Below are 57,671 nucleotides of genomic sequence, written 5' to 3'. Positions count from 1 at the left end.
GCGCCGCTGGTCGTCGAGCACATCGAGACCACGCCGACCCGGGTGGCGATCGCGGTCGCGGTGTTCGTGCTGCTGGTCGCGCTGGGCGAGACGTTCGGCGTGTGGGGCGGGCGACTGCTCCGCGAGAAGATCAACTCGCCGAAGCTGGCCGGTGTGGACTCCACGCTCGGCGCGGTGGTGCAGGGCGCGGTCGTGTTCGTGGTCGCCTGGCTGATCGGCGCCGCGCTCACCTCGGTCGGCAACCTGCCCGGCCTGTCCTCGGCGATCAACCGGTCGGTGGTGCTCGGCGGGGTCAACGACGTGATGCCGGAGGCGGCGCACGCGCTGCCGGCGGAACTGCGCAAGCTGCTGGACGAGAGCGGTTTCCACGGCGCGGTCAGCCCGTTCAGCCGCGCGCCGAACCGCGAGGTCGCGGCACCCGATCCGGCGCTGCAGGGCAGTTTCGTGGTGAGCAAGCTCGAGGACAGCGTGCTCAAGATCAACGCGAAGGCGCCGTCCTGCTCGCGGGCGATGGAGGGCACCGGCTTCGTGATCGCCCCGCAGCGGATCATGACCAACGCGCACGTGGTGGCCGGCGCCGACGAGGTGTCCGTGCAGACCAAGCAGGGTGCGCTGCCGGCGCGGGTGGTGCACTACGACCCGGGTACCGACATCGCGGTGCTGTCCGTGCCTCGGCTGCGCGCGGAGAAGATCCCGTTCGCCGAGCGGGACGCGGTCTCCGGGGACAGCGCGATCGTGCTCGGATATCCGCTGGACGGGCCGTATCACGCGTCCTCGGCGCGCGTGCGGGAGCGCACCAACCTGCGCGGCCCGGACATCTACGACTCGCGCACGGTCACCCGCGACGTGTTCACGATTCGCGGTGACGTGCGCAGCGGCAACTCGGGTGGGCCGCTGGTGGACGAGGCCGGTCAGGTGATCGGCGTGGTGTTCGGCGCGGCGGTCGGCGGCGGTGACACCGGGTTCGTGCTCACCGCGGACGAGGTGGCCGACGAGGTGGCCAACGCCCCGCGCCAGGACACCAAGGTCGCCACCGGCCAGTGCGCCCGCTAACTCGCGAGTCCCGCGCTGTGCACCGCCGAGTCCCGCGCCCTGCACCCGCGAGTCCTGCGCTGTGCACCGCCGAGTCCCGCGTTCGCGCTGCCTGAGCGCGGGACTCACCGTGTCTGAGCGCGGGACTCGCGAAGAAACTCGATCAGCTCGCGGTTGACGGCGGCCGGCGTCTCCAGGTGCGGGTAGTGGCCGGCGCCGGTCAGCGTCCGGTACGGCGCGTAGCTGGGCAGCCAGCTCTTGCTGGCGAGCACGGTCTCGTCCAGGATCACCGGGTCCAGCTCGCCGCGCAGCCGCAACGTCGGCAACTCCAGTGGCCGGGACATCACCTCGGCGAACCGTCGCCCCTCCGTGCGGATCTGTGACCGCACCGCCCACCGGTAGTACTCCAGCGCGCTGTGCGCCACACCCTGCACCAGCATCGCCTCGCGAAAACGCGTTGCCACGTCAGCGAAGTCGGCGCTCTCCGTCCACTGTGGACCGCCGTAGGCGCGCAGCCGCTCCTCCACCGCCGCGGCGCCGTCCCTGGTCAGCCGGCGCTCCGGCAGCATCGGCAACTGCGCGCCGAACAGGCGCCCCATCGCGCGCGCCTGGTTGCCCGCGCGGCGGTGGAACATCGACCGGCCGATCCGCGCGCGCAATGCCAGCGGGTGCGGTGCGGCGATCGCGCTGACCGAGTGCACCAGCCGGGGGTGCAGCCCGGCGACGGCCCACGCCAGTTGCCCGCCCCAGCCGTGCCCGACCAGGTGCGCCTTGCGCTCGCCCAGCGACTTGATCAGCCCGCCGACGTCCCCGGCCAGCGTCCACGCGTCGTACCCGCGCGGCGGCTTGTCCGAGTCGCCGTACCCGCGAAGATCGGGCGCCACCACGCGGTACCCCGCGTCGCCGAGCGCGGTGAGCTGGTGCCGCCAGGTCCACCAGAACCCGGCGAACCCGTGCAGCAGCACGACCATCGGCCCCTCGCCCACCTCGGCGAGGTGCAGCTTGATCCCGTTGGCGTACAGGTCGCGGTGCGCCCAGGGCCCGTCGACGCGGACACTCGACGGATCGGGGCGGGAGCGCGACCGCACGTCGAGCGACGCGGTCAAGATTTGGCGTGTCGACCGTTCGGGCCCGCGACCGTGGGTGCCACGGGGACCTCGGCGGTGTCACCGCCACGCTTGAACGCGCTCGCGGTGTCCTTCATCGTGCTGATCGTCCGTTTCGGACCCTTGATCGTCTTCACCTTGCGATAGCCGAGGAACGCGGCCAGCCCGGCGACGATCAACATCAGCAACCACACGATCCCGAACGCCAGCGACCGGTACAGGCCCAGGTCGTAGAGCAATTCGGCGAGCGCGAAAAAGAAGAAGAACGAGCTGAACAGCAGCACGGTCAGCGCGCCGACGAAGAAGGCGCTGCCCATGAGCCCCTTCTTGACCTCGCCGGTGATCTCCGACTTGGCCAGCTCGATCTCGGCTCTGACCAGTGTGGACAGATGAGTCGTCGCGTCCTTGACCAGCCCGCCGACGGACTGCTCGCCGGCCGCCGCGAAGGCACCGCCGGCGCGGTCGTCGGTCAGCGGGATCGACGGGACGGCGGGCAGTTCCGCGTCCGCTCCATGCCGACCCGCGGCGCTGGCACCGTTTCCATTGGGGTTCCGCTGCGCACTGGTCACGTGCGTCATCGTGCCATGCATCGATCTACAAGGCCGTGTCTGGTCTGGCTCACGTGTCGTCTTCGGCAGCGCGGTGCACCTTGTTGCGCCGTGCGAGCAGCGCGGCGGCCAAAAGTGAGGCCACCGCGGAGGCCACGAGTACGGCCGTCTTGGCCAGTTCGGCCTGCTCGCCGTCCAGCGCGAGATCGGCGATCAAGAGGCTGACCGTGAACCCGACACCACCGAGCATCGCCACCGCGCCGAGATCGCGCCAGCCGACATCACGGGGCAGCACGGCCAGCTTGAGTCGCACGGCGATCACCGCGGCGAGCACGATGCCGAGCACCTTGCCCACGATCAGGCCGACGATCACGGCCAGCGCCAGCCGGTCGGTGACCAGCGAGCGCAGCGCCTCACCGTTGATCGGGATGCCGGCGGCGAACAGCGCGAACACCGGCACGGCGAACCCGGCCGAGATCGGCTGCAGCCGGTGCTCCAGCCGCAACGCCGGCGGCTCGTGCTCGCCGGGGTCCGAGCGCACCCGGGTCAGCAGCCCCAGCGCCACCCCGGCGATCGTGGCGTGCACGCCGGCGCTGTGCACGGCGACCCAGGCGCCGATCGCGAGCGGCACGTAGATCCACGACGTGCGCACCCGCTTGTGCTGCAGGAACGCGTACAGGCCGAACAGTGCCACCGCGATCGCGGCGGCCACCAGGTCGAACGACGCGGTGAACATCACCGCGATGATCAGGATCGCACCGAGATCGTCCACCACGGCGAGGCTGAGCAGGAAGATCCGTGCGCTGGTCGGCAGCGCGGAGCCGGTGACCGCCAGCACGCCGAGCGCGAACGCGATGTCGGTGGCGGCCGGGATGGCCCACGCCTCGGCCATGCCCGGCGCGTTGCCGCCGACGAGCAGCGCGAGCCCGATCGGGATCACCATGCCGCCGGCCGCCGCGATCGCCGGAAGGGCCGCGGCACGCAGCGAGGACAGCTCGCCGACCACCAGTTCGCGCTTGAGCTCCAGCCCGGCCACGAAGAAGAACAGCGCCAGCAGGCCGTCCTTGGCCCAGTCGCCGACGGTCAGGTTGAGGTGCAGCAGGTGCGGCCCGATCCGCGTGTCCCGGACCGTGTAATAGACCTCCCGCAGCGGCGAGTTGGCCAGCAGCAACGCGATCGCGGTGGCGCACAGCAGGATGACGCCACCGACGGTCTCGGTGCGCAGGAAGCGGGCGAACTCGGCGACTGCCTCGCCGGTACGACGTCGAACCACGGGTGTCCCTTTGGTCGGCTACAGGTGAATCTTGCCGCCGACCAGACTTCCCGGCACACCTTGATGCGACCCTAATGTATAGGTACGCGGTTTTCCGGGAGGGAACGGCGAACGGCGGGTGACGTCGAAGCCAGGAGGTGCCATGATCCGTGCGCCTGAATTCGGCTGGTAAGGGGAACGATGGGAAGCATCATCAAGTGGTTCCTAGCCGGGGTCATCGGCCTCGGCATGATCGTCGGCGGCATCGTGATGCTGAGCGATGACACGGTCAAGTGCGGCAGCCAGACGATGAGGGAAGGCCAGAGCTGCAAGGAGACCTCGCGTGGCGGCAGCACGAAGGAACGCGATGTCGACGAGCAGCGCAGCGACAACAAGTCCACCGGCTGGCTGCTGACCGGATTCGGCTCACTGTTGACGCTCGGCGGGTTCGGCTGGGGTACGCAGGAGTTGCGGCAGCGCGGCAAGGTCAAGGCCGCGCTGGCGGGTGTGTCCGCGCAGCCGCAGGCCGGTGGGTTCGCACAGCAGCCGGTTCAGCAGCAGGGTCCGCCGTCGGGCGGCTTCCCGCAGCAGCACGTCCCCCAAGGTCAGCCGTATCCGCAGCAGGGCTATCCGCAGCAGCAGGGGTATCCGCCGCCCGGCTACGGCCCACCGCCGCCGGGCTACGGCCCGCCGCAACAGCCCCAGCAGTATCCACAGCAATATCCCCAGCCCGGCTACGGCCCGCAACAGCCGTTCGGGCCGGGTGGCCGCTGAGGGGTTGACATGACGTGAAGGCGATCATCGGCTGGACCATCGGGCTGCTCGTCGGCCTCGCGGCGATCTACGTCGGAGTCGTCCGACCGTTCGCCGGGGACGAGGTCACCTGCGGCCACCAGCCGATGCGCCAAGGTCAGACGTGTGAGGTAGTCGACAAGGGGACCGTCCAGGAGCGCCGGACCTTCGAGCAGCAGAAGCAGGCGCAGCGCGATCAGGAGTCCGGGTTCGGACGGTGGGCGCTGGTCGGTCTCGGCGGTGCGCTCGCGCTCTACAGCGTGTACCGGATGGCCACCGCGTCGCGACGGCGCGACGACTACGACGACGCGTCCGTCCACAGTGGACAGTCGCTGCCCGAGGACGAGGCGCTCGGTTCGGCGCCGCCGCCGGAGCGCGACGAGGAGCCCAGGCCGCTCGCCGAACAACCACGGCGCGCGCCGCCACTGCGGCCGCTGGCCCAGCCCGCGCTGCTGGACGACATGCCCACACGTCCGGCCTTCCCGCCGGTCTCGCCGAACGGGCGGCCGGTGCGCCCGCGTCCCCGACCGCTGGACAAGCGGCCGGAACCCCTTGGCGCACAAGGGAACGGTGAACGCCCCGGCCAGTACCCACCCGGTGGTGGCTTCCCGCCTCGGCCGATCGGCGGCGAACGGTCCGGACGGTTCCCGCCGCCGCCCGCCGGCGGACAGCGGTCGGGCACCTTTCCGCCTCCGCCGGCCGGCAACGGCGAGCGCACCGGTCACCGCCCGCCGCCTCCCGGCGCTCAGCGTTCCGGCCAGTTCGCCTCGCGCCTGACACCGGACGGTGAGCGCTCCGGCCGGTTCCCGCCCAACGCGATCCCCACCGGCGAGCCCACCGGTCACCCCGGCACGCCCCCGGCCCGCGCGAACGGCGAGGGACGCTCCGGCCACCATCCGCCGCCTGGTGGCCAGCGATCGGGCACATTCCCGCCGCCGCCGCGACCGACCGGCAACGGCGAGCGCACCGGCCACCGCCCGCCCCCGGCTCCTGGGCCGCCGGGTGCGCCGGACTGGTTCGCTCAGCCGCCGGCCGCTCCGAACGGACATCGCGTGCCGCCCGCCGAGCGCTCCGACAAGTTCCCGGCCGCCGCGGGAAGCCTGCAGCCGAACCCGGGAAACCCGTTCGGCGAGGTCCCACCCGACGACGAGATCACCGAGTTCGGCCCGTCCGGCAGTGGAAGCTATCCGGAGTTCGGTCCGTCGGGCAGTGGCTACGACCCGCCCCACCACCGCTAACCAACTGCGAACAATCTATTCTCAATCGGGAACCAGATGTTCGCGCTCGCCCTCCAATGTGATGTCCGGCAACGGAGATCAATCAACTGGAGGAAGAGCTACTCATGAAGAAGAAGATCACGCTTGTAATCGCGCTGAGCGTCACCGCCATGGCGGCAGGCGTCGTGGCCGCCGTCCTGCCGTCGGCAGCCGCCGCGCCGGGCGGTGAGCCCATTGCCGCCCCGGTGGTCGAGGTCAAGGGCGATGCCGGTTCCGGCGAAGCGGTCGCCGAGCGGGTGGCCGCCGCGGCCGCCGCGGTGGAGCGCGCCGACGCGACAGTGGAAAACGTGACCGCACAGGAGGTCGGAATTCAGGGCACCGCACCGAACTGTGTCAGCCGGACCGTGTTCAAGAAGCAGCACGAGGCCTACATCGCCAACGGGTGCGGCAAGAACATGCGGCTGAAGGTGATCATCAACAACGGCTATGACAGCTCGTGTCACACGCTGCGGCACGGTCAGCACTTCTACTACTGGTGGCCGTACGGTAGCTATGCCCGCACGGTGACGTGCTGAAATCCTTGTCCCACAACGGAAATGGGGCGCACCGCAATCGCGGTGCGCCCCATTTTCCGCGTGGTCAGTCCTCGCTCTTGCCGGTATTCAGGCCCTGCGAGATCAGGTCCATCACCGACGAGTCGGCCAGCGTCGTGACGTCGCCGATCTTCCGGTTCTCCGCGACGTCGCGCAGCAGCCGCCGCATGATCTTGCCGGAGCGGGTCTTCGGCAGCTCGGGCACGACCAGGATCTGCCGTGGCTTGGCGATCGGCCCGATCTCACCGGCCACGTGATCACGCAGCTCCTTGGCGATGTCGCTGCCCTCGTCCGCCCCACCACGCAGGATCACGAACGACACCACGGCCTGGCCGGTCGTCGGGTCGGTCGCGCCGACCACCGCCGCCTCGGCCACCTTCGGGTGCGACACCAGCGCCGACTCGACCTCTGTGGTGGAGATGTTGTGCCCGGACACGAGCATCACGTCGTCGACCCGGCCGAGCAGCCAGATCGCGCCGTCCTCGTCGTACTTGGCGCCGTCACCGGCGAAGTAGAACCCCTGCTTGGCGAAGCGCTTCCAGTACGTCTCGCGGTACCGCTCCTCGTCGCCCCAGATCCCGCGCAGCATCGACGGCCACGGCTGGTCGAGCACCAGGTACCCGCCGCCGCCCTTGCCGACCTCGTTGCCGTCGTCGTCCACGACCTTCGCGGACACGCCGGGCAGCGGCGCGATCGCCGAGCCGGGCTTCAACGTCGTGACCCCCGGCAGCGGGCTGACCATGATCGCGCCGGTCTCGGTCTGCCACCAGGTGTCCACGACCGGGGCGCTGCCCGCGCCGATGTGCTCGCGGTACCAGATCCACGCTTCGGGGTTGATCGGCTCGCCGACCGTGCCGATCACCCGCAGCGAGGACAGGTCGAACTTCGCCGGAATGTCGTCGCCCCACTTCATGAACGTACGGATCAGCGTGGGCGCGGTGTAGTAGATCGAGGCCTTGTACTTCTGGATGATCTCCCAGTGCCGGCCCTCGTGCGGGGTGTTCGGCGTGCCCTCGTAGACGATCTGCGTCGCCCGGTTGGACAGCGGCCCGTACACGATGTAGCTGTGCCCGGTGACCCAGCCGATGTCGGCGGTGCACCAGTAGACGTCGTTGTCCGCCTTGAGGTCGAACACGTTGTAGTGCGTGTAGGACGTCTGCGTCAGATACCCGCCGGAGGTGTGCAGGATGCCCTTCGGCTTCCCGGTCGTGCCCGAGGTGTACAGGATGAACAGCGGGTGCTCGGCGTCGAACGCCTCCGGCGTGTGCTCACCGGACGCCGGCTCGACGGTCTCGTGCCACCACAGGTCGCGGCCCTCGGCCCACTCGACGTCGATGCCGGTGCGGCGCACCACGAGCACGTGCTCGATGGTCGGCGTCTGGGTGACCGCCTCGTCGACGGCGGCTTTCAGCGGCACCGCCGATCCGCGCCGGTACTGCCCGTCGGCGGTGATCACGAGCTTCGCCTCGGCGTCGTCGATGCGGGTGCGCAGCGCCTCGGCGGAGAACCCGCCGAACACCACGCTGTGCGTCAGCCCGAGCCGCGCGCAGGCGAGCATGGAGAAGATCGCCTCGGGGATCATCGGCAGGTAGATCGCGACCCGGTCGCCGGCCCGCAATCCCAGTGCTGTCAACGCGTTCGCGGTCTTGCAGACCTCGGTTTGAAGATCGGAGTAGGTGATCGTGCGGGTGTCGCCGGGCTCGCCTTCCCAGTGGATCGCGACCTGGTCGCCGTGCCCGGCCTCGACGTGCCGGTCGACGCAGTTGTAGGCCACGTTCAGCTTGCCGCCGACGAACCATTTCGCGAACGGCGCGCCGGACCAGTCGAGCACCTGGGTCCACTTGGTGTCCCAGTGCAGCCGCTCGGCCTGCTTGGCCCAGAATGCCTCGCGGTCGGCGTTCGCCTCGTCGAACATCGGCGCGGTGGCGTTGGCCTGCGCGGCGAACTCGTCGCTCGGCGGGAACGCCCGGTTCTCCCGCAGCAGGTTGTCCAGGGCCTTGCTCTGGCCGGACTGCTCTGTCATTTCCAACGGCCTCCTGATCGTGACTGTGGGCGGTGCGGCACCCTCCCACCGCCACGGGGGCCACGTTAGTGGCCTGTGGCATGCCCGAACAGGGTTGCGGTGGGGACGGGAGCCCTGGTGTGGCGCTCTACTCTGAGTATTACCCGATCGCCGTAATTCCCGCTCAGTCGCGGTGCGGACGGGCCGACAGTCGCTCGCGCGCGTTCGGCCATTCGGGTGCGATGAGGGAGTACACGACGGTGTCGCGCGGCGTGCCGTCCTTGCGGATCTTGTGAGCGCGCAGCACGCCCTCGCGGCGGGCGCCCAACCGTTCGATCGCGCGCTGCGAGCGCTCGTTGCGAATGTCGGTGTGCCAGGCGACCCGGTTCGCGCCGAGTGCTTCGAAAGCGTTGCGCAGCAACAGGAGTTTCGCCTCGGTGTTCAACGCGGTGCGCTGCCATGGCGCGCCGATCCAGGTGGATCCGATGCAGAGCGACCGGTGCTTGGCATCGACGTCGTGGTACGACGTGGTGCCGGCGACCTCGCCGGTCCTGGCGTCGAGCTGCGCCATGGCGAGCCGGCCCGGCGTGGCCAGCGCGCCGGCGATCATGCGCTCGGTCGCGGCGAGGTCGGCCGGCTGCCACCCGGAGAGCCAGGTCCAGATGTCCGGGTCCTTGCCGGCCTCGTGCAGACCGGGCGCGTGCGCGATCGTCAGCGGTTCGAGTCGCACGTGGGTGCCGGTCAGGGTGGGGCTCTGGTCCCATCTCGCGTCCATGGCTCGACCGTACTTTGGTCGGTACCTGTCCCGGACGGCGCTGCTTAATGTTCACGGCATTCCGGCGTGTTCTCATTGGGTGTTCGAGGAGGCCTGATGGCCATTCGAAGGACTTGTGCCGTCGCGGCGATCGCGGTGTCCGCCGTTCTGGTCAGCGCGCCGTCCGCCGGTGCGATCGAGGGCGGCGAGATCGTCAAGGAGGGTGCCCCGTGGAACGCGCAGATCGTATGGGAGTCACGGGGTTTGCAGTGCTCAGGGTCGATCGTGTCGGCCGAGTGGGTGCTCACCGCGAAGCACTGCCTGCCTGACGACGGGACCGCGCTGTCGGTGTGGATCGGTGGTCTGAAACAGGGTGAGGGACAGGCCGCGAAGGTCGACCGCACCGAGGTTCCGGACAAGGCCGATATCGCATTGCTGCATCTGGACCGAAAGATCGACGCGAGTTACGTGAAGCTCGCCGATTCCGATCCGGCGATCGGTTCCGAGGACACCATTTACGGCTGGGGCCTCACCGGACCGAACACCAAGCCGTCCGATGTGCTGAAGAAGGCCACCGTGCGGGTGGAGAAGGTCGGCGGCGACTGTCTCGACGCGTACGGCGGCTCGTCGGTGTGCGTCGTCGGCGTCACCGGCTACGCGCGCAGCTGTGATTCCGGCGGTCCGATGATCTCGGGCGGGGTGCAGGTCGGCGTGCTGTCCACCGGCGACGACAAGCGCGATCAGTATTCGAGTGTGGCCGTGAACCGCCCTTGGATCACGAAGATCACGGGAGTGTGACACCCGTCCGGTAGCCTGCCGCCGTGACCGATCCGTTGCGGCCGCTACTCGAACTGTCCGATGTAGACGACGCGGTGCGCGCGGCGAGAGACGCGGTGGACGCCGTGCACGCGCATCCGACCAACCGGCGCGGCTGGCCGGCGACCGCCGCGGAGGCGTCCGTGCGCGCGGCGCGCGCGTCCGCGGCGCTGGACGGCGGTGCGACTGACATCCCGATCGAGGGCGAGGTCAGCGATCCGGTGCTGGCCGGTGCGCTGCGGGTGGCCGAGGCGATCGGGCCGATGTTGTCCACCTGGCAACGTGCGCCGTTGCAGGCGCTGGCCCGGTTGCACGTGTTGGCCGCGGCTGATCTGGTGCCGCACGAGCAGGCGCAGACGCTCGGCCGGCCACGCACCGAGCGTGGGGTGTCCGGGCGGCTGAGCGTGCTGGCGAGCCTGATCGCCGGTGGCACGGAGGCTCCTGGGCCGGTACTGGCCGCGGTGGTGCACGGGGAACTGTTGTCCCTGGCGCCGTTCGAGAACGCGGGTGGTGTGGTGGCACGCGCGGCGGCTCGGATGACGCTGATCGGCACGGGGCTGGATCCCAAGGGGCTGGCCGTGCCCGAGGTGTTCTGCCTGCGCAACGCCGACCGGTACCACGCCACCGTGCGGGCTTTCGGCACCGGCGACCGCGACGGCGTGCGCGAATGGCTGCTGTTCTGCTGCGAGGCGATCGAGGCGGGCTGCCGCGAGGCCACCTCGATCGCCGATGCCGCCGTCCCAGGTGAGTAAGTACTCACCCACCACCGGGTGAGTGCTCACTCACCATCACGCGCACGATCTCGGCCATCGTGTCCACGAGCACGGTCTGGCGTTCGCGCGCGTACCGGATGTGGATCGCCGGGCGCTGGGACGCCGTCGCGGAGAGTTCCATCCCCTCGAAGCACCGGGTCAGGCGGATCTTTTGCTTGCCGTGCAACGGATGCGTGCCGGTGATGGTCCGCTCGACGCGGTCCTCGACGGCCTGGTGCAGTTTTCGGACGGAGTCCAGGTCGAGCGTGATCGAGTAGGTGTCGATGGCGGCGAGGTGGATGGTCAGCTGCTGGTGGTCGTCGGTGATGTCGAACAGCGACGTGCAGAACAAGCTGTTCGGTTTCACGCCCGTCACGCACCACCGGCACGCGAACCCCCTCGGCGCGGCAACCCTTGGCACCGCTGGCATATAGACGCTCCATTGTGGACAGAAGGATTGGTGTCCCTGACAAGCATCCATACGGGTTCGCGGGTTCACCCGAAGGCGATGAGCCGCGCCCGGGAGCGGGTAACCCGCACGCGGGGTACCCGCTTGCGATCATGTCACTACGACTGGTGATCGAAAGGGTGTGGCAATGGCGCGGGATGCACGTCCGTTCCTGCGACGCAAGCTGGGCAGGCAACTGCGCCAGATGCGCGAGGGCGCCGGCAAGAAGATCAAGGACGCGGCCAAGGTGTTGGACATGAGCACCAGCGCGCTCCAGCGGCTGGAGGCGGGCGAGGTGAAGCCCAACATTCACGTGGTCAAGTCGATGATGGACTACTACGACCACTTTGTGGACGGGTTGCTCGACCAGGTCAGGCAAGCGCGAGTACCCGTGTGGACAGAGGCGTTCGTCCCCATGGGCCTGGGTTATGTCGATGTCGAAACCGAGGCCAATCTGGTTCGTGAGCTGACCTTGATGCACCTTCCCGGCCTGCTTCAGACCGAGGCGTATGCACGGGCACTGTTCCGGAAGAGTTTGATGGTGCGATCGGCGGCGCAGCGTGACAACGAGGTCAAGGTTCGCATGATTCGCCAGAGGCGACTCTCCGACGATCAACGCCCACTGGAGTTGGTGGCGATCGTGGACGAGAGCGCGTTCCACGTACCAGTTGGCGGCACGGAGGTGATGCGCGCGCAACTGGAGAAGGTGGCGTCGGCGGCCGACCTGCCGTCGGTGACGCTTCAAGTGCTGCCCCGGTCGCTGGGTGGTCACGGCGGGATGCGCGCGCCCTTCGCTCTGTTGTCCTTCCCAGACCCCAATGATCCGGTGATGCTCTACGCGCCCTACGTCAATGGTGCGCGGCTCCACGAAGACGAGGACGAGGCCCGGGAGGCACTCTCGGTCTTCGACCATCTTCGGTCCGAGGCCCTGGATCCGGCGGCGTCGGTGGCCCTCATCGAACGGCTGGCAGACGAGTTGTACGGCGCGTGATAAGGCGCGAGTTCCGCGCTCAGGCACGGTGAGTCCCGCGCCCTGCACCTGCCTGAGCGCGGGACTCACCGGTGCAGGGCGCGGGACTCGCGAATCAGCCGTGGATGTGTTCGATGCGGAGGTCGGGTGCGGTCATGATGTCCCGCTCGCAGAAGCGGGTGCGCACCATCTCCTTGCGGGCCAACAGGTCCGTCTGATCAGCGTGGTGCGGTGACAGCGGGTCCGAGGACTGCGAGTAGACGGTCAGCGTGCGCGCGTCGGGGCATCGCGACTCCCCGAACGAGATCACGTGCAGGTAGCTGGAGCCGTTCGCGCCCGGCTCCCCGACGCCGACGTACCCGCGAGCCGGGTCCCACCGCGCGTTGATCACGTTGAACGTGCCGGTCTCGCCCGGCGCACCGGCCAGCGGGAACCGTCGCCCACCCCGCTCGGTCGCCAGGTGCTCGCCGAGCGGCGCGTCCGGCCGGATGTTCGCCGCCCGAAGTTCTTTCACCGCGTCGGCGAACGCCGTGGCGATCGCCGGGTTGGTGATGTCGAGCGTGTTCGGCGTGTTCACCGGATCGCTTGGCAGGTAAGGGTTCCGCCACAGCTGAGCCTCCGGCAGCACGTCCACCTTCGTCCAGAATCGGTTGAACAGCACGGTACCCCGACTGTCCACATTGGACTTGAGATCCCAGCGGGCGAGCGCGTCGCAGGCCTCCCGCAGATCTTCGCCGAGCGACGGGCACAGGCGCAGCAGACCGGGTATTGTCAGCTCGGCGGCGTGCGACCGGTTGGACAGCAACAGGTTCCGCGCGCCGTCACCGGTGAACGGCTCCTTGGCGAGCTGATCGCGGATCTCCACCAGCGTGTCCCGGGTGCGCACGTTGCGCGTCTCCTCGGCCGTGCCGAGTATCCGCGCGTGCTTCGGCATCGGCGCCGAGGCGTTGGTCAGCCAGTAGCTCTCGTTGGAGTTCGCGACATAGTCCGAGCGCTCCAGAATCGGCAGGTTCGCCGGCCCGAACGTGCCCGGCTGGATCGCGTCCGCGTCGGTGCGCCACGCGCAGCCGGTCCGCGACCCGTCCAGCACGGCGATCCCGTCGGCCGCGAACGTCTCCTGCCCGAGCGCGGTGTTGCACCGTGCCGCGTGCGCGTCGGGCACATTCGGCACCACGGTCGCGCCGGAGTACAACGTCGCACCGTGCGAGTCGGTCGCCAGCAGGTTGAACAGCGACAAGCCCTGGGTACGGCGGATGGCGTCGTGCACCTGCCGCGCGTCCCGCGCGTGGCCGATCTCGAACAGCGAGTTCAGCAGGCGCAGGTTGCCGGCGTTCGGGTCGGCCATGGCGAACGCGCGTTCGGCCGTCCACGGTGTGTCGATGCCGTGCGCGCCGGTCACCACCGGGCCGTACCGCGTCCACCACTGGGTGCGGGTCTCGCGCCCGACGTTCTCGTCCGGCCGCCGCACGTCGACGCCGATGTCGCGGCGCCGCATCGGCTCGGGCCGTCCGTCGACCAGATAGGTCGTCGGCGATCCTGGTACCAGCGTCAGCTCGAACAGCGTGAACGGTCGCACGGCGTCCACCATCGTGCCGCTCCACGCCATGGTTTCGTTGTGCCCCAAGGCGATCGTGGGCATGCCGACGAAACCGGCGCCGGCCACGTTCAGCCGCCCGGGGATCGTCACGTGCGTCTGGTGCCACAGGTAGTCGCCGACCCACGGCAGATGCGGGTTGCCGATCGAGATGCCGCGCCCGTTGGCCGTGGCGTTCCGGCCGAACGCGATCGAGTTGCTGCCCGGGCCGGACATCGGACGGTCGGCCGGCGCGGATCCGGCGGCGCCGGGGCCGCTGGCGAACTGGTCCGGCGTGCTCGACCAGCCGAACGCCAGGCCCCACGCGTAGGCGCGGCGGTACACGTCCAGCTCGGTCATCGGCCGCAGCCACGGCGCGCCGTCACAGCTGGTGTGCTGCCGTTCGCCGAGGAACTTGTTGTACCCCAACGCATATCCGCGCACCATGTCGCGCACGCCCTGCTGCGGACCGAGCGGCGCCGGCGCGTCGACCAGCCGCCGCACATTGTCCTCCAGCGCGCGGAAGTACGCGTCACTCGACAGGTTGGTGCGCGCCCGGACGAGGGTGTTCGTGGGCGACCCCTCAGGGCCGAAGTAGCGCGAGCGTTCACCCGCCAGTGACACCATGCCCTCGCCGATCACGCACTGGTGGTCCCGCGCGGCCACGTAACCCTGGCCGAACCCGGCGCCGGCGTAGTCGCGCGCCACGATGTGCGGCAGGCCGTACTCGGTCGTCCTGATCAACGCGGACAGACCGTGACCGTCCACTGTGGACGGTTCGGCTGCCACCGCGGGCGCGGCGGCCGCGACCGTCGCGGTGAGTGCCCCGGTCAGCGCCAAACGCCACCGGAAACCCTTGTGTCCCATGGAAATCCTCCTAGTCGACAGCTCGACCGTATTGATCGGGATGCCGGAGGAGATCAGGGAAGACCCCGGTTCGGTCTCAGGGTGGTCAGCGCCGCCCGTTCAGCGAGTCGAGGAATCGCCGCTCGAAGGCCGGCCCGTCCCCGGCGGCGCCGTAGCGGGCGCGGTTGCCGTCCCTGGTGAGCACCGCCCGCCCGGTCGACGGCCCGGACGTGATCACGTCCAGCCTGCCCGGCCGGAACCGCACCAGGTCGTCGTGCACCGCGGCCGCGGCTGTGATCGCGTCCCACCAGAACAACTCGCCGTCGTCCACGAGACCCTTGAGCTCCGGATGGCTGATCAGTTCGAGCACCAGGTCGGCCGCCGTCGTGTCGTGATCTTCGCCGAGCCGGTCGATGAACTCGCGCGTGACCGGCGCGTGGTTGGTGGCGTCCAAGGGAACGAGCCGCAGCTTCGGCGTGGTCGCCACGACCGAGCGCGCCGCGACGGGATCGACCCAGAGGTTGAACTCCTGGGTGTTGTCGAACCCCGGCGGCGCGCCGCAGCACAAGCCGCCCGGCACATGGATCGCGCCGCCCATCGCGATCACGTGCCGCACGTTGCCCGCTCGGGCGACGTTGGTCAACGGTCCGGTCGCGATCACCCGCGCCGCCGGGTGATCGGACACGGTCCGCCTGATCACCTCGTGGGCCGGCGTCTCGGACTGTTCCTCGGTGGCCGTGCACCCCGGCGTCACGCTGCTCACCACACGATCGGCCAGGTCGCGCAGTTCGGCGGGAAAGGCGTTCGGCGCGGTGTTCGCGCCGTCGGCCACCTCCACGTCCCGCGCGCCGAGCCGCTCCAGCAGGCAGCGCGCGTTGCGGATCGCCCTGCCCGGGTAGCCGAGTCCGTTGTTCACCACCGTCACCGCACGCAGGTCGATCCGGCCGAGCCGGTCCTCCTGCACGAGATACGCGAGCGCGGCGACGTCGTCGTAACCCATGTCGCCGTCGAACACCACGACCGGCGGTGTGTCGTCGGCCGAGGCGATGGGCACGGCGGTGATCGCGTTCGCGACGATCACACAGGCGAGCGTCAGCGCACGAAACGGTGGGGTCTTAACCATATCCCCATTCTGCTGGGGAATTGGTCACAACGCCAGGGTTAGAACGCGGGTGCGCTCAACAGATCCAACGCCTCGCGGACCTTGCCATCGGCGTCATCCAGCGCCCGTGCCGCGCGGCCGGCCTCCACACCGGACAACAGGTGCACGAGTGCGACCTTGAGGTCACCGTTGGCCGCGGCCAACGCCTCCTCGCACTCCGCCATGCTCAGCCCGGTCGCGTCGCGCAGGATGCGCAGCGTGCGGCCGCGCAGCTTCGCGTTGGTCGCCCGCACACTCACCATCAGGTTCGAGTACGTGCGCCCCATCTTCACCATCACGGCGGTGGAGAACGCGGTCAGTACGACCTTCTGCGCGGTGCCGGCCTTCATCCGAGTGGAGCCGGCGATCACCTCGGGGCCGGTGTCCACCGCGATGATCACGTCGACGAAGTCGCCGGGTGCCGCGTCCGGATTGCCGCACATCAGCGCGGTGCGCGCGCCGATCCGGTGCGCCGCCTGCAAAGCGCCGAGCACGTACGGCGTGCGGCCGGACGCGGTCAGGCCGAGCACGAAGTCGCCCGACTTACCGTCGCGCGTCAGCTCCTCGGCACCCGCGTCGTCGTCGTCCTCGGCCGCCTCGGACGCGTCTCGCAGCGCGCCCGAGCCGCCCGCGTGGTGCGCGACGAACCAGTCCGGCGGCACGTTGTACGTGGGCGGCAGCTCGGCGGCGTCCACCGTGGCCAGCCGGCCGGACGTGCCGGCGCCCACGTAGTGCACGCGGTTGCCCCTGCGCAGCGCCTCGACCGCGAGGTCGACCGCGACGGCCAGCCTTGGCAGTGTCGCGGCCACCGCCTCCGGCACGCGACGGTCCTCCGCGTTGATCGTGCGCAGCAACGCCAGCGTGCTCAGCTGGTCGATGTCCGTGGTGCGCGGGTTGCGAAGCTCGGTCGGGGAATCGACGTGCACGGCTTGGCGTGGCACGGTCATTCGGTCACCTCCGGTTCGCGGCCCGCGATCACTTGCCGTTCTCCCGAATCCGACGCCGGCCGTCCGGCCGCGTCTCCAGTCGATGGGTACCCACCGCGTCACGGGTCGACTCCAACGCGGTCATGGAGCTGTCCAGGTGCCGCTGCGCGACGCCGATGAACAGGCAGTCGATCACCGTGAGCTGGGCGATCCTGCTGGCCATCGCGCCGGAGCGGAACGTCGTCTCGCGCGCGGCCGTGGTGATCACGTGGTCGGCCACCTCGCTGATCGGCGAGCGCGGGAAGTTGGTCAGCGCGACCGTGGTCGCGCCGTGCCGCCGCGCCACCCGCAGTGCCTCCACCGTGTCGGTGGTGGCGCCGGTGTGCGAGATGCCCACGGCCACGTCGCCCTTCCCGAGTACGGCGGCCGAGGTGAGCATGATGTGCGTGTCGTTCCAGGCGAAGCAGACCCGCCCGATGCGGTGCAGCTTCTGCTGGAGGTCGGCGGCCACGAACGCGCTCGCGCCGACGCCGTACACGTCGACCCGGCCGGCCAAGGCCACCGCCTCGACGACGCGCTGCAGCACCTCGGTGTCGAGCTGCTCGGCGGTCTCCTCGACGGCGCGCGCGTCGGCGAAGGTGACCTTGCTGACGACCGTGTGCAGTTCGTCGTCCGGGCCGATCTCGCCGCCGAGGTCACGCTCGGCGCGCACGGACGATCGGGCGGTGTCGGCCGCGAGCGCGATGCGCAGCTCGGGGTAGCCGCCGACGCCGATCGCCTTGCAGAACCTGGTCACCGTGGTCTCTGAGGTACCAGCGGCTTCCGCCACCTCGGTGATGCTGCGCCGGGCGACCGTGGACGGATTCTCGAGCACTACCTTGGCGACTCGCTGCTCGGCCCGTGCCAACCCGGGCAGCAGCGAGCGGATGCGGACCAGGGGGCTGGTCTCCGCGTGCTCGGCGACGATTTCAGGTGTGCTCACGTGGGAAACTTACTAACAGTGCTGGTGGCAGACAAGCGCCACGTTTCTGTGCTCATGTGCACGACCCCACTCCATGCTCGGCCAGCCCGTCCACCGCCGACGGGTTGCCTACGAAATCGCAGGTGACAAGGATATCGTTAGCTGCAAGTTGCTATCGAGTTCGCGTTTCCCAGCCTCGAGGACGTAACAAGACGGGTTCTTTCTCACCATCAAGGAGCGTTCCACTACCGTCGGTGACCTTGATCCCATCGACGTACACACCGCGTCCGGTATAGCGGCGGTCCGTAGTGAAGCGCCAGCGGAACGTGATCGACGTCCCTTCGGGTAACGCCTCGGCAACTTCGGCGGAAACAGACCACCAACGGCGGTGTCCGGCGCCCGCGAGCGCTGGTACGTCGCCGTCGGGGGCACCCGGCCCACTCGCCCGCACCGGAACCGGTGTGAACGTCACACCGTCCACACTGGACTCGAGCACGAGCTGATCGGTGTTCTCGGTATCCACGAAGGCCTGGAACCGCACGCCGACCGGCCCGCCCCTCGGAGTCAGCGCCACGGTGTCCAGCGTCGCCGTGCTCTGGTCGCCGATACCGGTGTAGTGCGCGTTGTAGCCGCGCTTCGGGGTGACCGATAACGCGTTGGCGAGCCCGGTCGCGATCGTCTCGCGCGCCAGGTTGATCGAGCCCCAGCCACGGGTCGGATGCACCCGGTTGGTGAGCAGGATAGCGAACGAACGCGACGCCGGGTCGATCACCAGACTGGTCCCGGTGAACCCGGTGTGGCCCGCCGTGCGCGGCCCGGCCAGGCCGCCCATGTACCACCGCTGGTCCAGCTCGAAGCCCAGCCCGTGCGAGTTGTCCGGGAAGTTCTGGTTGTGGTTCGTGAGCATCGCGGTGACCGCGTCCTGGCCCAGGATCCGTTGTCCCGCATAGGATCCGCCGTTCAGTATCGTTTGCGCCAGTGTCGCCATGTCGCGCGCGGTGGAGAAGACGCCGGCGTGCCCGGCCACCCCGCCCAGCGACCACGCGTTCTCGTCGTGCACCGACCCGCGGACCATTCCGCGCGGCGGGTTCGACTGGAACTCCGTGGCCGCGATCCTGTCCAGCTTGGACGGCGGCGGGTTGTACCCGGTGTCCCGCATGCCGAGCGGCTCGGTGATCTTCGTGCGCACCGCGGTGTCCAAAGTGGACCCGGTGATCCGCTCGACGAGCACGCCGAGGGTGATCAGGTTCAGGTCGGAGTACACGTAGGTGGTGCCGGGCACGCTCTTCGGCGCGACGTCCATCACCGCCTTGATCCGCGACGGCACGTCCGGCCAGTCCCGCCACAGCGGCAGGAACGGCTCCAAGCCGGACACGTGCGTCAGCAGCTGCTTGACGGTGATCGCTTCCTTGCCGTTCACGCCGAACTCGGGCAGGTACTTCGCCACCGGGGCGTCCACGTCGACCTTGCCCTGTTCGATCAGCTGCATCACGGTGATCGAGGTGAACAGCTTACTGATCGACGCCATGTCGAAGATCGTGTCCGGCCGCATCGGCACCTGCTGACCGGCAGGCAGCTCGGTGCCGTTCGCGTCCGCGTAGCGCAGCGCCTGGCCGTGCTGCGACCGGTGCACGATCACGCCGTCGTGTGCCAGCAGTGACACCGCGCCGGCGAACAGCGGGTGACCGGTCGCCGGGTCCACCGTCGTCCACTTCGCGATCTTGCCGTCCGCGGCGCGGATCGGCGCCGGGTCAAGCCCCACCTGCTCCGGCGGGCCGTCGCGCAGCAGCGTGTTCGCCGCCGCGAAGCCCTCGCGCGGACGGTCGAACTTGCCGGTCGGGCCGGGTACGTCCTGCCCGCCGGCCGATGCCGGGATCAAGGCGACGATCGCCATGGCTACCAGGGTGGCTCTAACCTTGCGCATCGGCACCTCACCGGTAGATCAGGTACTGCTCCCGCTGACGTCGGAACGTGTCCTGCTCGCCCTGCCAGGACCCCACGATCTCGTCGACCCCGGCACCCGCGTCCACCATCCGGCGCAGGCGATCGGAGCCGTAGAGCTTGTCGATGAAGTTGTCCTGCCGCCAGCCGAACTGCTGTGGGTGCGCCTGACGAGCGGTCACGATCATGGCGATCGCGGTGCGGATCGGGTCGACGGCGTACCGGTCGGTGATGTGCGCGTGCACGCCGCCGCAGGTCTCGTTCACGAACTTGCCGAACGTCGGCACGAAGTACGCCTCGCGGAACTGGACGCCGGGCAGGCGCAGCGCGTTGAGCGCCTCCTCCCAGTGCCAGTCCATGCCGGGCGCGCCGACGATCTCGAACGGGCGGGTCGTGCCGCGCCCCTCGGACAGCCGCAGCCCCTCGAACAGGCAGGTGCCCGGGTAGAGGATCGCCGTGTCGGCCGTCGGCATGTTCGGGCTCGGCGGCGCCCACGGCAGGCCCGTCTCGCCGAACAGTTCGCGCCGCTTCCATCCGGTCAGCTGCGTGATGTCCAACGTCGACACCACGCCGCCGTCGCTCGGCAGGAACTCGCCGTTGTAGAACCGGGCCAGCTCGCCGATGGTCATGCCGTGCTGCTGCACGATCGGCTTGAGCCCCACGCCGGAGGCGAACGCCGGATCCAGTGTCGGCCCGAACGCTTGTCCGCCAACGGGATTCGGCCGATCCAGCACCACGAACGAGGCGCCGACCATGACGGCCGCCTGCATCGCCCGGTACAGGCTCCAGATGTAGGTGTAGAAGCGCGCGCCCACATCGGCGATGTCGAACACCACCGTGTCCACGCCCGCCTTGCGGTACATGCCGGCGAGCTTGGCCGCCGTCACGCCGTACGCGTCGTACACCGGGACACCGGTGCGCGGGTCGATGTAGTCGCCCTCCGAGCCGCCGGCCTGACCGGTGCCGCGGAAGCCGTGCTCCGGCCCGAACGCCGCCACCGGGCGCACCCCGGCGGCCACCATCGAGTCCACGATGTGCGTGCCGTCCATGAGCAAGCCGGTCGGGTTGGACAGCACACCGACCTTGCGGCCCGCGAGTGACCGCCATCCTTGTGCGGCAAGGGAATCAGCGCCGGGAGTCACCCGCCTGCCCTGCGGCGCTGGCTGGCCGGCGAGCGCCGGTGCGGCCGCTCCCGCGGTGACCAGGGGTGCCGCCAGTGCCGACGCGGCCAGGAAAGAGCGTCGTCGCAAAGGCATCGGGTTACCAGCTCAAACCGTGGTCGAACGGGTACTTCACGGTGCCGGGCTGACCGGCGTCCGGGATGTCCACCGGCAGCTTGCCCTGCGGTGACACCTCACCCAGCAGCACCTTGGTCAACGTCTCCAGCACCACCGGCCGGTAGCCGTAGGTGGCCAGCCACGCCGGCGCCGCGGTGAATCCGGCGTCGTACGGGCCGACCGCCGCGACCGCGACCACCTTCTTCCCAGTGGCCAGCAACTGATCGACCAGCACACGCTGGCGCGGCTTGGCGTTCAGGTCGTTGGTCAGCACCACGGTCAGGTCGGATTCCTTGGCCGCGGCCACCGCCCGCGCGATCTGCTCGTCGGTCGGGTCCGTGCCGGTCGGCAGCGCGCTCGCGGTGCGGCCGTGCGCGGTGATCCGCTTGGCCACCTCCGCCGTCGTGGTGTCGCCCCACCCGGTGACGGTGATCTTCTGCGCGTCCTTGGCCGGCAGCACGCCGCCCTCGTTGCGGATCGCGGTCACGCCGCGGTCGGTGATCGCCTGCGCGGACTTGAGGTTGTCCGGCGTGCCGACCACCTTGTCGACCTGGTTCACGTCGACGAACGGGCGCTTGTTGATCCCGCGCTTCGCCTTCAACTTCAAGATCCGGGTGACGCTCTCGTCGATCCGCTGCTCGGTCAGCCTGCCGCTCTGGATCGCTTGCAGCACAGCGGTTTTCGCCACGTCCAGGTTCGGCGGCATGAGCATCTGGTCGGCCCCGGCGAGGATCGCCAGCACGGGCACCTCGGCGTCGGGGAAGTTCTCCTGGACCGCGCCCATGGACAGCGAGTCGGTCACGACCACGCCGTCGAACTTCAACTCGTCGCGCAGCAGACCGGTCAGGATCGGCTTGGACATGGTCGCCGGATACACCGACGGGTCCAGGCTCGGCACCCGGATGTGCGCGGTCATCACCGAGTCGATGCCCGCGTCCACCGCCGCCTTGAACGGCGGCAGGTCGATGGCCCGCCACTGGTCGGCCGGCCGGTCGATCACCGGCAGCACGTGGTGGCTGTCCTGGGAGGCGTCGCCGTGACCCGGGAAGTGCTTCACCGACGAGGAAACCGTGTCGGTCGGCTTGCCGGAGTCCTGGTAGCCGCCGACCTGTGCGGCCACCATCTGCGCGGCCAGATCCGGCTTGCCGGAGAAGGACCGCGGCCCGATCACCGGGTTCAGGAAGTTCGAGTTCACGTCACCGACCGGCGCGAAGTTCTGGTTCACGCCGACCGCGCGCAGCTCGTGGCCCATGATCGTGGCGGCCTTCTTCGCGTTCTCCGCGTCCCGGCCCGCGCCGATCGCCATCGCGTCCGGGAACTCGGTGGCCGGCGACTCCATCCGGGTCACCCGGCCGCCCTCCTGGTCGATCGCTACGACCAGTGGCACGTGCGGGGCGGAGTCGAGCGCGGCCTTCTGCAGCCCGTTGGAGAACTCGGCGAGCTGCTTGGGGTTGTCGATGTTGTCCGTGCCCGTGTTGTTGAAGTAGATCGCGCCGCCGACCTGGTAGCGCTGGATCACCTGGGCCGGCGTGTCGACGCCGTAGCGCTCCTTGTTCATCGGGTGCGCCTCGTTCGCGCCCTTGCCCCAGATGGTCGGCACGAACAGCTGGCCGACCTTCTGCTCCAGATTCATTCGGCGCAGCGTCGCGCGCACCCATGAGTTCACGGCGGCATCCTGCTCGGCGGACAGGCCGTCCCCGTCGGCCTGGACGGCGGCGGCGTGCACGGGTTGCCGCTGCGCCGGCGCCGAGGCGGGGGTGCCCGAGCATCCGGCGGCGACCACGCCTGAGGCGGCCACCGCGGAGATCAGCGAGCGTCTGACATAGGTGCGTGAAAGGGTCACCACGGCCTCCGGGGTCGACCAGCGGACGATGCACTCGCCGAAATCTTCCCACCAGTAGAGAACGGCACGCGTAAGTTACCCACGACACATACGTCGGTCAACGCGATCCGCGTGTTTCGGAGGCCGAATAGCCCAGAAGGCCTAGAAATCGCTGGCGGCGCCCACAGGCCTAAGCCGATGGGCGCCGCCAGCCAGCGCGAACAACTCGGGTTACCAAGCGTGCAACTAATGTCGTACCTACCTGGCCTCGGCGTCCGGCGTCCCGGTACGCAGTCCCTAGACGACAAGCCTCCCGCGGCGTGCTGCGCGTGGGTGCCCGGTGTTCGCGCACGGAGCTCTGTCGGGGTGGACGACGCTTCTCTTCCGCTTCGCCCCTGGCCAATCAGAAGTCCGCACCTCCCTTTGTAGTCCGTGATGGAGGTCACCTCAAGGGCACAATCGGGTGCACCGGTACAGAGTCGTTAAGTCGTGGACAGACACGCGTGGTAGTCGTGATCAGGCGTTATCTCCGCTGGTGCGCGCGGTGGTACCGCCGACCGTGGGTAAGGCTTCCCGGACAAGCGGCGAGTGGAGACCCTGGGTCATCGACGGCGGCGCCGGCGCAGTCCGTACCAAGTGGCTCCGGCCGCCGTCACCGCCCCGAGACCGAGCGCGGTCACGGCCACCGCCGTGCCGGACGGAGTCGGGAACCTGGCCCGCAGGGACACCGGCTTGCTGAACGTCAACACCGGCCAGCCGTGCTCGCCGGCAAGCTTGCGCAGCCCCCGGTCCGGGTTCACCGCGGTCGGGTGGCCGACCGCCTGCAGCATCGGCAGATCGGTGATCGAGTCGGTGTAGGCGTGACAGTCGGCCAAGTCGTAGTGCCGCTCGGCGGCGAGCTGCTTGATCGCCGTGGCCTTGTTCTCGCCGTAGCAGTAGAAGTCGATCTCGCCGGTGTACTTGCCCCGCTCGGCCACCATCCGGGTGCCGATGCCGAGGTCGGCGCCGATCATCGCGGCGATCGGCGCGACCACCTCCTCGCCGGACGCGGACACCACCACGACGTCGTGGCCCTTCTCCTTGTGTTCCGCGACAAGCTCGGTGGCCTCGGCGTACACCAGCGGGTCGACGATGTCGTGCAGCGTCTCCTCGACGATCGAGCGCACCTGCTCGACGTCCCAGCCGGTGCACAGCGCGGTCAGGTGCTCGCGCATCCGCTCCACCTGGTCGGCGTCCGCGCCGGAGGCCTTGAACACGAACTGCGCGTAGGCGCTCTTCAACGCCGCCCGCCGGTTGATCAGCCCGCCCTCGAAGAACGGCCGGCTGAACGCGAGCGTGCTCGACTTGGCGATGACCGTCTTGTCGAGGTCGAAGAACGCGGCCACCCGGGTCGTGGCGCCATTGCCGGACTCGATCACGCTGCCTCCTCGCACCGCCCGCTGTGCCGTCAGCATAGGAGCGGTTCAGCCCAAGCCTTTCACCCATTTGGCGACGGGCGTCGATGGCGTTCGGAAGGTTTGGCCACGTCCGGGACGGTTTCGGCGGATCGAGGAGTTACAGTGGAGCTGCTCGGCGTTTTCGCCTGAGCGGTTCAGTCCGACCCCCCGGGACTGAACCTGGCGACCCCCGTCCCTCCCCCCTGGCGGGGGTCGCTCTGTATCTATATCGAGGGCAAAGCCGCCGCCGGTTCGGCTCCGCCGAAGCGGCCTGTAGTTGTTTTGCGGGGGTGGTCGCTGGCCGGTGTTGGTGGGCTGCGAGCTGTGTGAGTGGTCGCCAAGAGACGCCTTCGGCGTGGCGGCGGTCGCCCTCGACTTTCTGGGTCGACCTTGGCGTGGCTTTCGTGGGTGGCCGGGCAAAGCCGCCGCCGTCCGCGCGGCTCGGAGTTATCCACATGGTCCGGGTTATCCACATGTTGATCACTGGGCGTTGTTCGGTGGCCGGGATGGGGCGACCGTGGATCTCGCGACGGCATTCGTTCGTCGCGATTGATCGGACACGGCACGGGGGTTCAGGTGAACGACATTCGCCCGCTGGTCTTCGTCACCGACGAGGTGCTGCTCGAGGAGCTGTTGCGCCTCGCGGCGGCGGCAGACTGCGAGTTGGAGCGCGTGCCCGACGCGGCGGCTGCGCGCCGCAGATGGGGCGACGCTCCGCTGGTCGTGCTTGACCACGCGGCCCTCGAGCTGTGTCTGGACGCCGGGTTGCCCCGGCGCGCCGGGGTGGTGGCGGCCTTCTTCCCCGATCCGCCACCACCCCGTGCGTGGGAGCAGGCGGTCGCGATCGGCGCGCAGCGAATGGTCGTGTTGCCAGGAGAGGAGCCGTGGCTGATCGGCGCGTTCGCCGACGCGGTGGAGGAGCCGGCCCGCGAGGGCGGCCGGGTGCTCGCCGTACTCGGCGGGCGAGGTGGAGCCGGCGCGTCGGTGTTCGCCGCCGCCGTGGCACTCGGCGCGCTCCGGCGGCGGCGCAGCGCCCTGCTCGTCGACTGCGACTCGACGGGCGGCGGGCTCGACCTGGTGCTCGGCGCCGAGCGGGACGACGGGTTGCGCTGGCCGGAGCTGCGGCTCGGCGCGGGCCGGGTCACCGCGTCCTCGTTGCACGCCGCGCTCCCGACGCGGTCGCACCGGGACGCGCGGCTCACCGTGCTGTCCTGCGACCGGGACGGGCCGGGGCCGTCGCCGGAGGCGGTCGCGGTCGTCGTGGACGCCGGCCGTCGCGCCGGCGAGACCGTGGTGTGCGACCTGCCGCGCGAATCGTCGGCCAGTGCGGACGCCGCGCTCGAGCGGGCCGATCTCGCCGTGCTCGTGGTGCCCGCCGAGGTACGGGCGTGTGCGGCCGCCCGGCGAGTGGCCGACCGGGTCCGCGCACACGGTGTGCCCGGCGTCGTGGTGGTGCGCGGGCCGGCGCCGGGAGGGCTGCGCCCCGAGGAGGTGGCCCAGGCGACCGGGTTGGAGTTGCTCACCTCGATGCGGCCCGATCCAGGGCTCGACCGCGCGTTGGAGAGCGGGCGGCTGCGCCCGCGCGGCCCGCTGTCCTCGGCGGCCCGTACCGCGTTGGAGCAGTTGGACACCGTCGTGGCACGGCGCCACGCGGTGGCCGGCTCGGAACTGCGGGGTGCGGCATGACCCAGCCGATTCGTCTCCCCGAGGAGGCGCCGCACGAGGTGCGGCCCTTGCGCAGCAGCATCGCGCTGGTCGACCGGGTGCGCGCCCGGCTCGCGTCGTCGGGTGCGGAGATCACGCCCGCGCTGGTCGCCGACGCCGTCCGCGAGGCGGCCGGCGGAGTGGTCGGGCACGCCGAGGTGGCCGAGGCGTTGAGCCTGCTGCGGCAGGAGTTCGTCGGCGCCGGCCCGCTCGATCCGCTGCTCGCCGAGCCCGGTGTCACCGACGTGCTGGTGACCGGTCCGCGCGAGGTGTGGATCGACGGCGCCGGCGGCCTGCGCAAGACCGACGTGCGGTTCCGCGACGACGAGGCGGTGCGGCGGCTCGCCCAGCGGCTGGCGCTCGCGGCCGGTCGCCGCCTCGACGACGCCCAGCCGTACGTGGACGCCTGGCTGCCCGGTACCCGGCCGCGCGGGCTGGTGCGTCTGCACGCCGTGCTCCCGCCGGTCGCCGCCGATGGCACCTGTCTGTCGCTGCGCGTGCTCCGGCCGGCCGCGCACGATCTGCCCGCGCTGTGCCGGCTCGGCACCCTCGATTCGGCGACCGCCGACCTGCTGCGGTCGATCGTGGACGCCCGGCTCGCCTTCCTGGTGATCGGCGGCACCGGTTCGGGCAAGACCACGCTGCTGTCCGCACTGCTCGGCGAGGTGCGCCCCACCGAGCGGATCGTGTGTGTCGAAGATGCCGCCGAGCTTCGGCCGTCGCACCCGCAGTTCGTCCGGCTGACCGCCCGCCCGCCGAACGTCGAGGGCTCCGGCGAGGTCACCGTGCGCGAACTCGTGCGCGAGGCGCTGCGGATGCGGCCCGATCGCCTGGTGGTCGGCGAGGTGCGCGGCGCGGAGGTGTGTGAGTTGCTCGCCGCGCTCAACACCGGCCACGACGGCGGAGCCGGCACCCTGCACGCCAACGGGCCGTCCGAGGTGCCGGCCCGGCTCGAGGCGCTCGCCGCGCTCGGCGGCCTGACCCGCGACGCGCTGCACAGCCAGCTCGCCGCCGCGGTCCAGGTGGTGCTGCACGTGCGGCGCGAGCGAGACGGCGCGCGGCGGCTGGTGGAGATCGGCGTACTCGAGCGCACTCCTGCCGGCGTGACCGTGACACCCGCGTGGCAGGGCGGCGACTGGGGCTTCGGCCGGCCCGTGCTGTCCACGTTTCTCGTGGAACGGGGTGCGGCGCCGTGTTGATCTCCGCGCTGCTGAGCGCGGCGCTGCTCGTGCTCCCGCCTCGGTGCGCGGCCGGCCGCCTGCGCGCGCTGGTCGCCGTCGAGGAGCGGTCCGCGCGCGTGCGCCTGCCTCGGCCGGGTGCGCCCGTGGTGGCGGTGGTTCTGGCGCTGGCCGGCTGGCTGGTTGCCGGGCCCGGTGTCGCCGTCGGCGGAGGTGCCGTCGGCGCGGCGTGCTGGTGGCGGTGGCGTCAGCGTGATCGCCTGCGCCGTGCGGCGGCCGCCACAGCGGGGTTGGCCAGGGCGTTGCGGACGCTCACAGGTGAGCTGCGGATCGGTGCGCACCCGGCGGCCGCGGCCGAAGCGGCGGCCGACGACGCGCCACCCGAGGTGGCCGACGCCATGCGGTCGCTCGCCGTCGCCGCCCGGCTCGGCGGAGACGTCGCCGGCGCGGTCGCCGCCGGTGATCAGGTTCCCGCGCTGGCGCCGGGCCTGCGGCAGCTCGGCACGGCGTGGCGGCTGGCCGACCGGCACGGGCTCCCGCTGGCCGACGTGCTGGACGCGGTGCGCGGTGACGTCGATCAGCGCGCCCGGTTCGCCCGGCAGACCCAGGCGCGGATGGCCGGGCCGAGGGCCACCGCCACCGTCCTGGCCACGCTCCCGCTGCTCGGCCTCGCGCTCGGCGAGGCGATGGGCGCGCACCCGGTCTCGGTGCTGTTCACCACCGGCTTCGGCCAGGTGCTCGTCGCCGTTGGCGGTGTGCTGACCTGCGCCGGGTTGCTGTGGAGCGCCCGCATCACCGGGCAGGTGGCGCGGTGATGACCACTGGGATGACGTCGGCCTCGATCCTGCTCGTCGCGGTGGCCGTGCTGATCGACCCGGCGCCGGTGATCGCGCGCGAGCGGCTCTCCGCCGCACTCGGGTACACGGTGGGTGTCCGCCGAACCGGCCCGGCTGTGACGTCGGTCCAGGCGCTGCCCGTCCTGGCCGCGGCCGCGAGCACTCTGCTGATCGCCGTCGCCGGCGCGATCGTGGTCGCCGTGCTCACCGCACCACTGGTCTGGTGGGCGGCCGGCCGTCTGCTGCGCGCCGACGCGCGGCGCCGGTCATCGCGCGGCGATCCGCTCGGGCTCGCGGCGATCTGGGACCTGCTCGCCGCCTGCCTGCGCGCCGGGCTGCCGGTGCCGACGGCGATCCGCGCCGTGGCGGCCGATCTTCCCGGTGAGACGGGCACGGTCCTGCGCGCCACGTCCGATCTGCTCGCCCTCGGCGCCGGCCCGGAGGCGGCGTGGGCACCGACCGCCGCGCACGACCCGACGGCGGCGCTCGCCCGCGGTGCGCGCCGGACCGCGCGATCCGGCTCGGCATTGGCCGGCCTGGCCGGCGCGCTGGCCACAGAGGCCAGGTCGGAGTCAGCCGAGGCGGCCGAGGCGCGGTCGCAGCGGGCCGGCGTGTTGATCACCGGCCCGCTCGGCCTGTGCTTCCTGCCCGCCTTCGTCTGCCTCGGCATCGTCCCGGTCGTCATCGGGCTCGCGTCCCGGCTGGTGATGCCCGGATGACTGTCCACAGTGGACTGTCCAGGAAATCGAGAACCCCGAAAGCGCCGCACTGGCGCGAGAAAGGAGCAAGCCATGTCACCGGCTCTGCGTTTCGTCCGCCCGATCACCACGTGGCGACGACGTGTCGGAACACCCTCCGACGACGGTATGTCCACGGCGGAGTACGCCATCGGGACTATCGCCGCCGCCGCGTTCGGAGCATTGCTGTACACCGTGGTCTCCGGCGATTCGGTGGTCGGCGCGCTGACCGATCTGGTCGAGCGCGCGCTGTCGGTCAGCTTCTGATGCCCACGGCCAGTCGTGCCGCCGACCGGGGTGCGGTCACGGTCGAGGCGGCGCTGGCGCTCGCGGCGTTCGTCGTCGTGCTGGCCATGGCGCTCGCCGGGATCGTGGCGGTGTCGGACCAGCTTCGATGCACCGACGCGGCGCGCGAGGCGGCACGACTGGTCGCTCGGGGCGAAGCCGAGAAGGCACGGGAGGCGGTCGACGCGATCGCGCCGGGCGGAGCCAGCCTGGACGTTCGCTGGGACGGCGACCGCATCCGCGTGCACGTCGCGGCCGAACCGGTCACCGGTTTGCTGCCCGGCGTGCGGGTGAGCGCCGAGGCGTTCGCGGTGGCCGAACCCGGGGTCACCGCTGCGGGGGATGGTGCGCGATGAGCGGCCGTTCCGGCACGACGGCCGACCGTGGCAGCGCCACGATCTGGACCGCCGCGGCGATCGCCGCGATTGTCGGCGTGCTGGCGTTGATGATCGCTGTCGGCGGTGCCGCGGTGGCCCGCCACCGTGCCGTCGCGGCGGCCGACCTGGCCGCGCTGGCCGCCGCCGCGCACGCCGGCACGGGCGAGACACGGGCCTGTGAACGAGCGCGCTGGGTGACCGACAACATGCGCGCTCAGCTCACAATCTGCAGGTTGCACGGCCGCGACGCGCGAATCGAGGTCACCGCCGAGCCGCCTCCGCTGCTCGCCGGTTTCGGCGCGGCACACGCCCGCGCGCGTGCCGGCCCGGCTCCGGAATCCGGTGCCGATACCCAGGATGAGCGGGCACGACGGTGATCGAGTCAGGGTGCGTGCCAGGGCCGCACACCCGATCCGCACGACGACCGGGTGATCGAATTCGGCCCGCCTCACCGCCGCGCAGGCGTTCGTCGTGCGGCAGCTACCGGTTGTCGACTGCAAGTTACGTATCGCTCGGAGATGACCGAAAGTGAGATGCAGAACACCAAGGCAAGTGTCCAAGGAGGCACTGAGAGACATGTTGGAAACCGATTGGTCGGACGGGTGGCGTAGCGCCTTCCGCTGCGAGCTGCGAGCTGAGGCGGTCGGACTGGCGTCCCGTGGGTGGCCGGTTATGCCGGGAACCTTCCCGACCGGGTCCGAGTGGACGGGCCGGCAGGGCGCCGAATCCGATGGCCCGCGCCCCATCCACGACGACTGGCAGACCAGCGCCGGCTCCGCGGCTGATCACGTCGCCGAGTGGTGGTCCGGCCAGCCGTACAACCTGCTGCTCGCCACCGGCGTCGTGCTCGACGCGATCGAGGTCGACGCCGACCTGGGCCGGGGTGCCGCCGCGGCACTGCGCGCCGTCGGCGTTCCGACGCCGATCATCGCGACTCCGGACGGCCGCTGGCTGTTCCTGGTCGAGCCGGGCACGGCGCTGCGCTCCGAGCTCGCCGACCTGGCGACGCTGCACGGCACCGGAAGCTGGATCTCGCTGCCGCCGAGCCCGTACCTGCACGGTGTCGTGCACTGGCGGGTCAAGCCCGAGGTGTGCGGCTGGCGGATGGGCGACCCGAACCTGGTCCAGGACGCCATGATCGACGCGCTGACCTGCACCGCCATCGAGGCCGAGCTGGTCGCCTGACCGGAACGCACGATCCACAACTGCACAGAGATTTGCCCGCCACCGCGACTCGTCGCATGCCCCGCGAACGTGAAGGTCGCGTGGTGGGCATCGGTCGAACCGTCGTTCGCGCGCCCGCACACCGGTCACCCGACCGGTCCTCATTGCGGCGCGAAGGCTCCCGCGGCTGACCCGTCACCCAGAGAGGTCGGCCAGCCCTTGCCCCGGGATGGCCACGAGGACCCCGACGCCCTCCTCCCGATTCATGTCGTGGTTCTGGTGGTTCCTGAAGACCGACCAGACAGGCCGCGGTCGCAGCACGCCGCGGTTCGACCGACCAGCGCGCCCGAGGAACCACACCCGCGGTTCCTCGGGCGCGCACATGTCCGGAGCGTCAGGCGGCGACTTCGGTGGCGCGGAGGCAGTCCACGACCACAGTGAGAACGGCGACGGCACCGTCCTTGTCGAGCGGCTCGTTTCCGTTGCCGCACTTGGGAGATTGCACGCACGACGGGCAGCCGGCCGGGCACTCGCAGGCGGCGATCGCGTCCCGCGTGGCCAGCAGCCAGCGCAGCAGGGCCGCGTGCCCTCGGTCGGCGAAGCCCGCGCCGCCCGGGTGGCCGTCGTGCACGAACACCGTGGCCTCGCCGGTGTCCGGGTGCATCGCCGTCGACACGCCCCCGATGTCCCAGCGATCACACGTCGCGAACAGCGGCAGCAACCCGATCGCCGCGTGCTCGGCGGCGTGCAGCGCACCCGGCACCCGCCCGCGCGGCACGCCGGCCGCCGCCAGCAACCCGTCGTCCAGCGTGTACCAGACCGCACGCGTCTGGAGCGTCTGCTCCGGCAGGTCCAGCGGCACCTGGTCGAGCACCTCACCGGACGGCAACCGCCGCAGATAGCCGACCACCTGTGAGGTCACCGCCACCTCGCCGAGGCACACGGTCAGCTCGCCGCCCTCGCCGTGCGGGAACCGCTGACGCTCCACAGTGGACAGAACGGCGATGTCCACGACGTCGCGCGGTGAGGTGCTCCACTCCGGATCCTCCGCGTGCACCAGCGCCATGCCGCTCTCGAAGTCCAGATCGTCCACCACGTACGACGTTCCCTGGTGCAGGTACACCGCGCCCGGGTGCACCGAAGCACACGCCGCGCCCGGATCAACCGTGCCGAGCATCCGCGCCGAGTCCGCCTCCACCACGACGATCTGCTCACCGCCGTGCCCACGAATGTCCACCTCCGGGTGCGGTCGCTGGTGCGAGGTCCAGTACCAACCCCGGCTGCGCCGGCGCAGCACACCGTCGGCCACCAGATCGTCCAGCACCGCCCGCGCCCGCTCGCCGCCGAACGCGGCCAAGCACTCCTCGGTCAGCGGCAGCTCCGCGGCGGCGCACGCCAACTGTGGCCCGAGCACGTACGGGTTGGCCGGGTCCAGCACGGTCGCCTCGATCGGCCGGTCCAGCATCGCCGCCGGATGGTGCACCAGGTAGGTGTCCAGCGGATCGTCGCGCGCCACGAACACCACCAGCGCGCCGTCGCCCGCACGACCGGCCCGCCCGGCCTGCTGCCAGAACGACGCCAGCGTGCCCGGGTACCCGGCGACCACCACCGCGTCCAGGCCGGCGATGTCCACGCCCAGCTCCAGCGCGTTCGTGCTGGCCACCCCGAGCAACTCGCCGGAGGCCAGCGCGGACTCCAGCGCCCGCCGCTCCTCCGGCAGGAACCCGGCCCGGTACGCCGCGACCCGCCCGGCCAGCGAGGAGTCCACAGTGGACAGTGCACGGCGGGCGCTCAACGCGGTCAGCTCGGCGCCGTGCCGGGAGCGCACGAACGCCAGCGTCCGCGCGCCCTCGATCACCAGGTCGGTCAGGATCCGCGAGGTCTCCGCACCCGCCGACCGGCGCACCGGCGAGCCATTCTCCCCGGTGATCTCCTCCAGCAGCGGCGGTTCCCACAGCGCGACCGTCCGCGCGCCACGCGGCGAGCCGTCCTCGGTGACGGCCACACAGTCCACACCGGACAGTCGGGAGGCCGAGGCGCCCGGATCGGACACCGTGGCCGAGGCGAGCACGAACACCGGGTCCGCGCCGTAGCGCAGGGCCACCCGCCGCAGCCGGCGCAGCAACCCGGCGACGTGCGAGCCGAACACGCCCCGATAGGCGTGGCACTCGTCGATCACCACGTACCGCAGCCGCCGGAAGAACTGCGCCCAGCGCGCGTGCGCCGGCAGCACACCGCGGTGCAGCATGTCCGGGTTGGTGAACACCCAGCGGGCGTGCGCGCGCACCCAGTCCCGCGCGGCCAGCGGAGTGTCGCCGTCGAAGCTCGCCGGCCGCACGCCGTCCAGCCCGAGCTCGCGCACCGCGCGTAACTGATCAGCGCCGAGTGCCTTGGTCGGCGCGAGGTACAACGCGGTGGCGCGCCGGTCCTCGGCCAGCGCGGCGAGCACCGGAAGCTGGTAGGCCAGCGACTTTCCGGACGCCGTGCCGGTGGCCACGACCACGTGCCGGCCGGATCGCGCGGCCTCGGCGGCGGCCGTCTGGTGCGTCCACGGCCGGTCCACCCCGCAGGCCCGAAAAGCCGACACGACCTCGGTGCCGGCCCACGACGGCCAGTCGGTGAACACCGGCGCGCGCTCGGCCAGATCCGCGACATGGGTGAGCGGGTTCTCGCCCTTCGGAACGCCCGCGAGGATCCGCTGGAGCAGCCGTCGCCCGCGCTCGGTTTCCTGCCGCACAACCACGCCGCGAGCTTCGCACAGGTGTCCGACACGCATCACCGACCGTGCACGAAATGGGACGCCCCGCTGAGCCGATTTCGCCTACCAATAGACTCCGCCGGCAGCCATCGATTGTGGTGGCGCTTACGTTCCGTCGGGGCCGACGCGAAATCGTCCGGTCGCTGGCAATTGTAATCGGCAGATGTCACAGGAGGACGGATGTCCGGGCAGTTCCTACCGGGGGCCCTCGAGCTCTCCGGCGGCGATCGCGGCATTGTCGTCGTGGTCGCCGTGGTTGCCCTCGCGGCTCTTGCCGTCGGGTATGTCCTGATCAAGGAGGTGCTGGCCGCCGGCCAGGGCACCCCGAAGATGCAGGACATCGCCAAGGCGGTTCAGGAAGGCGCGGCGGCATACCTCAAGCGGCAGCGGAACACGCTGTTGATTTTCGGCACAGTGGTGTTCCTGCTGCTGTTCGCGCTACCGGCGAGTGGGCCAGGCGAACTCATCGGACGATCCATCTTCTTCGTGGTGGGCGCCGGGTTCTCGTTCTCCATCGGCTATCTCGGAATGTGGCTTTCGACACAGGCGAACCTGCGCGTCGCGGCCGCCTCCACCGAGGACAACGGCCGCGAGAAGGCGATGCGGGTGGCGTTCCGCACGGGCGGCGCGGTCGGCATGGCGACGGTCGGCCTCGGCCTGTTCGGCGCGGCGATCGTCGTGCTGGTCTACGCCGGCCACGCACCCAAGGTGCTCGAGGGCTTCGGCTTCGGCGCCGCGCTGATCGCGATGTTCATGCGTGTCGGCGGCGGCATCTTCACCAAGGCCGCCGACGTCGGCGCGGACCTGGTGGGCAAGGTCGAGCAGAACATCCCCGAGGACGACCCGCGCAACGCCGCGACGATCGCCGACAACGTGGGCGACAACGTCGGTGACTGCGCCGGCATGGCGGCCGACCTGTTCGAGTCCTACGCGGTGACCCTGGTCGCCGCGCTGATCCTGGGCAGCGCCGCGTTCGGCGGCGACGGTCTGCTGTTCCCGCTGATCGTTCCGGCCATCGGCGTGATCACCGCGATGATCGGCGTGTACGTCACCAAGGTGAAGCCGGGCGAGAGTGGCCTGGCGGCGATCAACCGCTCGTTCTACATCTCGGCGCTGATCTCCGCGGTGCTGTGCACGATCGCGGCGTTCGTGTTCCTGCCGACGAAGTTCTCCGAGTTGGTCGGCTCGACGGTGAGCGCCGAGACCGGCAGCCCGGCCCTGATCGCGGCCATCGCGGTGATCATCGGCATCGTGCTGGCCGGCGTGATCCTCTGGCTCACCGGCTACTTCACCGGCACCGACCACAAGCCGGTCAAGGACGTCGGCAAGAGCTCGCAGACCGGCGCGGCCACCGTGATCCTGTCCGGCATCTCGGTCGGCTTCGAGTCGGCGGTGTACACCGCACTCGTGATCGGTGCCGCGGTGTACGGCGCGTTCCTGCTGTCCGGCTCGATCGTGGTGGCGCTGTTCGCCATCGCGCTGGCCGGCTGCGGCCTGCTGACCACGGTCGGCGTGATCGTGGCGATGGACACCTTCGGCCCGGTGAGCGACAACGCGCAGGGCATCGCGGAGATGTCCGGCGAGGTGGACGAGGAGGGCGCCAAGATCCTCACCGACCTGGACGCCGTCGGCAACACCACCAAGGCGATCACCAAGGGCATCGCGATCGCGACCGCGGTGCTCGCCGCGACCGCGCTGTTCGGCTCGTACATCGACGCGATCAAGGCAGCACTCGTGGACGCGGGCGAGTTCACCGCCGAGCAGGCACAGCGGCTCGGGAACCTGGTGTTCTCGGGCAACGGCGAGGAGACCTCGTTCGCCGCGCTGGTGTTCAGCCCGAACACGCTGGTCGGCATCGTGATCGGTGCCGCGGTCGTGTTCATGTTCTCCGGACTCGCGGTGAACGCGGTGTCCCGTGCCGCGGGTGCCGTGGTGTTCGAGGTGCGTCGCCAGTTCCACGACAACCCGGGGATCATGGACGGCACCGTCCGGCCCGAGTACGGGCGCGTCGTGGACATCTGCACCCGCGACTCGCTGCGGGAACTGGCCACACCTGGTCTGCTCGCCGTGCTGGCGCCGATCGCGGTCGGCTTCGGACTCGGCGTCGGCCCGCTGGCCGGTTTCCTGGCCGGAGCGATCGCGACCGGCACGCTGATGGCGGTGTTCCTGGCCAACTCCGGTGGTGCCTGGGACAACGCGAAGAAGCTGGTCGAGGACGGCCACCACGGTGGCAAGGGTTCCGAGGCGCACGCCGCGACGGTCATCGGCGACACGGTCGGCGACCCGTTCAAGGACACCGCCGGCCCGGCGATCAACCCGCTGATCAAGGTGATGAACCTGGTCTCGCTGCTGATCGCGCCGGCCGTGGTGGGCTTCTCGGTGGGCGACGGCGAGTCGGCCGGCATGCGGATCACCATCGCGGTGATCGCCACGCTGCTGATCATCGGCGCCGTCGTGGTGTCCAAGCGTCGCGGTACCGCGATCGCGGACAACCCGGCGGAGAAGGTCAGCAACGGCGTCTGACGCACGCTTTTCCACGAATCGGGCCCGCCACACTCCGTGGCGGGCCCGATTCGTTGTGCCGCAACGGTTTTCGTTACAGGGGTCGGATTCACCAGCGTTTCGGGCAGGAATAGTGTTGCGCTCCTTGGTCACCCGAACACCATGGAGAACCTCATGACGCGTCGCCTCGTGGCCGCGAGCGTGCTCGCCGGCCTCACCCTTTCGCTTGCCGCGTGCGGCGACTCCGGCGACAACGGCGGCCAGGCCGCCGCCAAGCCGGCCGACCCGGTGATCTGGGTCGGCGCTGTGTGTGGCGGCATCGACGGCTCGCTGCGCGGCATGCTGGACGTGCTGAAGACGGCCAAGGACAACCCGGACGCGGCGCCGGAGACGCAGAAGCAGGCCGCGTTGAAGCTGCTCGACACGGTGGAGCCGGCGATCAAGAAGTCCAAGGAGGACATGGAGAAGTCCGGCACGCCGAGCAACCCGGCCGCCGCCGAACTGCACAAGGGCTTGATCGAGATCTACGACAAGTCGCTGCCGGCGCTGGCCGACCAGCGGCGCCAGGTGATGGCGCTGGACCCCAAGGACCCGCAGTTCACCCAGAAGATCGAGAGCATCGACGCCGGCGGCGGCGCGGCCGACACCCAGGGCCTGCGCGAGAAGACCAAGGGCCTGGAGAACGACCCGGAGTTGAAGTCGGCGCAGGAGAAGGCACCCGGCTGCCAGAAAATGAAGGCGACGGCCAAGGAGTTCGGCCAGGTTCTCGGCATCCCCGGTTCCTGAGCGTTCAACCCGAAAGACCCGCCACTGACGACGTGGCGGGTCTTTTCGTTCTGGTCTAACGCCATCTGGCGCCTGCCCGGCCGCGACTACCTTCGCCACACATCGACAGGACGGGGGAAGCCATGCAACAGCACGAGCCGGTGCGGCGTGTGGAGAGACAGGCCGACCGGGTCTACACCATTGTCGTCGCCACCGTGGTGATCACCACGATGACGATCATGACGCTGATCTGGATCATCGTCTACTTCCAGCAACTCGCGTTCGCCAAGCAACTCGAAGAGCTCAGCGGGTCGGCGAACCAGGAGAGCCTGCTCCCGAATCCGCTTGATTTCTCCACGATCACCACGCTCGTGGCCTATCTGGTCGGGATCGCCGGTGCCGCGGTGACGCTCCTGCGCAAGGTGGTGGGACCGGCGCTGGTCGTCGTCGCGCTGATCGCGGTCGTGGTCGCGAACGTCGTGGGTGACCTGGAGCGTGGCGAGCCGACCGACGGGTACGAGTTCGTCGCCATCCTGACCGACGTGCTCACCTACGTTGGTGTCGCCGCGATAGGCGCGGCCATCGTGCTGCCGCGGGTGTGGCGATATGTGCGGCGGCTACCACTGGCGCCGAGTCGAACGGATGTTCTAGTCTGATCATCCGTGGGGCAGATGTCCTTCTACGCCGCCGAGGCGAACCGGCCAGGTCTGGACGACCTCGCCGGGCTGCTGTGCGGCCAGGGCCAGATGGCGGGCTTCGCCGGCATGTCCGCGCGGCTGTCGGTCGTGGTCGAGGAGCGGTGGCGCGCGCGGGCCATCGCGGCCGGCTGTGCCGAGCGGGGCGTCGACGTGCAGCTCGGCGCCACGGACGAGGGTTTTACCTTGGTGCGCACGGCTTTCCGGTCCGATCTGGCGTCGCTGGCGGCCAGGTGGACGCGCGGTGCGGTGAAGGCGGTGCCGCCCGGCGTCAGCCTCGACGGCGCCACGCTGCGGCTGTGGGCGCTGGCCGCCGGGCGCTGGCTGGACACCGGCTATCTGCTCGGCCTGGACGCCCGCGCGCCCGACACGCACGAGCCGCTCGCCAAGGCGCTGACCCGCGCCGGCATCACGGTCAGGATGGTCGGTTCGGCCGCCGGCGGGCCAGGGCTGCGGATCACCGGCCGGCGCAGAATCGCCAGGCTGGCCGAGCTGATCGGCCCGATGCCCGACGACTCGCCGGAGGAGGCGTGGCCCGCGCTCAGGACAGCTTGAGCGCCGGGCGGTAGATCCGGGCCCAGGTGTCGATGTCGAGGAGCTGTTCGCACGCCGAGCGCGCGCCGGCCGGCAGCCGCCGCGGATCGACGTCGATCGCCTTGGCGAGCTTGGCCCGGTCGAACATGTCGGCGGTGACACTGCTGTTGTCGGCCAGCACCTCGCGCGCCTGCCGCTGCAGCGCCGCGATGTACAGCGGGTCCTGGGTGGACGGATAGGCGCTCTTGCGGCGCTCGCGCACCCCCGACGGGATCACGTCCGCCGCCGCGGCGCGCAGCAGGCTCTTCTCGTGCCCGTCGGCCCGCTGCATCGCGTACGGCACGTTGTAGAGGTACTCGGCCATGCGGTGATCGCAGAACGGCACCCTGGTCTCCACCCCGGCGCGCATCGCCAGGCGGTCCATGCGGTTGTTGAGCGTGCGCAGCCAGCGGGTCAGTCCGAGATAGCCGATCTCCCGCTCTCGTTTGCGAGCAGTGCTCTCGCCGTCGGACAGAGGTGTGCCGGTGACCGAGTCGCGGTACCGGTCGGCGATGTAGCCGTCGAAGTCGAGCTCGGCGGCGAAGCTCTGATCGAGATAGCTCTCCGACTCGTGGTGCGCCCAGGCGATCACCCACGGAAAGCCCTCGCCGGCGTGTACGGCGGGCATGGCGTGCCACACGTGGCCCATGAAGATCTCGTCGGCGCCCTCGCCGGACAGCGCGACCGTGACGTGCTCCTTCACCGCGCGGAACAACAGGTACAGCGAGGCGTTGGCGTCGCCGAACCCGCGCGGCGTGTCCCACGCGGACACCACCTCGGCCCGCACCTCGGGGTCGGACAGCGCGGCGTGGTCGAGGACGACGTGGTGATGGTCGGTGCCGAGGAACTCGACCACCTCGCGGACGTAGGGCCCGTCCGCGCTGAGCCGGACGTTGTCGACACCGAAATCGTCGTCCTGCCCGGGAAAGTCCACCGAGAACGTCTTGATCTTCTCGCCGCCGAGCTCGCGCACCGCCAGCCCGGTCAGCGTGCTGGAGTCGAGCCCGCCGGACAGCAGCATTCCCCTCGGCACGTCGGCGACCAGCTCGTGCCGCACGTTCGAGGTGGTCATCTCGCGCACCCGCTCGATCGTGGTCGGCAGGTCGTCGCGGTGCTCGTCGGGCGACAGCCGCCAGTAGGTGTGCGTGCGCAGGCCGCCGCGGTCGAACGTGACCACGGTGCCGGGCCGCACGATGTTGATTCCGGACCACACCGCCTCGTTGGCCGACCCGGACATGGTGATCAGCTCGCGCATGCCGTCGGCGTCGACCACCGGCTCGACCAGCGGGTTGGCCAGGATCGCCTTCTGCTCGGAGCCGAACAGCAGCCCGCCGGCGATCTCCCGGTAGTGCATCGGTTTGACGCCGAGCCGGTCGCGGATCAGCGTGAGCCGCTCGATCCGGCCGTCCCAGATGCCGATCGCGCACATTCCGACGAGCCGCTCCGCGACCGCGGCACCCCATTCCAGATAACCGTGGAGCACCACTTCGGTGTCACTCGACGTGGTGAATTCGTGGCCACGGCGGCGCAGTTCGTCGCGCAGTTCCACGTAGTTGTAGGTCTCGCCGCTGTAGGTGAGCACGACCGGCCCGTCCGGCGTTTCCACGGTCATCGGCTGCTTTCCGCCGGGCAGGTCGATGATCGACAGTCGCCGGTGGCCGAAAGCCGCGCGTGCGCCGACCCAGAAACCGTATTCGTCGGGCCCACGACGTTCCATCGTGTTGGTCATCGACTCGATCGTCGCGCGTTCTCCAGAAAGATCGCGGTCAAATGAAACCCATCCAGCGACACCACACATGGTGCGTACCGTACAATTCGCTGAGCGTGCGAAGTACCCGGCGCCGCCCCTATTCGTTCCCCTATTTCCTGCCGGATGTTGGTGCCGGTGACCGGCGGCGCGTGACTATTCCGGAGTGGGCGGCCCCGATCTCGAGTACAAGTCACGGTTCCTCGACTGGGACCGCCGTTCCTGGGTGCGGTCCAAACCGCGCAGGGACTCGCCGTTCTCGCCGGCGCGGCACTACTTCTCGCCCGAGTTGTGCCCGCTGTTGCGGCACCCGCTGCTGGCCGACGCGCCGGCCGGCGTGCGGGAAACCGTTCTGGTGCACGCGTTGTACATCCATCTCGAGTTCACCGTCCGGCTCGAGATGGGGCCGGTGAACGAGACCTGCGCGCTGCTGCGGTCCCCGAGGTTCCTGCCGTGGCTGCCCGCCGGGATGAAGGACGACGCGCTGCGCATCTACACCGACGAGGCGGCGCACGCCGAGATGACGCACCGGTTGCTCGCCGCCGTCCGCGACGAAACCGGAATCGTGCCGACCGACCATTCGCCGCGCTTTCTCGGCGAGCTTTCCCGGCTGTATTCGGCCGAACTCCCGGTGTACCGGCCGCTGGTGAAGCTGTTCTTCACGATCGTGTCCGAAACGCTGATCACGGGCAGCCTCACGAAACTGCCGAAGGACCCCAGCGTGCAACAGAGCGTGCGTGATCTCGCGCAGGACCACGCCGCCGACGAGGGCCGCCACCACGCCTATTTCAAGCAGCTCTTCGAATACCTCTGGCCGCGCCTTCCGGTACCGCTGCGGCGGAAGATCGGCATGCTTCTGCCGGACGTCGTGCTGGCGTTCCTGTGGCTGGACGAACCGGCGTTCACCGCCGCGCTGGAGCCGATCCTGGGCGGTGCGGCCGGCATGGTCGTCGCCGAGACCGCCGACGCCGAGGACACCAGGGCCGAGGTGCTCGACAGCGCCGCGCCCACGCTGCGCATGCTCCGCGCCGCCGGCGTGTTCGACGACCCGGTCGTGGCGAACGCGTTCCAGGGCAAGGGTTTTCCGGTCGAGGGCGCGCCCGCGCCGCCTCCGGGAGTGGCGCACGACCTGGTGCTCGCGCTGCTGGCGGTGCCGCTGGGAGTGTCGCTGGGCGACGACACCGCGCCGGGTGTGCCGGCACACCAGCGGGTCGCGCACCTGGTGCGCTGGCTGGACACGGCCCGCGAACTGGACCCGGGCCTGCGGTTCACCGTCCGGGACCGCGACGACGACGCCGGTGTGCTGTCCGTCGAGCTGGACGGTCCGGTGGCCGCCCGGGTCGCGTTCTGTGTGACCGACCGGCCGCGGCTGACCACGTTCACCGCGCTGCGCGGCCACGACGTCGCGGTCGTCTGCGGCGACCGCCCGGCCGCGCGGGCCGAACTGGAGACCGGCGGCACCCGCACGCTCGACCTCGACCCGAGCTGGCTCGCCGCGCTGACCAACCCCGGCGCGCGGCCACTGTTCTGGGGCGTGTCGGCCACCGAGATCGCGCCCTCGGTCCTGGACCAGGAGTAAGGCCGCACTGGATTAAACCCGACGAGAAGGGGTCGGACAATTTGGCTCACGCTTTCTGTGTGTCAGTGACAAAACTGTTCGACTTCTCGGAGGTTGGTCCGTTCGGCGGAGTGCTAATGGCGTCGCCTACCGGTTTATTGCAGTGATGGGAATCACTCGGACGCGTCGCGGACGCCTTCTTGTGGCGCTGGTCGTCGCCGTCGGCCTCGCCGCTCTCCTCACTCCGGCGACCGCGTTCGGTTCTCAGCTCCGAATTTCCGCGACCCAGCTTCCGACCTTGCCCGGCACCACGTTCGGGCGGGCACTGGCCATCAACGAACACGGTCAGATCGCCGGCTTCAGCGGGGTGGCCTACGAGGGCACGCTGCACGCCGTGACCTGGAGGGACGGGCAGCCGACCGATCTCGGCCCGGATCGGGTCGCATCGCTGGTCAACGAGCTGGGCCAGGTCGCGGGAACGCTTGTCACCGCGCCCTACGGGCAGCACGGTCTGCTGTGGCGGGACGGCGCGGAGATCGACTTGCTGCCCGGCGCCGTCGGGTCGGTCATTCCGACCGCGCTGAACAACCGGGGGGAAATCCTGGTTTCGTTCACCCGGCTGGCCGGATGGGAAACCGACAGGTTTGGGATCTGGCGCGACGGCGCATTGCGTGAATTGGCGCTCCCGGATGGCGCCGCGCCCGCGCCCAATGTCTTCGCGAAAGCGATGAACGACCGCGGCGAGGTCGCCGGAGCATTCCTTTCTCAGCAGGCCGGCCCCAATTTCCCGTTCCGCTGCGCGGACGCCTGCGTGCGGCTGCCCAGCCCAGGAGGCGACGACAGCTATCTCGAGGTCGTCGCGATCAACGGCCGCGGACAGGTCGTGGGCTCGGTCCAGAGCACCCCTGGCGGGAAGGAAGCGGTGCGCTGGACCGGTGGCCGGATGGAGCTGCTCCGTGGCCTGGGCGGCGGCGTCAGCCGGGTCGCGCCGAGCAAGCAGGCGATCAACTTCGCCGGCCACGTGGTCGGCCTCAGCCAGACCGCGGCGGGCGTCAACCACGCGGTGCTCTGGCGTGCCGGCCGGACAATCGACCTCGGCACCCTGCCAGGGCATGACCGCAGTGCCGCCGTCGCGATCAACGATGTCGGCGACGTCGTCGGCACCAGCACCACAACCGACGGGCGTACGCACGGCTTCCTGTGGCGCAAGGGCAGGCTCCACGACCTCGGCGCCGGCACCGAACCCGCCGCACTCAACAACGCCGGCCAGATCGTCGGGTGGCGGTCGCTGCCGGGCGGGCCGGCTCCGGTCCGGCGGACCGTGTCCTGACCGGTTTCGATTCTCGACGAGGAAATGTCATGCGCGTACCGAGATCGGTCCGGGCCGCCGTCGTGCTGACGGCCGCCGTCACCATCCCCGCGACCATCGCACCGGTCGCCACGGCCACGGGCCTGCCACCGCTGCCGTTCGGTGTCTCGATCACGGTGACCGACCTCGGCACCCTGCCTGGTGCGCCGAGCGGCATCGCGCACGACGTCACCGACCGTGGGCTCGTGGTCGGGGTCAGCGGAAACGAGTTCGACGGCACCGGGCGGGCCGTCGGTTGGCGGGCCGGCCGCGGTACCGACCTCGGCTCCGGAGTCGCGTACCAGGCGAACGAGCGTGGCCAGGTCGTCGGCACCGCCCGCACCGCGACGACCACCTCGGCGCGCTTGTGGCACCAGGGCACGGAAGTGGACCTGACCCCCGGCCGGACGAGCACCGCGGATCAGGTCAATGAGCGCGGTGACGTGCTCGTCGACATCCGCCCGGGAGACGGGCAGCCGAGGCGGCTCGGCCGGTGGCGCGACGGTGCGCTGACCGAGTTGGCGATACCCGGTCCGGCATCGGAGAGCCTGGAGCGAGCGGTCCTCGGCCAGGGCGGTCACATCGCCGGCTCGGTCCGGCACTACACCGGCACCGGCCCGAGCTACGGCTTCAACTGCTCCGGCCAGGTGTGCTCAGTGCTCCCGCCGCTGGATCCGGCGGGGGACAAAGCGGTCACCGTCGTCGCCGTCGATCCGACGGGAACCGTGTACGGCACGGTCGAGGGGGCGGCGGGCAAGTCCACCGCGGTGCGCTGGACCGGCGACCGGGTCACCCCGATCGCTTCGCCGGAGTCGGAGTCGAGCGTCGTCGCCGCGGTCAGCCCGCGCGGCGGGCACGTCACCGGGATGAGCGTGCGGCCGGACGGCGGCGTTCGCGGATTCCGGTTGCACGACGGGAGGTTCACCGACCTCGGTGACGCGGCCGCGACCGGCAGTCCGCACGTGGTCAACGATCTCGGCGACGTGGTACTCAGCCGGATGATCAGCCTGTACGAAGTGCGGGCGTCCCTGTGGCGGCACGGACGAACCTGGGAACTGCCCACCCTCGGCGGTCAGTTCGCCGGCGTCCGGGCGATCAACAACAACGGCGTGATCGTCGGTATGGCCACCGCCGGACCGGCCTTCACCCCACGGCCGGTCCAGTGGACCGTGCCCTGGCTCCCGCTGTAGCCGCCGAGGTTCGCCACGCGCCGCCGTGACGGCCCAACCGCCCGCTGCCGGCGTTTGTCGGAAAGCCCACGTACGGCCCAGTCCGGGACCTGTCCTCCGGACGGGGCCGTGACCACCTCGATCACGAAGTCGCTCGACCGAGGGTTCACCGCCACGACCTGGGGAACCCCATAGCTGGGAACACCGTTCCCAGGCCACAGGCGATTCGCGCGAGTCGTCGGGATCGTGCTACAGGTGGTAGCACTGCGTACGCGACATGAAATGTGTTGGGTGCCACCTGCGATAGGGCTTGCGCGGAACGCGGTGCACACTGTCGGTCCGGGCAGACGTGCTGACTGGTGAGGATAGAGAGCAGGAGAGCGTGGCTTCCACGGCTAATACGAAGGACAGCGGCAACACCGGCGGCGAGCCGCGCCGGCTGGTGATCGTCGAGTCACCGGCGAAGGCGCGAAAGATCGCCTCCTACCTGGGCCGCAACTTCGTAGTCGAGTCGTCCAAGGGCCACATCCGTGACCTGCCGCGCAACGCCGACGAGGTGCCGGCCAAGTACAAGGGCGAGGCGTGGTCGCGCCTGGGCGTCAACGTCGACAACGGCTTCGCGCCCATCTATATCGTCACGCCGGACAAGAGGTCCACGGTCACCGAGCTGAAAGGCCTGCTCAAGGACGTCGACGAGCTCTACCTCGCGACAGACGGCGACCGTGAGGGCGAGGCCATCGCCTGGCACCTGCTCGAGGCGCTCAAGCCCAAGGTGCCGGTGCGCCGCATGGTGTTCCACGAGATCACCGAGCCGGCGATCCGCGCGGCCGCCGAGAGCCCGCGTGACCTGGACCAGGACCTCGTCGACGCGCAGGAGACCCGCCGCATTCTGGACCGCCTCTACGGCTACGAGGTCAGCCCCGTGCTGTGGAAGAAGGTCATGCCGCGGCTGTCGGCCGGCCGGGTGCAGTCCGTGGCCACCCGGATCGTGGTGGAGCGCGAGCGCGAACGGATGAAGTTCGTCACCGCGTCGTACTGGGACATCTCGGCGACGATGGACGCTGGTGAGAGTGCCTCGCCGCGCACCTTCGGCGCCAAGCTGCAGTCGATCGACGGCACCCGTTTGGCCGCCGGGCGCGACTTCGGCTCCGACGGCCGGCTCAAGCCCGGCGTCGAGGTGCGCAGGCTCGAAGAGGCCGAGGCGCGCCGGCTGGCCGAGGCGCTCGACGGTGCCGCGCTGAGCGTCACCAGCGTCGAGTCCAAGCCGTACACCCGTCGCCCGTACGCGCCGTTCATGACCTCCACGCTGCAGCAGGAGGCCGGCCGCAAGCTGCGGTTCACGGCCGACCGCACGATGCGCACCGCCCAGCGGCTGTACGAAAACGGCTACATCACCTACATGCGTACCGACTCCACGACGCTGTCGGAGACGGCCATCACCGCGGCCCGCCGTCAGGCGACCGACCTGTACGGCGCCGACCACGTGCACCCGTCGCCGCGGCAGTACACCCGCAAGGTGAAGAACGCGCAGGAGGCGCACGAGGCGATCCGCCCGGCCGGCGAGGTGTTCCGCACGCCCGGCCAGGTCGCCAGCGAGCTGCAGACCGACGAGTTCCGGCTCTACGAGATGATCTGGCAGCGCACGATCGCCTCGCAGATGGCCGACGCGCGCGGCACCACGATCTCGGTGCGGATCACCGGTACCGCGTCCAGCGGCGAGGAGTGCGTGTTCTCCGCGTCCGGCCGCACGATCACGTTCGCCGGATTCCTCAAGGCCTACGTCGAGGCGGTGGACACCGAGACCGGCGGCGAGGCCGACGACAAGCAGTCCCGGCTGCCGAACCTGACCAAGGACCAGGCGCTCACGGCCGCCGAGCTGTCCCCGGACGGGCACTCGACCAGCCCGCCGCCGAGGTACTCCGAGCCGAGCCTGGTGTCCAAGCTGGAGGAGTTGGGCATCGGCCGCCCGTCCACCTACGCGTCGATCATCAAGACGATCACCGACCGCGGCTACGTGTGGAAGAAGGGTTCCGCACTGGTCCCCTCCTGGATCGCGTTCGCCGTGATCGGCCTGCTGGAGCAGCACTTCGGGCGGCTGGTCGACTACGACTTCACCGCCGCCATGGAGGACGAGCTGGACCGGATCGCGGCCGGTGACGAGCACCGGACCGCCTGGCTGTCCGGCTTCTACTTCGGCGGTGACATCGGCCCGCAGGGCTCGGTCGGGCGTACCGGCGGGTTGAAGAAGCTGGTCGGCACCGGTGTCGAGGACATCGACGCGCGGGAGATCAACTCCATCCCGATGTTCGACGACTCCGAGGGCCGCAAGGTCGTGGTGCGCGTCGGCCGGTACGGGCCGTACCTGGAGCGCGAGGTCGACGAGAAGTCGCAGCGCGCCAACCTGCCCGAGGAGCTGCCGCCGGACGAGCTGACCCCGGAGATCGCGGAGAAGCTGTTCGCCACCCCGCAGGAGGGGCGCGGCCTCGGCAACGACCCGGTGACCGGGCACGAGATCGTGGCCAAGGAGGGGCGCTTCGGGCCGTACGTGACCGAGGTGCTGCCCGAGCCGGAGGAGCCGGCCGACGGCAAGAAGAGCAAGGCGAAGAAGCCGAAGCCGCGCACCGGATCGCTGTTCAAGTCGATGACCGTGGAGACGGTCACGCTGGAGGACGCGCTCAAGCTGCTGTCGCTGCCGCGCGTCGTGGGCGCCGACCCCGAGTCCGGCGACGAGATCACCGCGCAGAACGGCCGGTACGGGCCGTACCTCAAGAAGGGCACCGACTCCCGGTCGCTGACCAGCGAGGACCAGATCTTCTCGATCACGCTGGACGAGGCGTTGAAGATCTACGCCGAGCCGAAGCGCCGTGGCCGGCAGTCCGGCGCGTCCGCCCCGCCGCTCAAGGAGATGGGCAACGACCCGGTGTCCGGCAAGCCGATGGTGGTCAAGGACGGGCGGTTCGGGCCGTACGTGACCGACGGCGAGTTCAACGCGTCGCTGCGCAAGTCCGACAGCGTGGAGGCGCTGACCGACGAGCGGGCCGCCGAGCTGATCGCCGAGAAGCGCGCCAAGGGCCCGGCGCCGAAGAAGCGCGCGCCGGCTCGCAAGAAGGCCCCCGCGAAGTCCGGCGCCAAGTCCAAGTCCTGACCGCCGGCAAGCCCGCCGCTCGTTCGGCTCCGCCGAAAGCCTGTGGCCCCTCGCGCATGGGGCCACCTACACCTCGATCCACCTACTCTCGGCCCACCTACCTGACTTCCCGCAGCCGGGTGTGTTGACCGCACCGAGCGAAAACACGCTGAGGTCGAAACTCATTGTCGAGGGCGGTCGCCCTTACGACGCCGGAGAGACAGAGGGCGAGGAACGAGCCCACTGTCCCGGAGGAGGCGTGACTGGACCACCCACGCAACCCAGCCACCCACCCTCGGCACCCAGCCACCCAATCAAAAAGACCACAACCCCGTTCGGCGAAGCCGAACCAGGCGACCTTGCCGTCGATAGAGAACACCGTGATCGATAACCTCCGCGTCACTCGGAAGAGTGGAGGGGGTCGACGTGTCGGTGAAGGGTGGCCGCGGAACGGTCGAGGAGTGGTTCCGGCGGCGAGGTCTGCCGCTGGTCGTGCGGCGGAAGGTGGTCGGCGCGGCGCTGCTGCAGAGATCCACACCGCTGCTGGTGTTCCTGCTCGCGCTGGACCCGATCCTGTCCGTGCTGGCCAGGTTCACCGACGTGCCGCAGGCCGAGTTCGACAGCCGCGTGGCGAACTCCGGCTACGTGGTCGCCCTGCTCGGGCTCACCGCGGCGGCGCTGATCGTGCCGGTGTTCCTCGGCTGGCTCGTGGCGTGGATCATGCGGCGCGCGAGCAAGGGCGTGAACCTGGTGTTCGCGCTGGTCGTGGTGCTGTTCAGCATCATCGGACTGCCCGCGCTCGAACACGCGACCGGCCTACGTGAACTGCTCGCCCCCACGGTCGGCATCAACGCGCTGACCGTGCTCGCCGTGCTCGCGTTCGTGTACACCGGCCTCGGGTCGATCCTGGCCTGGGCGCTGCGCGCGGCCATGCGCCAGTTCCGCCTGGTCGGACAGTTGACCAGCCGCGCGCTGCCGCTGCTGATGCTGGTCGTGCTGTTCTCGTTCTTCGCCGCGGAGATGTGGCAGATGGCGGGCAGCCTGCCGCGCTGGCGGATGTGGGCGGTGGTCGCGTTCCTGATCGCGCTCGGCGTGCTGTTCCTGTCCGCGATCACCTCCGACGAACTGCGCGAACTCGGTCGGTCACGCCGCGACAACGGTGTCGTCACCCATTTGGCCGGCACCCCGTTGGACGGTCTGGTGCCCGAGGAGGGCCTGGGACAGCCGCATCGGGTGCGATTCACCGAACGGGCGAACCTGGTACTGGTGTTCTTCTTCGCCCAGGCACTGCAGATCGCCGTGTTCGGCATGCTGGTCTTCGGGTTCTTCCTCGTGTTCGGCGCGTTGTCGGTAACACCCGAGGTCGCGAAGGCGTGGAGCACCCACGACCTGAGTCGCGGCGAGCTGTTCGGCCTGCACCTGCCGGTGAGCAACGAGCTGGTGCAGGTGTCGCTGTTCTTGAGCGTGTTCTCCGCGCTTTACTTCGCGGCAACCATGACGACCGACCCGGTTTACCGGAAGTCGTTCTTCGACCCTTTGATCGCCGACATGCGCGTTTCGCTCGCTGCGCGTGAGGTATATCTCGCCCGTTGGGGCGACGAAATCCGCCACCGACATGCGGATAATCGGTGAGCGCGGGGACCAGCTCCAGGAAAGGTGGTCTGTGGTGGCCAGCGAAATGATCGGTCCGGACGGAACCCGAGACCCGAATCCGCCACCCTTCACACCAGATCCGTTGTCCGGTTTGGTCACCGGCGGTGGACGTGCCGTGCAGCAGCACCGGGACGTGTGGGCGCCCAAGCCGATCAAGGTGGAGATGCCCGACGTCGAAGAGGTGCGTCGCGCCGTCGACGCGGCGCTCGCCAACGAGGAGGCCGAGGCCGAGGAGACGCCGACGGTGCCGGCGCCTCGGCAGGAACAACAGCCGATGGCCCGGCCGACTCCCGGGGTGATCCCGCCGGCCGGCCAGCGCGGCTGGTCGCGCGTGGCGGCGATGCGCAAGCTTTCCGGGTTGCGCTCGATCCGCAACGGGCGCGGCGGCGACACGCGTCCGCCGACCGTTGACGAGGTGCGCCAGCCGGCGTCCGGCCGAACGGCCGGCATCGCCGCGGTGATCGCCTTGATCATCGTCGTGCTCATCGTGGTGTTCTACCTGATCAGCAGCCTGATCAGCAGCATCTCCAGCCTGTTCGGCTAGCACCTCGACGGCTGCGGGCAACCGCCGGACGAGTGAATTCCCGCTCGCCCGCTACCCTGGTCTCGCCGACCGCGCAGAGATGGGGTGGATGGCATCAGCGGGGGTGCGGACCTTGGTGGCTCCGCCAGCGCTCTGGCGCCGGCGGGGTCCGACGCGTCGCTGACCCACCGGGTGCGGGGTGTGCTCGCCATCCGGCCGTTCCGGCGGCTGTGGGCGGTGACGTTCCTGTGTAGTGCCGCCGACTGGTTATCACTGCTGGCCCTCACGGGCCTCGTCACCCAGATGGTCGACTCCTATCGGGCGCAGAGCTTCTCGTTCGCGGGTGTGGTGCTCACCCAACTGCTGCCCGGACTGTTCTTCGCGCCGCTCGGCGGGATTCTCGCCGACCGGTTCGACCGCCGCAAGATCATGGTCATCTGCGACCTCGGGCGGTGCGCGTTCCTGGTGTCGATCGCCGTGGTCGGCACGCCGCTGTGGCTGTTCATCGCGAACTTCTTCGTCGGCAGCTTCGCGATGATGTGGATCCCGTCCAAGGACGCGGCGGTACCCAACCTGTTGCGCCGCCGCGATCAGGTGGAGACGGCCAACCAACTCGGCATGGTGATGACCTGGGGCATCGCCGTGCTCGCCGGCGCCGGGCTGTACTCCCTGATCACCGGCTTCGGGCCGAACCTGCGCATTCCGGTCGACGCGCTGTCCATCGCCAAGATCGTGGTGATGGTGGCCGGCGCGGCCTACCTGGTCAGCGCGATCCTGATCGCCACTCGCATTCCCGAGCTGTCCCGCCGGGACACCGGCGCGCCAACCCCCACTACCTCCGCCGAGGACGCCGACAAGCCGGCCGGGTTCTGGCAGATGATCCGCGACGCCGCCCGGTTCGTGCGCACCACACCGCTGGTGCGCGGACTGTTGATCGGCATGATCGGCGCGCTCGCCGCGGCCGGCGCCGTGGTCGGCACGGTGAAGCTGTACGCGAACAGCCTGCTCGGCGGTGAGGCGGCGTTCGGCCTGCTGTTCGCGTCCGTGTTCGTGGGCCTCGGCACCGGCATGGCCGCGCTGCCCAAGGTGGCCCGCCGGCTGCCGCACAACCGGCTGTTCGGCATCTCCATCGTGCTGGCCGGCCTGCTGCTGGTGCCGGTGGCGCTGTCGCCGCACCTCGCCGTGTCGCTGCCGGCCGTCGCGCTGGTCGGCGTGTGTGCCGGCATGGCGTTCCTGACCGGCGTGACGATCATCGGCACGCAGGTGGAGGACTCGATCCGCGGCCGGATCAACGCGATCTACCAGTCGATGATGAAGATCATCCTGTTCGGCGCGACCGGCATGGTGCCGCTGCTTGTCGGGCTGGTCGAGCCGCGGCACATGAGCGTGTGGGGCAAGGAGATCATCGTCGACGGCACCCGGCCGGTGCTGGTCGGTGCCGGGGTGCTGGCGGCGCTGTTCGGCGTGGTGGCCTACCGGCAGATGGACGACCGGCGCAGCGAGTCGATCCTGGTCGACCTGCTCGCCGCGATCCGGGGCAAGGTCCGCCGGTCCACCGACGGCCTGCTGATCGCCGTCGAGGGCAACGCGGGTACGGACACCGCCGCCCAGTCGCACCTGCTCGCCGACTGGCTGCGCGGCTCCGGCAAGCGGGAGATCGTGCTGGCCAGCGATCCGGCGCTGAACGACCAGCGGCTGCGCCAAGTACTCGACAGCGCGTCGCTCACCGGCGCGCGGGCGCAGGCTCTGGTGGCCGCCGCCGTGCGCGCCGACATCGTGGAACGGCAGATCCGGCCCGCGCTGGAGCGCGGCGCGATCGTGGTGATGGAGCGCTACGTGGACAGCCCGCTGGCGCACCTGTCCGCCGCGGCGGGGCTCGATCCCGAGGAGCTGGAGGGCCTGTCCGACTGGGCCACCGCCCGGTTGCGCCCCGATGTCACCGTGCTGCTGGACACCGACCCGGGTGCGATGCCGGGCGCGAGAGCAGGCGAGGACAATTGGCGCGTGCAGCATCTGCTCAGTGAGATGGCCGCGTCCGATCCCGATCGCTACGTCGTCGTGGAGGCGGACGGTCAGGCCGACGAGGTCGGCGCGCGTGTGCGCACCGCCGTGTCCGCGACCAGCGTCGGCCGCAAGGTGCTCGCCGCGGCCGAACGCCCGAACGGGCGGGCCCGGCGGTGACCGCCCCGGTAAACGACCCGGTGATCGGCGCGGTGTGGGCCGACGTGGTCGGCCAGCCAGACGCCGTCGAGACGCTCACCGCCGCCACGCGATCCGCCGCCGCGTTGATCGACGGATCGGGTGACGCCAGCGGGATGACGCACGCGTGGCTGTTCACCGGACCGCCCGGATCCGGCCGCACGGTCGCCGCGCGCGCGTTCGCCGCGACATTGCAGTGCACCACCGACGGCATCGGCTGCGGGCAGTGCCGCGGCTGCCGCACCACGTTCGCCGGCACGCACGCCGACGTGCGGGTGGTCGTGCCGGAGGGGCTGTCGATCTCGGTCGCCGAGATGCGCGCGCTGGTGCAGTTGGCCGCGCGGCGCCCGGCGTCCGGCCGCTGGCAGGTCGTGATCATCGCCGACGCCGACCGGCTGACCGAAGGTGCGGCGAACGCGCTGCTCAAGGCGGTCGAGGAGCCGCCAGCGCGCACGGTGTTCCTGCTCTGCGCGCCGTCCGACCACCCCGACGACGTGTCGGTGACGATCCGCTCGCGGTGCCGCACGATCAACCTCCGCACGCCGTCCGCCGAGTCGATCGCCGAGGTGCTGCAGCGCCGCGACGGCATCGAAGCGGAGCTGGCCACCTGGGCCGCCTCCGTGTCCGGCGGGCACGTCGGCCGGGCGCGCCGGCTCGCCACCGACGACGCCGCTCGCGACCGCCGCGCCTCGGTGCTGCGCATCCCGCTCGGGCTGCGCCGGTTCGCCGACGTGTTCGACTGCGCCGACGCGCTGGTCAAGGCGGCCGAGACGGACGCGGCCGAGGTCAGCAAGGAGCGGGACGAGGCCGAGCTGGACGCGCTGCGCACCGCGATGGGCGCCGGCGGCACCGGCAAGGGCACCGCTGCGGCGACCCGTGGTGCCAAGGGTGCGGAGAAGGAGCTGGAGCGGCGGCAGAAGTCGCGTGCCACCCGCACCCAGCGCGACGTGCTCGACCTCGCGCTGGTCGACCTCGCCGGGTTCTACCGGGACGTGCTGGTCACCCGGAGTGGATCACCCGCCGTGCTCAACCATCCCGACCATGCCGGCCAGTCCGCGAGTGCCGCCGAGTCCTGGTCGCCGGAGTCCACCCTGGCGAGGCTCGAGGCCGTGCTCGCCTGCCGGGAGGCGCTGGAGCTGAACGTGAAACCGCGCATCGCCGTGGAGGCAATGGTCACCAGGCTCTACCGGCCAATGTGACTCACCGCCCCACGCGGACGCATCCGCGTGGGGCGATGACCCGGTCAGTTATGTGGGGGTCAATCGGCGTGCGGCCGTGGTTTCGGGCTGGGCGGACGCTGGCCGACCCGAATCCGAGCGGGCTGCCGGCGGCGGTTCGGCAGCGCGGCGACCAGGACGACGCCGAGCAGCAGCATCACGGACCCGGTCCAAAACATCGGCACCGCCTGGTACGCGGCGTTGGTGTACGCCAGCGGCGGTGGCGGGGCGCCCTGCGGAGGCGGCGGCTTCTCGCCACCCGGCGGGTACACGGTGCCGCACACCACGCCACCCTCGGGCGCGGCCGCCCTGGCGATCTGCTCGCCGAGCGAGATCTGCGCCAGCGCGGACGGCAGGCCCGGCAGGCCGAGCGCGTCGGTCGGCAGCAGCTGCAGGTCCAGCATGCGGGCCGTGGCGCCGATGTTGAACGCCTTGAACGGCTCGGTCAGCTGCAGCGACTTCTGCTCGAGGCCGGCAACACTCAGCCGCAGCACGCCGAGGTCGAGGCGCTTGAGGCCCTGGCTCGCCATGTCCATGAAGCGCTGACCGTTGGCGAGCAGGTCGCCGATGATGGGCAGGTTCGGCACGTTCGGGACACCCGGCAGCGGGACGCCGACCGGGATGTCCATCTTCGGGTTCGCCGCGTCCAGCTTGCCGAGAGTCTTGCCGCCCTGCTTCACCTCGATCAACGGCGCGATGTAGTTCACCGTGGAGGTCTTGGCGTTGCCGGTGGACGTGACCTGCAGCGTCGGCTGGCTGACCACGTTGAGCTGCAGCTCGAACGGGGTGCCGGCGAGCAGGCGAATCGAGGCGACCTGCAGTGTCGAGGTCGAGCGCACCGCCTTGTTCGGCGTGCCCGGCATGTCGACCAGCTGCACGGCCGAGCGGGTGCTCATCGTGTTCGGCAGGCTCAGCAGCGAGCCGTTGCCGTTGGCCTGCGCGTTGCCCGGGCCGGACAGGATGCCGCCGAGCGTGCTCAGCGGGCCGGCCAGCTTCTTGAGTCCGTCGACGATCTGCTGGTCGGCGGCCGGGTCGAGCTTCGGGCTGTCGAACACGCCGGTCAGGTCCGGCACGCCGGGCAGCGTCGGGATCGCGTTCAGCAGGGACATCGAGGCGACCGACGTGGACGCGTCGGAGATCGTGCCGACGCACGGGCCGAGTGTCTCGCTCCAGCGCGCGTGCACCCGGCCGTTCAGGCCGCTGACCTTGATCAGCGCGTCCAGCGGGCTGGACGGCGGGTTCAGGCCGAAGCTGGTCGGCTCGGGGTTGTCCGGCAGTGCGGTCTGCGCGATCGTGCCCGGTGCCTGCGGCGACTGGCCCTGCACGGCGATGCCGCCGGGAGACGCCTGCGCGATCGCCCGCTCCTGGGCCAGCAGCGACTCGGAGTTGGCCTGCGCGGAGGAGAGACCGAAGCCGAGCTCGGCGGCGGACTGCTTGGGCAGCTTCTCGCCGTAGCCGGGCAAAGCGGTGTTGGTGGGTACGGCGTTGGGCAGAATCCGCACGACGCCGAGCCCGGTGCCCGCGTCACCGACCGCGTGGCCGAGCGGCTGCGGGCCGATCGGTGCGGATACCGGCGGTTCGCCGGGCCCGTTCGTCGGCATCGGCGTGGTGACCGGCGGCTGGGCCATGGCGGGTACCGCGGCCAGCGCCAGCAGCGCGGCGGTCAGCGGCAGAGCCTTGGCGACGGGCAACCGTCTGCGCATCGACGGGTCCTCCTCGGAGAGCGTGCGCTGGCCACATGACCAGCACACCTGCCTAACGACGACGGTCGTCGCGGGTGACGCGCGACATACCGCTAGACTATGGCGCGTTCGCCGCCTTAGCTCAGTCGGCCAGAGCGTCTCACTCGTAATGAGAAGGTCGAGGGTTCGATTCCCTCAGGCGGCTCGCTCAGGCGACGTGTGTCTGCGGAAAGCGCAGACCACGTCGCTCGCGTCTTTTCTGGGGGCCGAGCCCCCAGACCCCCACGTTCCTACCGGGGCACCTTCCAGCGTGGTGCGCCTTACTCACGCGCTGCGCGCGTTCGTAGGCTGCGCCTGTGGTTGATCAACACGGGGCTTGGCGGAGGTTCGGCGAGCGTCTGGTTTACGACAACCGATGGGTGAAGGTGGGCCTTGCCGACGTGCGGGCGCCCAACGGTGAGCGGTGGGAGTACCACGTGGTGCACCTCGCGCGGATCGCGATCGCGTTGATCGTGAACGATCGCGACGAAGTGCTGATGTTGTGGCGGTACCGCTTCCCGACCGATCAGTGGGGCTACGAGCTGCTTGGCGGAATGGTCGAGGACGGCGAAGACTCCGTCGGCACCGCCGCCCGTGAAGCTGTCGAGGAAAGCGGCTGGCAGCCCCTCGGCGCGCCCGAACACCTGATCAGCTTCGAGCCTCTGCCGGGACAGGTCACAGCACCGGTCGACGTGTACCTGTGGCGCGCCGCCAAACACATCGGCGACCCGACCGACACCGAGGAAACCGGCCGCATCGAATGGGTCCCGCTCAATCGCGTCGTTGAGCTTGCGCGACGGCAAGAGTTGCTCGGATCCGGCACACTTATCGCGCTTCTGTACTACCTTGGAACCTCGCTCGGAGGCACGCCTTCGATATCTTGACGCCGCCGTCTACGGCGAAGTTCGACTACGGTTCCGAATTCTGAGGAAGCGCTCCAGAACGACTGTGGCACCTAGCGCGGCGACCAGCATTAGAGCCACCTCGACCTCGCCCACTGCGCCAAGCAACCCGAGTGTGACACCTAGTGCGGCGAGAATGACGATAAAGATCACGACCGGTCGGATTTTTGGCCAGAGTCGTTTCATGTGTCATGACCCTACCATCAATTGGCTGCGGTTACACGTCCCACTCGCCGGCGTGGTACCCGTTTGCCCACATCTTGGTCTTTACCTACGGGTATTCGCTTCTGATGCAGCCTTGGCCGAGGCTGCAGTTTTTCTACATGTCCCTGCATGAAGGATCCAGGTATGGAGTGGGTGTGCCCCCCGACCCAGTTTCCTGTCAAACCGCGAAATACAAAGTTCGGAGCCACTTCTGACAAGTAGTGATTTCGAACGTGTGTATTTAGATGCGTTGACCCCGTCCGCACACCAGTGCACCACGTGATGGAACGGTATGCGGTGAACCCGGGCAGAGTTTCTGATTCAACATTGAAGTCGGAAATGTAACATGCCCGAGCCGATGTATTCGTTGGCGCTTGAACAGGACGCGGAGGGTAGATCCTACGACCATTCGATCCGGGTCGTCGATCCGTCCTGCAAGCGCTGGATACTTCAAAAGAGTCGATCGTGCGGCTGGCGTGACTACTGCCACCAACTATCACTCAATCTGCCTACAAGGTGGTCTGTTTCTTATCTGTTGGATGAGCGAACGCGCGAGTCTCTTTTGGGTACTTCGTGGCAGCGTCCGCCATGCCGGTCACCGCGTGCCCGGTTGCGAGATCGGCGTGGAGCTTCGTCGCGCGCGAACGAAGGATGACAGCGTGGCGGCGGTCGCGCAGTGGTGAGCAGGATGGCGGCCAGCGGGGTAGCCCGGACGACCGGCTTGGCGGGCCGGGGCCGACTCTCGTCGGGAAATCGTGGACAATGGCGTCGCGATGAACGATGAGAGAACGGGGCGTGAATGCGGTACCAACGGTTTGTAGTGGTTGGTGACAGCTGCGCCGAGGGCCTGGACGACCCGCACCCGGACGGCGGGGTCTACCGAGGCTGGGCCGACTTCACGGCCGGCGCGCTGGCCGAGCTGAACCCCGGGCTGCGGTACGCGAACCTGGCCGTGCGCGGGCGCCGGCTGGATCAGATCACCGAGGAACAGTTTCCCGCACTCGACCGGCTGCGCCCTGACCTGGTCGCCCTGTTCGGTGGCGGCAACGATGTGCTATCCGGTAGCTGGCGTGCCGACGTCGTGGCCGCCCGGGTCGATCGCGCCGTGCGCATGCTCACCGACACCGCCCCGACGGTGGTCACCTTCACGCTGAGCGACGTGTCCCGGCTACCCGTCGGCTCGCGTCTGCGCAAGCGGATCATCGCCCTGAACGAGGCGATCCACGACTCGGCCGCCCGGCACGGCGCGCTGGTCGTGGACCTGTGGCCGGACGAGGCGGCCCGCGATCTTCGGTACTTCGGCCGCGACCGCCTGCACCTGGCCGAGGCCGGACACCGCAGGCTCGCCGCGTACCTGTTGCACCGGCTGGGCGTGCCGTACGACGAGTCCTGGCTCGCGCCGCTGGCCAGCCCGCCCCTGACGACCGGCCTGCGGGCCAGGGCGGCCGACGTCGACTGGCTGTTCCGCGAGGTCGTCCCGGTCGCCTGGTCGCGCCTGCGCAACCGCATGGTCGGCCGTTCGCCGGGTGACGGGTTCCTGCCCAAGCGCCCCGATCTGCTGCCGGTGCGCGCCAACGCGTGAGTCTATATAGACACTGGTGTTCTTAGCTCGCTAGAGTCGCCCCGTCTTCACAGACCGGACAAGGGGTGGCGATGCGGTACAAGAGACTTCTGGGGGCCGTTGCCGGTGTGGCGGTGGCGGCGTCGCTGGGCCTGACCGTGGCGGCGGAGGCGGTCGTCGGCGGGCAGCCGGCCGCGGAGGCGCCATCGTGGATGGGGTCCTTGCAGTACAAGACGAACACCGGGGAGTTCACGCACGGGTGCGGGGCCTCGCTGATCGCCCCGGAGTGGGCCGTGACGGCGCGGCACTGCGTCATCCAGGGCGCCAACACCGTGGACGTCGTCAAGGACATCCCGATCGACCCCGCGCTGATGCGACTGCGCCTCGGCAGCGCCGACCGGACCGGTGGCGGCACCATGATCGCCATCGCGGAGGTCAAGCGGCCGGCACCCAACCCGATTCCGACGGCCGGCACCGACATCGCGCTGTTGAGGCTGGCGGCGCCGGTCGGCAACGCGCCGATTCGGATCGCCGCCGACGGTGCCGCCACCGGGCCGACCAGGGTGCTCGGCTGGGGCATGGACTGCGCCGGAAAACAGTGCCCGCTTCCGGTGATGCTCAACCAGTTGGACACGCGGACCATCGGCGACATCGACTGCGCACTGCTCGCCGTTCACTTCACGGTCGAGAACTGCGTCGGCGAGTGGAACACCGGCAGGGGCAGCCACTTCGGCGACTCCGGCGGGCCCGCCGCGCGCGAGGTCAACGGCGAATGGCAGCTGACCGGGGCCGCGTCCCGGGTCATGAACGCCGGCAACGCACCGGCGATCTACGTCGACGTACCGGCCTGGCGGCAGTGGATCCGGCAGACAACCGGGATCAACTCCCTCTGAAGGAGTTACGCGCGGCCGGATTGGCGATAGCGTTCTCGGTCGTGGCGGGTGATCCGGTGGTGGCCAGTCTGGT

At 70.1% G+C, this 57,671-nt stretch carries 48 protein-coding genes and 1 tRNA gene (2 of these 49 running past the window's edge); 32 read left to right on the top strand and 17 right to left on the bottom strand.

Annotation, left to right across the window (positions count from 1 at the left end):
* A protein-coding gene (locus EV193_RS12605; RefSeq protein ID WP_130344213.1) for a MarP family serine protease crosses the window boundary here: on the top strand, window positions 1-1,053 show its 3' portion. Its footprint begins 132 nt before the window's first position; only the last 1,053 of its 1,185 coding nucleotides appear in the window; its start codon lies off the left edge, out of view; the stop codon is at window positions 1,051-1,053.
* Between the two features lie 104 nt (window positions 1,054-1,157).
* Here EV193_RS12605 and EV193_RS12600 read toward each other — a convergent pair whose 3' ends face one another.
* From EV193_RS12600 to nhaA, 3 genes are read right to left on the bottom strand one after another with little or no spacing between them, the layout of a single operon-like run.
* Entirely contained in the window at window positions 1,158-2,138 is a 981-nt protein-coding gene (locus EV193_RS12600; RefSeq protein WP_242613328.1) for an alpha/beta fold hydrolase, read from the bottom strand.
* Complete coding sequence (locus EV193_RS12595) at window positions 2,135-2,716, bottom strand: phage holin family protein (protein WP_130344212.1); 582 nt, start codon at window positions 2,714-2,716, stop codon at window positions 2,135-2,137. Before EV193_RS12595 ends, EV193_RS12600 begins: the two co-directional genes overlap by 4 nt.
* Before the next feature lie 40 nt (window positions 2,717-2,756).
* On the bottom strand, window positions 2,757-3,959 hold the full coding sequence (gene nhaA / locus EV193_RS12590; protein ID WP_130344211.1) for a Na+/H+ antiporter NhaA: 1,203 nt from the start codon (window positions 3,957-3,959) through the stop codon (window positions 2,757-2,759).
* Between the two features lie 180 nt (window positions 3,960-4,139).
* Between nhaA and EV193_RS12585 the strand changes: the two genes are divergently transcribed.
* The 3 genes from EV193_RS12585 (at window position 4,140) to EV193_RS12575 (ending at window position 6,522) form a co-directional block, all read left to right on the top strand.
* Complete coding sequence (locus EV193_RS12585) at window positions 4,140-4,712, top strand: hypothetical protein (protein ID WP_130344210.1); 573 nt, start codon at window positions 4,140-4,142, stop codon at window positions 4,710-4,712.
* A gap of 14 nt (window positions 4,713-4,726) precedes the next feature.
* Window positions 4,727-5,968 carry a hypothetical protein gene (locus tag EV193_RS12580; RefSeq protein WP_130344209.1) on the top strand — a complete coding sequence of 414 codons (1,242 nt, stop codon included), beginning with the start codon at window positions 4,727-4,729 and terminating at the stop codon, window positions 5,966-5,968.
* Window positions 5,969-6,072: 104 nt separating this feature from the next.
* The gene (locus EV193_RS12575) at window positions 6,073-6,522 is read left to right on the top strand and encodes a hypothetical protein (RefSeq protein ID WP_130344208.1); all 450 of its coding nucleotides are present in this window, start codon (window positions 6,073-6,075) and stop codon (window positions 6,520-6,522) included.
* A 64-nt stretch (window positions 6,523-6,586) separates the two neighbouring features.
* On the opposite strand, the gene acs is transcribed toward EV193_RS12575, so the two are convergent.
* Both acs and EV193_RS12565 read right to left on the bottom strand, forming a co-directional pair.
* Window positions 6,587-8,563, bottom strand: a complete 1,977-nt coding sequence (gene acs / locus EV193_RS12570; protein WP_130344207.1) for an acetate--CoA ligase — start codon at window positions 8,561-8,563, stop codon at window positions 6,587-6,589.
* A 163-nt stretch (window positions 8,564-8,726) separates the two neighbouring features.
* A complete protein-coding gene (locus EV193_RS12565; RefSeq protein ID WP_130344206.1) occupies window positions 8,727-9,317 on the bottom strand; it encodes a GNAT family N-acetyltransferase in 591 nt (196 codons plus the stop codon).
* A gap of 96 nt (window positions 9,318-9,413) precedes the next feature.
* Here EV193_RS12565 and EV193_RS12560 point away from each other — a divergent pair, with 96 nt between their 5' ends.
* Entirely contained in the window at window positions 9,414-10,094 is a 681-nt protein-coding gene (locus tag EV193_RS12560; protein WP_130344205.1) for a S1 family peptidase, read from the top strand.
* A gap of 23 nt (window positions 10,095-10,117) precedes the next feature.
* Window positions 10,118-10,864, top strand: a complete 747-nt coding sequence (locus tag EV193_RS12555) for an oxidoreductase (protein ID WP_130344204.1) — start codon at window positions 10,118-10,120, stop codon at window positions 10,862-10,864.
* 4 nt (window positions 10,865-10,868) lie between these two features.
* Here EV193_RS12555 and EV193_RS12550 read toward each other — a convergent pair whose 3' ends face one another.
* Window positions 10,869-11,231 carry a hypothetical protein gene (locus EV193_RS12550; RefSeq protein ID WP_130344203.1) on the bottom strand — a complete coding sequence of 121 codons (363 nt, stop codon included), beginning with the start codon at window positions 11,229-11,231 and terminating at the stop codon, window positions 10,869-10,871.
* 229 nt (window positions 11,232-11,460) lie between these two features.
* On the opposite strand from EV193_RS12550, the gene EV193_RS12545 reads away from it, so the two are divergent.
* Window positions 11,461-12,303, top strand: coding sequence for a helix-turn-helix domain-containing protein (locus tag EV193_RS12545; protein ID WP_130344202.1), 843 nt, complete (start codon window positions 11,461-11,463; stop codon window positions 12,301-12,303).
* A gap of 94 nt (window positions 12,304-12,397) precedes the next feature.
* Here EV193_RS12545 and EV193_RS12540 read toward each other — a convergent pair whose 3' ends face one another.
* From EV193_RS12540 to EV193_RS12505, 8 genes are all read right to left on the bottom strand, one after another.
* Entirely contained in the window at window positions 12,398-14,722 is a 2,325-nt protein-coding gene (locus EV193_RS12540) for a penicillin acylase family protein (RefSeq protein ID WP_130344201.1), read from the bottom strand.
* A gap of 85 nt (window positions 14,723-14,807) precedes the next feature.
* The gene (locus EV193_RS12535) at window positions 14,808-15,824 is read right to left on the bottom strand and encodes a nucleoside hydrolase (protein WP_130344200.1); all 1,017 of its coding nucleotides are present in this window, start codon (window positions 15,822-15,824) and stop codon (window positions 14,808-14,810) included.
* Window positions 15,825-15,862: 38 nt separating this feature from the next.
* On the bottom strand, window positions 15,863-16,789 hold the full coding sequence (gene murQ, locus EV193_RS12530; protein ID WP_130344199.1) for an N-acetylmuramic acid 6-phosphate etherase: 927 nt from the start codon (window positions 16,787-16,789) through the stop codon (window positions 15,863-15,865).
* Between the two features lie 28 nt (window positions 16,790-16,817).
* Complete coding sequence (locus tag EV193_RS12525) at window positions 16,818-17,750, bottom strand: MurR/RpiR family transcriptional regulator (RefSeq protein WP_130344198.1); 933 nt, start codon at window positions 17,748-17,750, stop codon at window positions 16,818-16,820.
* A 151-nt stretch (window positions 17,751-17,901) separates the two neighbouring features.
* The gene (locus EV193_RS12520) at window positions 17,902-19,623 is read right to left on the bottom strand and encodes a serine hydrolase domain-containing protein (RefSeq protein ID WP_242613327.1); all 1,722 of its coding nucleotides are present in this window, start codon (window positions 19,621-19,623) and stop codon (window positions 17,902-17,904) included.
* 37 nt (window positions 19,624-19,660) lie between these two features.
* Window positions 19,661-20,926: an exo-beta-N-acetylmuramidase NamZ family protein gene (locus EV193_RS12515; protein WP_130344196.1), complete on the bottom strand. Its 1,266-nt coding sequence runs from the start codon at window positions 20,924-20,926 to the stop codon at window positions 19,661-19,663.
* 4 nt (window positions 20,927-20,930) lie between these two features.
* Window positions 20,931-22,580, bottom strand: coding sequence for a glycoside hydrolase family 3 protein (locus EV193_RS12510; RefSeq protein WP_130344406.1), 1,650 nt, complete (start codon window positions 22,578-22,580; stop codon window positions 20,931-20,933).
* Between the two features lie 791 nt (window positions 22,581-23,371).
* Complete coding sequence (locus tag EV193_RS12505) at window positions 23,372-24,154, bottom strand: HAD-IB family hydrolase (RefSeq protein WP_423202165.1); 783 nt, start codon at window positions 24,152-24,154, stop codon at window positions 23,372-23,374.
* 627 nt (window positions 24,155-24,781) lie between these two features.
* Here EV193_RS12505 and ssd point away from each other — a divergent pair.
* From ssd to EV193_RS12465, 8 genes are all read left to right on the top strand, one after another.
* Window positions 24,782-25,891: a septum site-determining protein Ssd gene (gene ssd / locus EV193_RS12500; protein ID WP_130344194.1), complete on the top strand. Its 1,110-nt coding sequence runs from the start codon at window positions 24,782-24,784 to the stop codon at window positions 25,889-25,891.
* Window positions 25,888-27,108, top strand: coding sequence for a TadA family conjugal transfer-associated ATPase (locus EV193_RS12495; protein WP_130344193.1), 1,221 nt, complete (start codon window positions 25,888-25,890; stop codon window positions 27,106-27,108). Before ssd ends, EV193_RS12495 begins: the two co-directional genes overlap by 4 nt.
* Entirely contained in the window at window positions 27,102-27,902 is an 801-nt protein-coding gene (locus EV193_RS12490) for a type II secretion system F family protein (protein WP_242613325.1), read from the top strand. The genes EV193_RS12495 and EV193_RS12490 overlap by 7 nt, the downstream gene beginning before the upstream one ends.
* Window positions 27,902-28,642, top strand: a complete 741-nt coding sequence (locus tag EV193_RS12485) for a type II secretion system F family protein (protein ID WP_242613324.1) — start codon at window positions 27,902-27,904, stop codon at window positions 28,640-28,642. Before EV193_RS12490 ends, EV193_RS12485 begins: the two co-directional genes overlap by 1 nt.
* 72 nt (window positions 28,643-28,714) lie before the next feature.
* Window positions 28,715-28,927, top strand: a complete 213-nt coding sequence (locus EV193_RS12480) for a DUF4244 domain-containing protein (protein WP_130344192.1) — start codon at window positions 28,715-28,717, stop codon at window positions 28,925-28,927.
* Window positions 28,927-29,301 (top strand): TadE family type IV pilus minor pilin, encoded by a 375-nt coding sequence (locus tag EV193_RS12475; protein WP_130344191.1) that lies wholly within the window; start codon window positions 28,927-28,929, stop codon window positions 29,299-29,301. The genes EV193_RS12480 and EV193_RS12475 overlap by 1 nt, the downstream gene beginning before the upstream one ends.
* Window positions 29,298-29,699: an Rv3654c family TadE-like protein gene (locus tag EV193_RS12470; RefSeq protein WP_130344190.1), complete on the top strand. Its 402-nt coding sequence runs from the start codon at window positions 29,298-29,300 to the stop codon at window positions 29,697-29,699. The genes EV193_RS12475 and EV193_RS12470 overlap by 4 nt, the downstream gene beginning before the upstream one ends.
* A gap of 199 nt (window positions 29,700-29,898) precedes the next feature.
* Window positions 29,899-30,507, top strand: coding sequence for a bifunctional DNA primase/polymerase (locus EV193_RS12465; RefSeq protein WP_165401326.1), 609 nt, complete (start codon window positions 29,899-29,901; stop codon window positions 30,505-30,507).
* Window positions 30,508-30,880: 373 nt separating this feature from the next.
* On the opposite strand, the gene EV193_RS12460 is transcribed toward EV193_RS12465, so the two are convergent.
* On the bottom strand, window positions 30,881-33,262 hold the full coding sequence (locus tag EV193_RS12460) for a DEAD/DEAH box helicase (protein WP_130344189.1): 2,382 nt from the start codon (window positions 33,260-33,262) through the stop codon (window positions 30,881-30,883).
* A 162-nt stretch (window positions 33,263-33,424) separates the two neighbouring features.
* On the opposite strand from EV193_RS12460, the gene EV193_RS12455 reads away from it, so the two are divergent.
* From EV193_RS12455 to EV193_RS12440, 4 genes are all read left to right on the top strand, one after another.
* Window positions 33,425-35,767 carry a sodium-translocating pyrophosphatase gene (locus EV193_RS12455; RefSeq protein WP_130344188.1) on the top strand — a complete coding sequence of 781 codons (2,343 nt, stop codon included), beginning with the start codon at window positions 33,425-33,427 and terminating at the stop codon, window positions 35,765-35,767.
* Window positions 35,768-35,920: 153 nt separating this feature from the next.
* A complete protein-coding gene (locus EV193_RS12450; protein WP_130344187.1) occupies window positions 35,921-36,532 on the top strand; it encodes a hypothetical protein in 612 nt (203 codons plus the stop codon).
* 122 nt (window positions 36,533-36,654) lie between these two features.
* Entirely contained in the window at window positions 36,655-37,167 is a 513-nt protein-coding gene (locus EV193_RS12445; protein ID WP_130344186.1) for a hypothetical protein, read from the top strand.
* Between the two features lie 15 nt (window positions 37,168-37,182).
* Entirely contained in the window at window positions 37,183-37,761 is a 579-nt protein-coding gene (locus tag EV193_RS12440; RefSeq protein WP_207222621.1) for a hypothetical protein, read from the top strand.
* On the opposite strand, the gene asnB is transcribed toward EV193_RS12440, so the two are convergent.
* Window positions 37,748-39,577, bottom strand: coding sequence for an asparagine synthase (glutamine-hydrolyzing) (asnB, locus tag EV193_RS12435; RefSeq protein WP_130344184.1), 1,830 nt, complete (start codon window positions 39,575-39,577; stop codon window positions 37,748-37,750). The genes EV193_RS12440 and asnB overlap by 14 nt on opposite strands.
* A 115-nt stretch (window positions 39,578-39,692) precedes the next feature.
* Between asnB and EV193_RS12430 the strand changes: the two genes are divergently transcribed.
* The 8 genes from EV193_RS12430 (at window position 39,693) to EV193_RS12395 (ending at window position 52,299) form a co-directional block, all read left to right on the top strand.
* Window positions 39,693-41,105 (top strand): diiron oxygenase, encoded by a 1,413-nt coding sequence (locus EV193_RS12430; protein ID WP_130344183.1) that lies wholly within the window; start codon window positions 39,693-39,695, stop codon window positions 41,103-41,105.
* A gap of 181 nt (window positions 41,106-41,286) precedes the next feature.
* Complete coding sequence (locus tag EV193_RS12425) at window positions 41,287-42,414, top strand: hypothetical protein (protein WP_130344182.1); 1,128 nt, start codon at window positions 41,287-41,289, stop codon at window positions 42,412-42,414.
* Between the two features lie 29 nt (window positions 42,415-42,443).
* The gene (locus tag EV193_RS12420) at window positions 42,444-43,622 is read left to right on the top strand and encodes a hypothetical protein (protein WP_130344181.1); all 1,179 of its coding nucleotides are present in this window, start codon (window positions 42,444-42,446) and stop codon (window positions 43,620-43,622) included.
* Window positions 43,623-43,983: 361 nt separating this feature from the next.
* Window positions 43,984-46,746 (top strand): type I DNA topoisomerase, encoded by a 2,763-nt coding sequence (gene topA / locus EV193_RS12415; RefSeq protein ID WP_130344180.1) that lies wholly within the window; start codon window positions 43,984-43,986, stop codon window positions 46,744-46,746.
* A gap of 405 nt (window positions 46,747-47,151) precedes the next feature.
* A complete protein-coding gene (locus EV193_RS12410; RefSeq protein ID WP_130344179.1) occupies window positions 47,152-48,357 on the top strand; it encodes a hypothetical protein in 1,206 nt (401 codons plus the stop codon).
* Between the two features lie 103 nt (window positions 48,358-48,460).
* Window positions 48,461-48,922 (top strand): hypothetical protein, encoded by a 462-nt coding sequence (locus EV193_RS12405; protein WP_130344178.1) that lies wholly within the window; start codon window positions 48,461-48,463, stop codon window positions 48,920-48,922.
* A gap of 84 nt (window positions 48,923-49,006) precedes the next feature.
* Complete coding sequence (locus EV193_RS12400; RefSeq protein ID WP_242613321.1) at window positions 49,007-51,082, top strand: bifunctional MFS transporter/dTMP kinase; 2,076 nt, start codon at window positions 49,007-49,009, stop codon at window positions 51,080-51,082.
* Window positions 51,079-52,299, top strand: coding sequence for a DNA polymerase III subunit delta' (locus tag EV193_RS12395; RefSeq protein WP_242613320.1), 1,221 nt, complete (start codon window positions 51,079-51,081; stop codon window positions 52,297-52,299). Before EV193_RS12400 ends, EV193_RS12395 begins: the two co-directional genes overlap by 4 nt.
* 59 nt (window positions 52,300-52,358) lie before the next feature.
* On the opposite strand, the gene EV193_RS12390 is transcribed toward EV193_RS12395, so the two are convergent.
* The gene (locus EV193_RS12390) at window positions 52,359-54,020 is read right to left on the bottom strand and encodes a hypothetical protein (protein WP_207222599.1); all 1,662 of its coding nucleotides are present in this window, start codon (window positions 54,018-54,020) and stop codon (window positions 52,359-52,361) included.
* 110 nt (window positions 54,021-54,130) lie between these two features.
* Between EV193_RS12390 and EV193_RS12385 the strand changes: the two genes are divergently transcribed.
* The 5 genes from EV193_RS12385 to EV193_RS12365 form a co-directional block, all read left to right on the top strand.
* Window positions 54,131-54,204 (top strand) — tRNA-Thr (locus tag EV193_RS12385).
* A 151-nt stretch (window positions 54,205-54,355) separates the two neighbouring features.
* Window positions 54,356-54,922: an NUDIX hydrolase gene (locus EV193_RS12380; protein WP_130344177.1), complete on the top strand. Its 567-nt coding sequence runs from the start codon at window positions 54,356-54,358 to the stop codon at window positions 54,920-54,922.
* Window positions 54,923-55,943: 1,021 nt separating this feature from the next.
* Complete coding sequence (locus tag EV193_RS12375) at window positions 55,944-56,726, top strand: SGNH/GDSL hydrolase family protein (protein ID WP_130344176.1); 783 nt, start codon at window positions 55,944-55,946, stop codon at window positions 56,724-56,726.
* A 71-nt stretch (window positions 56,727-56,797) separates the two neighbouring features.
* Entirely contained in the window at window positions 56,798-57,598 is an 801-nt protein-coding gene (locus EV193_RS34075; protein ID WP_130344175.1) for a S1 family peptidase, read from the top strand.
* 41 nt (window positions 57,599-57,639) lie between these two features.
* Window positions 57,640-57,671: the 5' portion of an ADP-ribosylglycohydrolase family protein gene (locus EV193_RS12365; protein WP_242613319.1), read on the top strand. The gene runs 814 nt beyond the window's last position; 32 of the gene's 846 nt are visible here — the first part of the coding sequence; the start codon lies at window positions 57,640-57,642; its stop codon lies beyond the right edge, outside the window.

This window comes from Herbihabitans rhizosphaerae (assembly GCF_004216555.1).
In the GTDB taxonomy this organism is placed as follows: Bacteria; Actinomycetota; Actinomycetes; order Mycobacteriales; family Pseudonocardiaceae; genus Herbihabitans; species Herbihabitans rhizosphaerae.
The sequence above is the reverse complement of the archived record's forward strand: the minus strand, read 5'-3'. Positions and strand labels throughout refer to the sequence as shown.

Bases quoted from the DNA above. Each gene is read 5' to 3' on its own strand.
- EV193_RS12595 (WP_130344212.1), bottom strand. From the start codon at position 2,716: ATGACGCACGTGACCAGTGCGCAGCGGAACCCCAATGGAAACGGTGCC.
- EV193_RS12585 (WP_130344210.1), top strand. From the start codon at position 4,140: ATGGGAAGCATCATCAAGTGGTTCCTAGCCGGGGTCATCGGCCTCGGC.
- EV193_RS12575 (WP_130344208.1), top strand. From the start codon at position 6,073: ATGAAGAAGAAGATCACGCTTGTAATCGCGCTGAGCGTCACCGCCATG.
- acs (WP_130344207.1), bottom strand. From the start codon at position 8,563: ATGACAGAGCAGTCCGGCCAGAGCAAGGCCCTGGACAACCTGCTGCGG.
- EV193_RS12565 (WP_130344206.1), bottom strand. From the start codon at position 9,317: ATGGACGCGAGATGGGACCAGAGCCCCACCCTGACCGGCACCCACGTG.
- EV193_RS12560 (WP_130344205.1), top strand. From the start codon at position 9,414: ATGGCCATTCGAAGGACTTGTGCCGTCGCGGCGATCGCGGTGTCCGCC.
- EV193_RS12545 (WP_130344202.1), top strand. From the start codon at position 11,461: ATGGCGCGGGATGCACGTCCGTTCCTGCGACGCAAGCTGGGCAGGCAA.
- EV193_RS12540 (WP_130344201.1), bottom strand. From the start codon at position 14,722: ATGGGACACAAGGGTTTCCGGTGGCGTTTGGCGCTGACCGGGGCACTC.
- EV193_RS12535 (WP_130344200.1), bottom strand. From the start codon at position 15,824: ATGGTTAAGACCCCACCGTTTCGTGCGCTGACGCTCGCCTGTGTGATC.
- murQ (WP_130344199.1), bottom strand. From the start codon at position 16,789: ATGACCGTGCCACGCCAAGCCGTGCACGTCGATTCCCCGACCGAGCTT.
- EV193_RS12520 (WP_242613327.1), bottom strand. From the start codon at position 19,623: ATGGCGATCGTCGCCTTGATCCCGGCATCGGCCGGCGGGCAGGACGTA.
- EV193_RS12515 (WP_130344196.1), bottom strand. From the start codon at position 20,926: ATGCCTTTGCGACGACGCTCTTTCCTGGCCGCGTCGGCACTGGCGGCA.
- EV193_RS12510 (WP_130344406.1), bottom strand. From the start codon at position 22,580: ATGAATCTGGAGCAGAAGGTCGGCCAGCTGTTCGTGCCGACCATCTGG.
- EV193_RS12495 (WP_130344193.1), top strand. From the start codon at position 25,888: ATGACCCAGCCGATTCGTCTCCCCGAGGAGGCGCCGCACGAGGTGCGG.
- EV193_RS12485 (WP_242613324.1), top strand. From the start codon at position 27,902: ATGACCACTGGGATGACGTCGGCCTCGATCCTGCTCGTCGCGGTGGCC.
- EV193_RS12480 (WP_130344192.1), top strand. From the start codon at position 28,715: ATGTCACCGGCTCTGCGTTTCGTCCGCCCGATCACCACGTGGCGACGA.
- EV193_RS12475 (WP_130344191.1), top strand. From the start codon at position 28,927: ATGCCCACGGCCAGTCGTGCCGCCGACCGGGGTGCGGTCACGGTCGAG.
- EV193_RS12470 (WP_130344190.1), top strand. From the start codon at position 29,298: ATGAGCGGCCGTTCCGGCACGACGGCCGACCGTGGCAGCGCCACGATC.
- EV193_RS12465 (WP_165401326.1), top strand. From the start codon at position 29,899: ATGTTGGAAACCGATTGGTCGGACGGGTGGCGTAGCGCCTTCCGCTGC.
- EV193_RS12460 (WP_130344189.1), bottom strand. From the start codon at position 33,262: ATGCGTGTCGGACACCTGTGCGAAGCTCGCGGCGTGGTTGTGCGGCAG.
- EV193_RS12455 (WP_130344188.1), top strand. From the start codon at position 33,425: ATGTCCGGGCAGTTCCTACCGGGGGCCCTCGAGCTCTCCGGCGGCGAT.
- EV193_RS12450 (WP_130344187.1), top strand. From the start codon at position 35,921: ATGACGCGTCGCCTCGTGGCCGCGAGCGTGCTCGCCGGCCTCACCCTT.
- EV193_RS12445 (WP_130344186.1), top strand. From the start codon at position 36,655: ATGCAACAGCACGAGCCGGTGCGGCGTGTGGAGAGACAGGCCGACCGG.
- EV193_RS12440 (WP_207222621.1), top strand. From the start codon at position 37,183: ATGTCCTTCTACGCCGCCGAGGCGAACCGGCCAGGTCTGGACGACCTC.
- asnB (WP_130344184.1), bottom strand. From the start codon at position 39,577: ATGTGTGGTGTCGCTGGATGGGTTTCATTTGACCGCGATCTTTCTGGA.
- EV193_RS12420 (WP_130344181.1), top strand. From the start codon at position 42,444: ATGCGCGTACCGAGATCGGTCCGGGCCGCCGTCGTGCTGACGGCCGCC.
- EV193_RS12390 (WP_207222599.1), bottom strand. From the start codon at position 54,020: ATGCGCAGACGGTTGCCCGTCGCCAAGGCTCTGCCGCTGACCGCCGCG.
- EV193_RS12375 (WP_130344176.1), top strand. From the start codon at position 55,944: ATGCGGTACCAACGGTTTGTAGTGGTTGGTGACAGCTGCGCCGAGGGC.
- EV193_RS34075 (WP_130344175.1), top strand. From the start codon at position 56,798: ATGCGGTACAAGAGACTTCTGGGGGCCGTTGCCGGTGTGGCGGTGGCG.